The sequence below is a fragment of the Streptococcus sp. SS-4456 genome, from assembly GCF_036680365.1.
Lineage (GTDB): Bacteria > Bacillota > Bacilli > Lactobacillales > Streptococcaceae > Streptococcus.
Window position 1 is genome coordinate 1 of the sequence record NZ_JAVIHI010000014.1, and the last position, 42047, is coordinate 42047.

The 42047-nt window shown below is 40.8% G+C and carries 30 protein-coding genes and 1 riboswitch; of the genes, 5 read left to right on the forward strand and 25 right to left on the reverse strand.

The window, feature by feature from the left end; all coding sequences use genetic code 11:
• Positions 1-251: hypothetical protein (locus tag RFK25_RS05525; protein ID WP_332412167.1), on the forward strand; the 251-nt coding region annotated here is incomplete at its 5' end.
• A gap of 79 nt (positions 252-330) precedes the next feature.
• Here the strand turns inward: RFK25_RS05525 and RFK25_RS05530 are convergent.
• The 4 genes from RFK25_RS05530 to dhaS form a co-directional block, all read right to left on the reverse strand.
• The gene (locus RFK25_RS05530; RefSeq protein WP_015647430.1) at positions 331-933 is read right to left on the reverse strand and encodes a nitroreductase family protein; all 603 of its coding nucleotides are present in this window, start codon (positions 931-933) and stop codon (positions 331-333) included.
• Positions 934-1078: 145 nt separating this feature from the next.
• The gene (locus tag RFK25_RS05535) at positions 1079-5470 is read right to left on the reverse strand and encodes a PolC-type DNA polymerase III (RefSeq protein ID WP_332412117.1); all 4392 of its coding nucleotides are present in this window, start codon (positions 5468-5470) and stop codon (positions 1079-1081) included.
• A gap of 115 nt (positions 5471-5585) precedes the next feature.
• Positions 5586-6575, reverse strand: a complete 990-nt coding sequence (gene dhaQ / locus RFK25_RS05540; RefSeq protein ID WP_332412118.1) for a DhaKLM operon coactivator DhaQ — start codon at positions 6573-6575, stop codon at positions 5586-5588.
• Positions 6556-7137, reverse strand: a complete 582-nt coding sequence (gene dhaS / locus RFK25_RS05545) for a dihydroxyacetone kinase transcriptional activator DhaS (protein WP_044687518.1) — start codon at positions 7135-7137, stop codon at positions 6556-6558. The genes dhaQ and dhaS overlap by 20 nt, the downstream gene beginning before the upstream one ends.
• A 143-nt stretch (positions 7138-7280) precedes the next feature.
• On the opposite strand from dhaS, the gene dhaK reads away from it, so the two are divergent.
• Genes dhaK through dhaM form a run of 3 tightly spaced genes read left to right on the forward strand, consistent with a single transcriptional unit; the run spans position 7281 to position 9227 of the window.
• Positions 7281-8270, forward strand: coding sequence for a dihydroxyacetone kinase subunit DhaK (gene dhaK / locus RFK25_RS05550; RefSeq protein WP_332412120.1), 990 nt, complete (start codon positions 7281-7283; stop codon positions 8268-8270).
• Between the two features lie 10 nt (positions 8271-8280).
• Positions 8281-8856, forward strand: coding sequence for a dihydroxyacetone kinase subunit DhaL (gene dhaL, locus RFK25_RS05555; protein WP_332412122.1), 576 nt, complete (start codon positions 8281-8283; stop codon positions 8854-8856).
• Positions 8853-9227 (forward strand): dihydroxyacetone kinase phosphoryl donor subunit DhaM, encoded by a 375-nt coding sequence (gene dhaM, locus RFK25_RS05560; RefSeq protein ID WP_332412123.1) that lies wholly within the window; start codon positions 8853-8855, stop codon positions 9225-9227. The genes dhaL and dhaM overlap by 4 nt, the downstream gene beginning before the upstream one ends.
• An 89-nt stretch (positions 9228-9316) precedes the next feature.
• On the opposite strand, the gene RFK25_RS05565 is transcribed toward dhaM, so the two are convergent.
• The 18 genes from RFK25_RS05565 to RFK25_RS05650 form a co-directional block, all read right to left on the reverse strand.
• Positions 9317-9898: a DUF4352 domain-containing protein gene (locus tag RFK25_RS05565; RefSeq protein WP_332412125.1), complete on the reverse strand. Its 582-nt coding sequence runs from the start codon at positions 9896-9898 to the stop codon at positions 9317-9319.
• 10 nt (positions 9899-9908) lie between these two features.
• Positions 9909-10751: a mechanosensitive ion channel family protein gene (locus RFK25_RS05570; protein ID WP_332412128.1), complete on the reverse strand. Its 843-nt coding sequence runs from the start codon at positions 10749-10751 to the stop codon at positions 9909-9911.
• Between the two features lie 257 nt (positions 10752-11008).
• Positions 11009-11173, reverse strand: coding sequence for a hypothetical protein (locus tag RFK25_RS05575; protein ID WP_332412130.1), 165 nt, complete (start codon positions 11171-11173; stop codon positions 11009-11011).
• Positions 11174-11407: 234 nt separating this feature from the next.
• The gene (locus RFK25_RS05580) at positions 11408-11617 is read right to left on the reverse strand and encodes a hypothetical protein (RefSeq protein ID WP_332412132.1); all 210 of its coding nucleotides are present in this window, start codon (positions 11615-11617) and stop codon (positions 11408-11410) included.
• A gap of 519 nt (positions 11618-12136) precedes the next feature.
• Complete coding sequence (locus RFK25_RS05585; RefSeq protein ID WP_332412134.1) at positions 12137-14821, reverse strand: hypothetical protein; 2685 nt, start codon at positions 14819-14821, stop codon at positions 12137-12139.
• Positions 14822-14927: 106 nt separating this feature from the next.
• Complete coding sequence (locus RFK25_RS05590; protein WP_332412136.1) at positions 14928-15479, reverse strand: hypothetical protein; 552 nt, start codon at positions 15477-15479, stop codon at positions 14928-14930.
• The gene (locus tag RFK25_RS05595; protein ID WP_332412137.1) at positions 15472-16512 is read right to left on the reverse strand and encodes a hypothetical protein; all 1041 of its coding nucleotides are present in this window, start codon (positions 16510-16512) and stop codon (positions 15472-15474) included. The genes RFK25_RS05590 and RFK25_RS05595 overlap by 8 nt, the downstream gene beginning before the upstream one ends.
• Before the next feature lie 6 nt (positions 16513-16518).
• Complete coding sequence (locus RFK25_RS05600; RefSeq protein ID WP_332412139.1) at positions 16519-18909, reverse strand: hypothetical protein; 2391 nt, start codon at positions 18907-18909, stop codon at positions 16519-16521.
• A gap of 1 nt (position 18910) precedes the next feature.
• Complete coding sequence (locus RFK25_RS05605) at positions 18911-20089, reverse strand: TRAFAC clade GTPase domain-containing protein (protein WP_332412141.1); 1179 nt, start codon at positions 20087-20089, stop codon at positions 18911-18913.
• An 11-nt stretch (positions 20090-20100) separates the two neighbouring features.
• A complete protein-coding gene (locus RFK25_RS05610) occupies positions 20101-21051 on the reverse strand; it encodes a hypothetical protein (RefSeq protein WP_332412143.1) in 951 nt (316 codons plus the stop codon).
• A 141-nt stretch (positions 21052-21192) separates the two neighbouring features.
• Entirely contained in the window at positions 21193-21960 is a 768-nt protein-coding gene (locus RFK25_RS05615; protein WP_332412144.1) for a hypothetical protein, read from the reverse strand.
• 94 nt (positions 21961-22054) lie between these two features.
• The gene (locus RFK25_RS05620; RefSeq protein WP_332412146.1) at positions 22055-23911 is read right to left on the reverse strand and encodes a hypothetical protein; all 1857 of its coding nucleotides are present in this window, start codon (positions 23909-23911) and stop codon (positions 22055-22057) included.
• Between the two features lie 421 nt (positions 23912-24332).
• Positions 24333-27695 (reverse strand): tubulin-like doman-containing protein, encoded by a 3363-nt coding sequence (locus RFK25_RS05625; protein WP_332412148.1) that lies wholly within the window; start codon positions 27693-27695, stop codon positions 24333-24335.
• A 55-nt stretch (positions 27696-27750) separates the two neighbouring features.
• A complete protein-coding gene (locus tag RFK25_RS05630; RefSeq protein ID WP_332412151.1) occupies positions 27751-30669 on the reverse strand; it encodes a tubulin-like doman-containing protein in 2919 nt (972 codons plus the stop codon).
• 25 nt (positions 30670-30694) lie between these two features.
• Positions 30695-32428 carry a vWA domain-containing protein gene (locus RFK25_RS05635; protein ID WP_332412154.1) on the reverse strand — a complete coding sequence of 578 codons (1734 nt, stop codon included), beginning with the start codon at positions 32426-32428 and terminating at the stop codon, positions 30695-30697.
• 98 nt (positions 32429-32526) lie between these two features.
• The gene (locus tag RFK25_RS05640; RefSeq protein ID WP_277697343.1) at positions 32527-33096 is read right to left on the reverse strand and encodes a ParB N-terminal domain-containing protein; all 570 of its coding nucleotides are present in this window, start codon (positions 33094-33096) and stop codon (positions 32527-32529) included.
• Positions 33086-35659, reverse strand: a complete 2574-nt coding sequence (locus RFK25_RS05645; protein WP_332412156.1) for an ATP-binding protein — start codon at positions 35657-35659, stop codon at positions 33086-33088. Before RFK25_RS05645 ends, RFK25_RS05640 begins: the two co-directional genes overlap by 11 nt.
• Positions 35660-36297: 638 nt before the next feature.
• A complete protein-coding gene (locus RFK25_RS05650) occupies positions 36298-36858 on the reverse strand; it encodes a hypothetical protein (protein WP_332412157.1) in 561 nt (186 codons plus the stop codon).
• Between the two features lie 380 nt (positions 36859-37238).
• Here RFK25_RS05650 and RFK25_RS05655 point away from each other — a divergent pair, with 380 nt between their 5' ends.
• Positions 37239-38438 carry a hypothetical protein gene (locus RFK25_RS05655; protein WP_332412160.1) on the forward strand — a complete coding sequence of 400 codons (1200 nt, stop codon included), beginning with the start codon at positions 37239-37241 and terminating at the stop codon, positions 38436-38438.
• Between the two features lie 20 nt (positions 38439-38458).
• Here RFK25_RS05655 and RFK25_RS05660 read toward each other — a convergent pair whose 3' ends face one another.
• From RFK25_RS05660 to trxA, 3 genes are all read right to left on the reverse strand, one after another.
• A complete protein-coding gene (locus tag RFK25_RS05660) occupies positions 38459-39793 on the reverse strand; it encodes an alanine/glycine:cation symporter family protein (protein ID WP_332412162.1) in 1335 nt (444 codons plus the stop codon).
• Between the two features lie 112 nt (positions 39794-39905).
• Positions 39906-40010, reverse strand: a riboswitch (glycine riboswitch).
• Between the two features lie 106 nt (positions 40011-40116).
• Positions 40117-41055 (reverse strand): peptide-methionine (R)-S-oxide reductase MsrB, encoded by a 939-nt coding sequence (gene msrB / locus RFK25_RS05665; RefSeq protein WP_332412164.1) that lies wholly within the window; start codon positions 41053-41055, stop codon positions 40117-40119.
• A 204-nt stretch (positions 41056-41259) separates the two neighbouring features.
• Entirely contained in the window at positions 41260-41574 is a 315-nt protein-coding gene (gene trxA, locus RFK25_RS05670; protein ID WP_002941035.1) for a thioredoxin, read from the reverse strand.
• Positions 41575-42047: the final 473 nt, after the last annotated feature.

Sequence of the window (42047 nt, forward strand, 5' to 3'; positions counted from 1 at the left end):
CAGATGGGGTGGTTTCAGCATTAAAACAGCCATTTTTCTCTAAAAACAGTAAAAAAGACAAACACCAAAACGATGTTTGTCTGCAATCTGAAACTTCCTGTTTAGCAGGAAGTCTCAGATTCTATCCGACAGTCTTACACTCACCTGGACAGACTGACAACGGATATTTCCAATTTTCGCAGAGTAAAGTTTTCAGTTTGCATTTAGTACTAGCTCTAACTATCTGGGAGATAGTTAGAGGTGGGAGATAAAACGAACAGAGTTCGTGTCAACAGCCGCAGACATAACTGAGGCGAGTTAACGACGTAATAAAGCAAACTGTAAACTTTACTAGTTACCAAAAACTTTTACACGGTCCCCATCCGCCATGTAGTCTTTGTCTGCTGCTGGAGCTGCAATGCTACCGAATGGTGCTTGGGCACGGAGTTTCCAGTTAGCTGGGATACCGTATTTTTCAGCAACTTGTGCATCAACCAATGGGTTGTAGTGTTGTACGTTCATACCGATATTTTTCTCAGCGAAGGCTAACCATACTGCGTACAAGTTGATACCGTGAGCTTGTTCAGACCAGATTGGGAAGTTTTCAGCGTAAAGTGGAAAGCTTTCTTGCAAGCCTTTGACCACGTCTTGGTCTTCGAAGAACAAGATAGTGCCGGCACCTGCTGCAAAGCTAGCCAAACGACCTTTTGTGCCTTCAAAAGCTTCTGCTGGTGTTACTTTTTCCAATTCGCTGTAGGCAATTTCATTCCAGAAAGCTTCTGATTCTGCACCGAACAATACAACGGCACGGCTAGATTGTGAGTTGAAAGCTGATGGAGACTCTTTCATGGCTTTCTCAACAAGTGCGACCACTTCTTCATTTGATACTGGCAAGTCTTTACCAAGTGCGTAGATTGTGCGACGAGTTTCTTGAAGTTTTGCAAAGTTTGACATATAGTTTCCTCTTTTCTTATTGTTACTACATAGTAGTTTTTATCACTATGTAGAGATTATATACCTATCAACAACATTAGTCAAGAGGTTTGACTTCATTTTTTAAAAAAATTCACTGCTTCCAAAAGAAACAGTGAATAGGTGTTTAAAACAAATCATCAAAGAGACTGAGCTGGTTATCCTCTGGCATTTTGCCCAGGATTCCCATTTCATCCATTTTTTCGACAAGAGTGCTGGATAGACCGCCCCGTTTGCGGAGTTCTGTCTTAGAGAGAAATTCTCCTTCCGCACGCGCAGCAACCACCTGCTTAGCAACGTTCTCTCCCAGACCATCCATAGCGACAAATGGCGGGATAAGGGTATCGTCTTCAATCAAGAAGTCGGTCGCATGAGACTTGTAAAGATCCAATTTACCGAACTTGAAGCCACGTTCCAGCATTTCATTTACCAATTCAAGTGTTGTATAGAGATCCTGCTCAACGTTCGAAGCTTCATTGTTTTTCTTCTTGAGGGCGATTTCTTCCATCTTGGCCTTGACTCGTTCCAAGCCACCGGACATGGTTGCCAAATCAAAGGCCTTGGCACGAATGGAGAAATAGGCACAGTAATAGTAGATTGGATAATGAACCTTGAAATAAGCAACCCGCAAGGCCATCATAACGTAGGCAGCCGCGTGGGCTTTGGGGAACATGTACTTGATTTTACCACAGGATTCGATGTACCAGTCTGGCACCTTATTATCCTTCATAGCTTGGATGTAGCCATTTCTCTCTTCCTCAGAAATCTTGAGCCACATCCCTTTCCGCACCCGCTCCATGATGTTAAATGCCATCTTGGGTGGCAAACCTGCGTGCATGAGATAAACCATGATGTCATCCCGACAACCGATAACTGTGGATAGGTCGGCAATTCCTGCCTTAATCAAGTCTTGGGCATTGCCCAACCATACGTCTGTACCATGGGATAGACCAGACAACTGCAAGAGTTCCGCAAAGGTGGTCGGCTTGGTTTCCTCCACCATCCCCCGTACAAAGTTGGTTCCAAATTCAGGAATACCCAACATACCTGTCGGCGTCCCAATCTGCTCTGGGGTAACTCCCAGAATCTCCGTACCTGAGAAAAGGGCCATCACTCCCTTGTCATCAGCAGGAATGGTCTGCGGATCAATGCCCGACAAGTCCTGCAGCTTGCGGACCATGGTCGGATCATCGTGTCCCAGGACATCGAGCTTCAAGACGTTTTCATCAATATCGTGGAAGTTAAAGTGGGTAGTCTGCCAGTTGGCTGTCACATCATCGGCAGGATATTGGACAGGCGTAAAGTCATAAACATCCATGTAGTCAGGGAATACGATTATTCCCCCCGGGTGCTGACCGGTCGTCCGTTTGACACCAGCCGCACCAGCAGCCAAGCGTTCTACTTCTACATCACGGTAGAATTTTCCATAATCCCGCTCATAGCCTCGGACAAAACCATAGGCAGTCTTGGCCGCTACCGTACCAACCGTTCCTGCACGGAAGGCATTTTCCTCCCCGAAAATCTCCCGTACATCCAAATGGGCAGACGGTTGGTCATCTCCTGAGAAGTTCAAGTCAATATCGGGAACCTTGTCTCCATCGAAACCAAGGAAGGTTTCAAAGGGAATGTCCTGTCCATCTTTTTTATACTTGGTCCCACACTTTTCACAATCCTTGTCAGGCAGGTCAAAGCCTGAACCATAGGAACCGTCTGTGATAAATTCACTATACTGGCAGTTTGGGCAGACATAGTGAGGAGGCATAGGGTTTACTTCCGTAATCCCAATCATAGTCGCAACGAAACTGGAGCCAACAGACCCCCGCGATCCTACTAGGTAGCCCCGCTCATTTGACCGTTGCACCAACATCTGCGATGCCAGGTAAATCACGGCGAAACCATTACCCAGAATGGATGTCAGTTCCTTTTCAATCCGCAGGTCAATAATATCTGGTAGCGGATTGCCATAAATTTCAAAGGCTTTCTGATAGGTCAACTCAGCGACCGTTTCCTCGGCCTTCTCAATATAAGGCGTATAGAGGTCGGTCTTAACCACCTGAACATCTTCAAATCGCTCCACCATAGCATTTGGATTGGTAATGACAATCTCACGCGCCAGACTTTCGCCCAAGAAGGCAAACTCGTCCAACATCTCGCTGGTCGTTCTAAAGTGAGCCTTTGGCAGCGGAGCTGGTTGGGCATTCTCCCCATTTCCAATGGTCCAGTTAATCGGTGCCCCTTGACCTAAAGCACGAACAATGATTTCCCGATAAATCTCTTCCTCAGGGTCAATGTAGTGGACATTTCCAGTCGCCAGAACAGGCAGACCTGCCCTACGCCCTACCTCAATCAACTGCTTGATGGTTTCTTCAATCTCTGCCATGTCCTTGAATTGCTCCTTGGCAATCATGGGAGCATAGAGGGCAGGTGGCATGACCTCGATAAAATCATAATAGCCCGCTGTCTTCACCGCATCATCCATGCCCTTAGAAAGCAGGTCATCAAAAACCTCGCCCTCCTGGCAGGCTGTTCCTAGTATCAAGCCCTCTCGGTAGGCATCCAGAACTGTTCTGGGAATCCGTGGCACCCCCTCAAAATACTTGGTATTAGACAGGGAAACCAGCTTGAAGATATTTTTCAAACCAACCTGATTGACCACATAGAGCGTAGCGTGTTTGACACGAGCCTTCTTATAGGAATCCTCCGCCACCAATTCTGTATTGAGCTGGTTGAGATTGGTCAGATTGTGCTTCTCCAAGGCTTCTTTTAGGAAGATAAAGAGCAGGCGACCAGTGGCCTCCGCATCGTAGTTGGCCATGTGGTGGTGCTCAAGGGCAACACCAAACCGCTTGGTCAAGGCCGCCAGACCATGCCGCTTGTAGTCTGGATAAAGATTACGGGCAAATTCTAGCGTATCGATGACCGGTTGGCTGATGATTGGCAAGCCAGCTCGCTCGTAGTTGACATTCATGAAACCAACGTCAAAGGTGGCATTGTGGGCAACCATGACGGAATCTTGACAGAAATCTTGAAACTCACGCAGGACTTGCTCCAAGGGCTTGGAACCACGCACATGCTCATCCGTAATCCCTGTCAGTTCAGTCGTAAATTTACTGAGCGGGTGACCTGGGTCAATAAATTGATCAAATTCCGCAATGATATTACCCTTGTGCATCTTGGATGCTGCAATCTGAATCAGGGCATTGTTGACCGCAGAAAGACCGGTTGTTTCCACGTCAAAGACCACATAGGTCGCATCAGATAGAACCATATCCGCTTCATTGTAGACAATCGGAACCGAGTCCTCAACGATATTGGCTTCCATACCAAAGAGGGGCTTAATCCCAGCCTTACGGGCAGCATGATAGCCATGGGGGAAGGACTGGACATTGCCGTGGTCAGTAATGGCCACCGCCTTGTGTCCCCAGGCAGCCGCACGCGCCACCAAGTCCTCAACGGCAGGCAGGGCATCCATGGTAGACATGTTGGTATGGGCATGAAACTCGACCCGCTTCTCCCCTTCAGGCATGAGATCCTTACGGATTTCCTTCTTGACCTCCTGGACCTCCTGGACATTCATAGTCAAATCACGGGTGAAATTATTGGTTTCCACATTTCCACGCACCCGCAGCCAGTTACCCTTTTTGACCATGTCAAACTTCTGAGCCTCTTCCTCATTCTTAGCCCACTTCTGCAAGGTGAAGGACGAAGTATAGTCAGTCATCTTAAAGTTGATAATGACCCGCCCCGTCTTGGTCGTCTTCTGCTCCACCTCAAAGACAAGACCCTCAAAGACAATCCGATTCTCCTCGCTATCCACCTCAATCATAGGCGTAATCTCAGCCTTTTCGATATTGACCTTGGCAGGACGATTTTTCTTATATTCTGGGACAAATGGCTGAGCTACCTCTGGTGGTGGGGCCATTTGAGCCAGTTGTTCAAGGGCCGCCAGATTTTCTTCATTAGCCTGCAGGTAAATTTCCTCATTCTGCGCATGGAAGGCCGCAGCCTGCTGCTGCGTCATCTCTTGACAAACTTCAATGTCCACCGCAAGATTACCAAAACCAAATCGCTTGTATTGTTCCACAAGGTTTGGCAGGTGATTTTTCCGAAAATGAATCCTATCGATAGTTTCAGGTCCTTTTATCCACAAAACACCATCTCTATAAGCCACCTCTAATGACTGAAAAAGAGCCTTGAAGCCTGCACTCTGGCACAAATCTTCTGTAAAAGCCTCTGGATAATAGGCCTCTACTAAGCCCGCTTCAAAACTTTCCGCATCACTGACGATAGAAAATTGAATCTTATTGCCCACCTTTTCAAACTCCGTCGCCAAACGAGCCTTGAAGAGTTGATAGTCCATCAGCGACAAGGGCTTTTCAAAACGGAAGGTAAATTCCCAAAGTTTGCTGACCTTGTGCAAGACTACTTTCTCAATCGTTGCAGTCGAAAAAGCCCCTGATTGTCGTGCATCAAGAGGCATTCCGATTTGTTGTAGCAAGAGTTGAAACTTATCTGACATACTTATTTCCTTTGTAGTTCGTTAGAAACATTTTACCATAAAAGGAGGAAATTTTCTTAGGAGAATAGAAAACCTCTTCTGCTTTCCAAAAGAGGTTCATCATTTGATACTTAACTTACCAAGCCGCAGCTTCTGTCGGAGCCTGCAAGAAGTCTAGCCAGACTGGATCCTTGACACGACAAAGGGTGACAGATATACCTTCCATATCCAAACTGGTCATAAACTTACCTGTTTTAATATAGGGTAGTTTCAAGCCTTCTAATTCCAAGAACTGGTACAAATCATTGAGAAAGATTCCTTGCTCCAGCTCAGACAGGGTCCCTAGATTGTTAACCAAGAGGACATACTCCTCCCCTTCCTTCCAACGGAATTTCAGTTTGAGCTTATTGACGATTTCGTTTGCTAACTGCTCAGAAGATTCAAAACGAACGGTCCGATAGCCTTCTTCTCCATGGATACCGATGCCGTAAGATATTTGTCCCTCCTCCAAATCAAACAAAGGCTGGGCAGCATCGGGTAGTCTGGCAGACTTGGTCGCAAAACCGATGGTCGAAATCTCTGTTGCTAGAGAAAGCCCCAGTTGTTCCAATTGATCTAAATTGTAGCCAGAGAGAGCTGCCGCTCCAAGAACCTTATGCAGAAGAATAGTCCCCGCCAATCCCCTATGTCGCATCCGAAAATTATCCTTGGTATCAACAGAAATATCATCGTGAGATACAATATATTTTACCGCAATTCCTTCTTGTCGAGCCATTTCAATGGCTTTACCAAATGAAGCTAAGTCAGCCTCAAAGTTTTTTACAATCAGAAAAACTCCCTTACCCTTATGAACAGCACGAATGGCTGCCAAGACTTCTTCGGCAGTTGGTGGAACAAAAATCTCTCCATAGACAGCTGCAGTCAGCATTCCTTTGCCCACGAAACCGACATGGGCCGGTTCATGCCCAGAACCACCACCTGAGATGATGGGAACCAGCTGACTGTCCTGTTCTTTTTGAACTAGAATAGGTTGATGTTCAAGTTTCTTTACATACTTATTTGTCCGATAGAATCCTTCAATGTAATCCGCAATCACATTATCCTGTCTATTTTTTATAAATACCATCCCTCTTCTCCCTCGAATTGTGATTAGAAAATGACTGCTCTAGTAAGGTGATAATTTGGCCATACATGCTATGAATAGCACAAGGGGATTGAACTAGCCCCTTCTTAATCAGACCAATCCAAGCGCTCGAATGGTAGGTCACTAAAAACTCCTGTTCCTGCCTTGTAAAATATCGACCTTCTTTGGACTGATATTCCGCCAGTAATTTTTCCATCAGAACCCTAAAATAGCCTTCCAGATAGGTCACAAAGTCATTTTGTCCCTCAATTTCAAACAAGTGTTTGTAAAATACCTGGTTACAATCGATGTAATAGAGCAGTTCATCTAAGAGCTTCACCCCACTGATATAGGTCAGATTGTCTGTCACCTGCTCCTGCAATTCTGTTTCAAAAATCCAATCCAGTAGCTCATACTTGTCCAAAAAATGATTATAAAAGGTTTGACGACGGATACCTGCTTCCTGCATGATATCGACAACAGAAAGCTTATCAAATGATTTAATAGATAATTGCCTTTTAAAGGCCTTGGCGATTCTTTTCTTGGTAATCAACGAGGTTGGCATATGTCACTTCCTTTCGCTTCCTCTCCATTATACCCTATCATGCTTTTGATAGAAACAAAAGGGACACATTTTAGAATTTGTCCCTTCCTTTTTCAATTATTTAAAAATATAATAACAGTATAAAAAACAAAGGAGTCTATCTCATGAAAAAAATCATTAACCAACCTGAACATGTCGTTGACGAAATGTTGAAAGGCCTTGTCTTTATGCACCAAGATGTGATTGAGCGTATTGACGGTTTTGAAGTCATTGTTCGCAAGGCGGAAAAGACTGGCAAAGTCGGCATCATCTCAGGAGGTGGTTCTGGTCACGAACCTTCTCATGCAGGCTTTGTCGGTAAGGGTATGTTGTCTGCCGCTGTGTGTGGCGCAGTATTTACCTCACCAACCCCAGACCAAATCTTGGAAGCCATCAAGGCTGCTGACGAGGGAGCTGGCGTCTTTATGGTCATCAAAAACTACTCTGGTGACATCATGAACTTTGAAATGGCACAAGAGTTGGCTGAAATGGAAGGAATCGAAGTGGCTAGTGTCGTTGTGGACGATGACATCGCTGTGGAAAATAGCCTCTATACCCAAGGCCGTCGTGGCGTAGCAGGTACCATCCTTGTCCACAAGATTCTCGGTCATGCTGCTGAAACTGGTAAATCGCTTGCTGAGATTAAAGAATTAGCTGACCGCCTCGTTCCACAAATCAAGACTATCGGTCTTGCGCTTTCAGGCGCTACTGTTCCAGAAGTGGGCAAACCAGGCTTCGTCCTTGAAGAAGATGAATTTGAGTATGGCGTTGGTATCCATGGCGAACCTGGCTATAAGAAAGAAAAACTACAACCATCTGCAAAATTGGCTGAAGAATTGGTCGAGAAATTGGCTGAGGGCTTTGACATTCAAGATGGTGAACACTACGGTGTCCTTATCAACGGTCTTGGAGCAACTCCTCTCATGGAGCAATATGTCTTTGCCAATGACGTTGCACAATTACTGGCCAAAAAAGGGGTTATTGTTGATTACAAGAAGATTGGTAATTACATGACTTCAATTGATATGGCTGGACTGTCACTGACTTTGATTAAACTAGAAGATCCAAGCTGGATAGAGGCTTTACAGGCACCTGTTGAAGTTGTCGCTTGGTAGGAGAAAAACTATGGATGCAAAACAAGCATTGACATGGATGGAGAAATTCAACGAAAAAATTCAATCGAATAAGGATTATTTGAGCCAACTCGATTCACCAATTGGCGATGGAGATCATGGCGGAAACATGGCTCGTGGCATGGCTGCCGTCATACAGGAACTATCTGAAAAAGACTATGAGACTGCTGACCAGGTTTTCAAAGTGGTTGCCATGCAGCTTCTCAGTAAGGTTGGCGGGGCTTCAGGTCCTCTCTATGGCTCTGCTTTTATGGGAATTTCCAAGGCTAGCCAGACGGATACTGATTTGGCAGATGTGCTACAAGCAGGTTTGGACATGATCCAAAAACGTGGCAAGGCTGAATTGGGTGAGAAAACCATGGTTGATGTTTGGGTGCCTGTCATTGCTGCCCTAAGAGAAAACCAGCTGACAACGGAAATTATCCATAGAGCCGTTCAAGGGACAAAGGATATTGCTGCGACCAAGGGACGCGCGTCCTATGTTGGGGAAAGGTCTATTGGACACATTGATCCAGGCTCTTTCTCATCTGGACTTCTCTTTGAAGCCATGTTGGAGGCAGGACTATGACAAAGGTTGGTATCTTACTCGTATCCCATTCAAAAAATTTGGCCCAGGGAATCATTGACCTAGTATCTGAAGTCGCAAAAGATATTCCCATCACCTACTGTGGCGGACTAGAAGATGGTAGCATCGGTACCAGCTTTGAAATCGTACAAGAGCAAGTTGAAGCAAACTCTGCTGATACCCTCCTTGCCTTTTTCGACCTAGGTAGCGCCCGAATGAACATTGAACTAGCTGCCGATTTTTCTGATAAGCAAGTCCTTATCCAAACTGTACCAGTCGTCGAAGGTTGCTATACTGCCGCAGCTCTCTTACAGGCTGGAGCAGATCTGGATACCATTCTTGACCAATTACAAGAGCTTGGAATCAAAAAATAAATTTATTGTTAGCTAAAAAAATGGTAACCACACCAAAAACCCACAGTAGAATTCATTCTACCGTGGGTTTTTATTTCGCTAGAGCAAGATTAAATTCCTTCTCCGACTAACTCTGTCCAGATGGCATTTTCATAAATGAAACCCACACTACTCTCTTGATCTACCTCATAGATCAATTTTACCTTTATCATTTCTCCAGGGTTTATTTTCTCCATGAGATTAACATCGTAGGTTCGCATATCCAAGTCATAGGGAAGGTAGATTTCATCATCAATTAGTTGAAAATGGTACTCATCAAAATACACCACTTCATCTGTGGGGTTTTTCACATCCATTTCCACAAGATAAGGATGGCCAAAATCACCGACTGGAGCAAGGCTGTCATCCTTACCCATCGAAGTCACCGTAATCTGCAAACCCGTAGAAAAATCTACACTATCACCCACTTGGTACTCTGTGTAGCTAATGCTATCGTCGAAATAACTTTCCGAATTCCAAGAATCACTTGTATCTGACAAGCTTAAACCGGTCATTAAAATCAAACAGGTCACTCCTAGGATGAAAGACAGGACTGCTCCAACTAAGGTCGTCCAAAATAATGGTTGTTTGAAGATGGGCTTTTTCTTATAATACATTTGGCCATTTTCAACGACAAAATCTTTCACTTCCATTGCTGTCTCCTTATTTTGTTAGGCTAGTGGAAGGCAAATCAATACCCGCCTGGCGAAGAGCTTCCTGATAAAAACCAAGGAACTGGTGATAAATACTACTTTGTTGCCCGTGGGCTACAAAGAGATTGACACGGAAAACAAATTGACCATTGGTCGTATTTTGTGGTCCAAGAACTGTCACTCCTGTAATCTGATCAAAGTTGCCAATTTCTCTACGGTTGACTTCCTCAATAACCTGACCAACCTGCTCCAAGTCGGTATTAAACTTGAGTGGGATATCTACCTGAGCCCGCATATCTCCACGGGATTGGTTGGACACGACAAGGATATTACGATTGGGGATAAAGTGCAGGGTCCCATCCGCATCCCTCACTTGTGTGGTCCGAATGCCCATGCTCACAATGGTGCCTGAAATAGTAATTGGTCCATTGGTCAGCTTGACTACATCCCCCACGTCAAACTGCCGTTCTATCAGGATAAAGAAGCCATTGACTAGGTCTGACAAAAAACCTTGCGCCCCCAGGCCAACAGCTACCCCCGCAATCCCCGCACCTGCAAGCAGACTGGATACCGGTAAACCTAAAATGCTCAAGATACAATAAATGAGAATAAAGTAGAGCAAATAATTCAGGATGCTCTCCACTAGACGGCTGATGGTTTTCTGGCGACCAATGTCCTGAGTAGATACTTTCAGAGATGGCACTAAGACTTTTTTTACAGATGCCTTAGCAAGTTTTTTTATGATATAAAAGGCAAGAAAGAGGAGCACCAACGAAAGGGTTTTATTGACAACGGCTGTCAAGATGGCATCCACATTAAACTGAGAAACATATTTTTGGATAAATTCATTCATACGTTCATTATAGCAGAAAAAGGATAAAAGATGAAAACCAGACCAAAAATTTCTGTTTCCTTCCATACTTCTATTTCGTTCAAGAATATTTTGGAGCAAATGTTGCGTAACCACTCAATACTTTTAATGTAAAAACGACTCCCTATCTAGTGAAAAGATTTGGAGCCGTTTAATCATTTATTATTTCAATGTCTGCTAATAAGTGTAGCTGATAGTTTCAACAAATATCAAATTCCCAGACCTTATAGAAATACGTACTAATAATTATTAAATTGATTTAGCATGAACTGCTTATCTGCTGACTGTGAATGAACCCTTCCATCCACATACAAAACATAAGAGATTCCACCCAAAAATCCCATTTCTTCCTTTAAAACAATATTTTTACCGTATTTATTCTTCGCATCTATAATAGTTGACATATTATTTCTCCTCGCTATAAATTAATTTTTGTTAAAAAATATAAATAAACTTCTAAGATAAATTGTAAAATCATATTGGCCCATACGCTAACATATAAAATACAATTAATAAGCAGTTATAGTCTGATTATCTAACTTGATAAAACTTATCAGCTCCTACCATCGCTTAGACAAGACAAGAAAATAAATAACATAAATTATAAATGTACCACCTGTACATATTAATAGAAATGGTCAAGATATTCCTATTCTATCTTGCTTAATACCTAAATAGTCCTTGTTAAATCTAAGCATCGTTCTTACAATAATGTCCGCATGCTCAATTCTAGATTGATTTGAAATCGTTTGAAATTCATCTACTCTGCTTTGTTGCAATGATAAATATACTTTCTCTATTAGATGAGCTGGTATTGCTATCTGGATATTTCTAATAATACGGTTCATCAAACGGTCATCCAAGTGACGTACAATTTCAGATTGAACGGGTGGTACTCAGAGAGCATAACCATATTCCCCAGCCAAAGCTAAAATAAATAATTCAAAACTATCCATAGAATCCTCCTTGCAAAATGTAATATTTTAGTTTACTTTTGGTAGCCACCTTACCAATCTAGAAATAGACTAATAAAAATTGAAAACGAATCGAACGAAGTTCGTATCAAAAGCTGTAGATTGCTTGTACGGACATTCGACTATTCAAAGTTGGCGACAGCACGTGCAAAGCACACACAGGGCAAATTATCGAAGTAATATGAGATAAACTGACCGACTATGATTTATAGAATCATATACAGCCAACCCGTCTTGAATACGTTTGAAACGCAGTTCCCCTATTTTACTTTTTAGTATGCCCTATTCCAATTCAACAGAAACTTCAAAATAAAAATAGGATTCATAGCTATATTCTGTAACAAACATATTTTCCTCTCCGTCAAAACAACAAAATGAGACAAAGAAATAAACCTAGTCGGATCCTTTTAGCTGACTACCTAAATATTTGGCATTTTCAAAATACCCTTCAAGTATCTCAGCCCCTTCAAGAGTGGGAATCATCGAACCATCTGGCAAGGTAATCTGTCTAACTCTTGTAAACTTCCCCTCACCTGTCATTTGATTGTCTTTAAAATCACCCTCATAAAAATCTCCATTGGGATAGTAGAAGCTCCCTTTGCCATTCATTTTCTCATTTACAAACGGTCCTCTGTATATATGACCATCTTTTAATATCAATTTCCCATATTGGCGTTGCCCATTTTCAAAATTTCCTTCAAAAATTGTTCCATCCTTATAATAATAAATGCCCTCACCATGTCTCTTTCCATCAACAAAGCTACCCTCGTAATAATTACCATCTGAAAATGTCAATTTCCCATGACCACTGTAGACTTTATCTTTCCACTCTCCTTGGTAGATAGAACCATCACGCCAGAAAAATTTTTGGTGATAACCGTCAGTAGGGGAAGGATTAAAGCTTCCTGAAATTTCTTGTCCATTCGGTAAGGTTACCTTTCCCTCTCCGTTTGGCATATCATCTACCCAAGTCCCATCAAACATTTCTCCATTTGGCCAAGTCATGGTCCCTTTCCCTGATTTTTGATCATTAACCCAAGTTCCCCTGTAGACTCGGCCATCTTTGTATGTAATCTGACCTTGACCATTTCTTGCTCCGTCTACCCAATCCCCCTGGTAAACCGGACCATCTGAAAATTCCATTTTACCCTGACCTGATCTCTTGTCATCTAGCCATAGACCATCGTATAGGGCCCCACTTTTAAAGATTAACTTCCCTTTTCCATTTCTCTTGCCATCTTTCCAGTCTCCGATGTAAACACTCCCATCTTTTTGATAAAAATAAGCAGCAATTCCTTTTGAGGGCTCGGCAGTAAACTGACGAGTGATTTCTTTACCTTTCGAGGCTAGAAATTTTCCTTTGCCAGAAGCAAGCCCCTGGTCAAACTCTCCAGTAAATATGGAACCATCTTGATAGGTCAGTGTGCCCTGTCCATGAAATAGGTCATCTAAAAATTCACCCTCATAGACCCGTCCATCTGGAAATACCCTTTTACCAATTCCTGTGAATTTTCCATCCAGAAAATCCCCATCATAGTAACTATGTTCCCCCCAGTCGTACTTTCCTTTCCCATTCATATTGTCATTCAGCCAAGAACCTGAGTAGGAATCTCCACGAGCACTTATCCACCTACCTTGACCAGATCTTTTTCCATCTTTCCAATTACCGATATAGATGTAACCCCCTTTATAAAAATTAGCGGCTTTACCATTGCTAGGTTCTAAAACAAACTCCTCTTCAATAACCTCTCCGGTCGCTGTTTCAAATCTTCCCAGGCCATGTGCTCTACTAGCTTCCCATAGCCCCTTAAAACTGCCACCATCTTTGAAAGTTAGAGTCCCTGACCCATGCTTCTTGTCATCCTTCCAACCTCCCTCGTATATACTTCCATCAGTATAAATCATTTTCCCTTGACCAGTCTTCTGACCATCTACAAAATCACCTATATACTTATCTCCTGAAGTCCAGCAAATCTCTCCCTTACCAGTACGACTGTCTTCCAACCAATCACCTTCGTAAATAGAACCGCTCTTCCAAGTAAGTTTGCCACGACCATGTCTTCTATCATTGACCCAATCACCTTCGTAAATATCTCCGTTCTTCCAAGTCAACTTGCCACGACCTTGCTTCGTATCCATGAACCAGCTCCCCTCATAGATAGAACCATCTGAGTAAGTTAATTTACCATATCCATGTCGCAATCCTTGCTTGAAGTCTCCTGTGTATGCATTACCATTTGAATAATTCCTCATGCCCTTACCATGTGGTTTGTCGCATTCGTAGTCCCCGTCATAATAGGATCCATCTTTAAAAATAGATTTTCCCTTTATACGATGACCATTTTCAGATTCTCCTTTGAAAACGCTGGCATCCGATGCTCTAAACCTCTTGCATGATAGTTTCGTTCCATTATCGTATTCAAATGTTGCACAGGTACCATTCGGATAATCAACGATGATTTCCCCATGAAATCGACCATTGAGGAACCTACCGCTACTACGAGTGCCATCCGTAGAGAGATAGACTCCATAGCCCTCTCTTCTCCCCTCTACAAAATCTCCACGATAGATAGCGCCATCAGAGAAGTAAAGTGTCCCTTTTCCAGTCCTTCCCCCTTCCTTGAAGTCACCATAGTATTTGCCCCCATCTTCCCATATCATTATCATTTTTCCATGATATTTTGGCTTCAAAAGCCCTGACATCGTTCCAATTACTCGACCTTGTCCTTTATTCAACATTGGACCATCAAAAAAAGAATTAAACGGTGGATCATCGTAAATGACCGCCATCTTTACCTTGTTTTTGAAGAAACTAGAAACATCCACTTTCATCTCAGCATCTAGCTTACCATATCTCCACTTTTGTACAAGGTAGTCCTCTCCACCTTTGAAATATCTTCCGTAGCCGTTTTTTCGACCATTTACCCACCAACCTTTAAATACACTACCATCGTCATGGACAATTTTTCCATAGCCATTCGGAACATAGTGATTGTGCTCGCCTGTATAGGTTCCATCCTCTAATTCAATGGTGGTATTGATTATACCTTTTCTTTTTAAATAAGCCTCATTTTCCATAATAAGTCCTCCATATCAAATAATAAATCTTGTATGCAGCTCCTTGAGAAACTGGTCTGTCTTCAATGTCATGCATCATACTTTACTCTCACTCTTCTGATGAACCCTATTTTTTAACAAAAAACTCATATAGCATGTAAACGACTATCATAAAAACCAAGACTCCCAAGCATTTGACAGGCAGAGTTGAAAAACGATTGTTTTGAGGGATTAAAAATTTCTCGTATTTACTATTATGAAACTCATCCTTTTGATACTTGGGGAGCGGCTTTTTATAGAGTATATTTTCTAAGATAGTAGAGTAAATATTCTGCGGAGAAATCTTCGGTACATGCTGACCTCTCAGATAAGCTAGATCTGTTTCAGTACCAGTCATCCACTCTAAAAAATCAACATAGTAGCTGACAGTATCATTAAAAAGTTTTTTATCGTACTCTTTAAAAGATGACACCTTGAAGTGAGCATTCAAGCGAGTAAACGAGAGAACTAAGACACAAGCAATTTTTTTAAATATGCCAGCTGAATGCCATTGCTCATCCAACTCAAGATGGAGGAACAAAGAATCCTTTAATCTGTCATAGATTAGTTTTATGATTAAGGCTATTCCTACACAAAGGATATAGGTCAGAAGCCTATCGGGCTCAAAATGTTCACTCATCACTATCTCCCTTACATGGTTTTTTCAGCCTATATTTCAATTGATTCTTCAATTTGTTTTTTAAAAAATAGTCCAAGAATTTCTTCTGCTCCTTATATAGGTAAGTTTCTCTGACTTCTACAAGAAAATCTCTCAATAAGGCATTTTGAGTGCTGTCAAAATCATCCACATATTGTAGACAAGCACAGGCTAGTTTCTCACAGGCTTTGGTCCCTATTCCAACTACCCCATCCTTTTTTGCACTCTGGATATGATATAAAAAATACACCGCTGACTCATAGCCAAATTTATCAATATCCAGCGAACAGACTTTGGCTACATATATTAAGAATTTCTTAGAATAAGAATAGTCATTTGGTATCAATCGATCTGTTTCCAAGTCCATCGTATAGGTTAACTTAGAGAGATTGGCACCCAGATGACGGATGCGCCCTTGTCTAAGTTCCTTAAAATTGGCTATATAACTCAACTCTCTCAACAAGTTATAAAATTCATGGTCGGAGAGGTCCCCTGTTTTTAATTCCTCAGCTAATTCTCGGAGTTGTTCCTGGTAACGACCACGTTGTGCCCTAAACTTTTCAGTTAACTGACTCACTAAGGCAGATTTTGAAACACTCCCCTCTAAAGCATAATAGCTTCGTAATGCCTGGCTATTATCCACTAAACAATGAGTATAACGTAAATATACTCGAATAGGCAGATCCCTCATAGAAAATAAGATATAGGCTAGTGTTAAGCAGATTAATAAAAGAAATAACTGATGATGTTGAGAAGAAAATATGAAATAGTATTTAGATAAAAAATAGAGAGATAAAATGAGTGTTACTGGAAAGAATATCTCCTTCATAAAGTAAAAAAGTTCAACCTTGATAGCCTTATCTAGGAGTTTATCTACAGAGTTTCTATGCCCTTTACGCATATTTACTCCTAGAAAGTAAGTCTGACCTATTTCATCGATATAAATCTGTTTATACTGATTACCTTTCAAGTTCCTATCTGTAATCAAATTGTTTCTATTTTTTTTCAAAAACATAGCGTTTTATCTATCCTTTTTTCCAAATGAAAATCCAAAGAAGTTAGATTTTTCTTTTCTTGATCGCGATTTCCGACTATTCTCATTCTCTCTATTTTTTTTCGGATTCGGTCCCATGACTTCCTTCTCTTCATTCATTTCCTTTTTATACTTTTGATATTCCCGATTAAATTTTAACTCTGCCTTTTCTTTTAAACTGAGCTTATTTCGCATTTCCAAATCAAGTATAAAGGAATGATGATAATTCATTATATCTCTTGAAGCAAGACCAAAGAAGCCCTTATAGTTATTGAGAATATCTACGAAATCTATAGCAGCGGACAAATTCGTCAAGTATCTTTTTTGAAAAGTAGTGACAACAGAGTCAAATATGCCCTCTCCATCCCCCATAAAATCACTTAACCATTCTAAGCGATGTAGATAATTATCAAAAGAACCTGCTGATAAAAACGTATCGACAAACTCTGTCATCGTTTTTTTATCCAATAGAGTCAGCAGATAATTATACTTATAGCTAAGCTCACTATCTTTTTCTGTATAATAGCCATAAAGATGACGTAAGTAGTCTGAATACTTGTCTATATGCCGAGCTCTTCTAACAAAATCTTCTACTTCTCCCAGTTGCCACTGAGGAAGACTGCTATGCAAACTCTGTAATTCAACTATCGAATCCAATGTATGTTGACACTCTTTTGAATAGTTGAGCGGAAGTATAATAAAGGATTCAAGAGTAGCTAGAGGAAGGTCTTCCATCATTAGATTTTTTAAATTACTTAGTTTAGCCTCAAGAAATTCGCGGTAGTACCATTTGAGAATCTTACTACCAGCTACCCGTTGGGCCAGCTCCTCATTTAGTTCCGATAGTGCAAACTCCCTATGAATACTCTTAGATAGGCTCCACAAAATATTTTCAATCGGTCCTTCTTGTTTAGAATCCCCAATAGAATGGTGTATCTCGAGTAAGCGTTTAAAGAGGGAGTCCAAGGTCGTCGGTTTCCCCAGTTCGTAGGTTAGATATGTCCTTAATAATGAGTCATTATTTACAATACTGGAAGAAAATAACTGATGGTAAAGATTCAGATTGCCTTTTGTTGCTGAAACGATTTTTATAATGGCTTGAATGTCATCTTTTGCTTTCCTTAAGCCTAGATCCAATAAATCAATGACATCTTCTTTGGAAAGAGTACCCCGATCCATTTCCTGAATGAAAATAGTAATAAGCGATTGATCTGGGACAAGACCATTTCTATCTAGATATTTATAATAATCATAATGTAAAAGAGCTATACGTATGGATAGGATACTAGGAAAGGCATGGTGGGAGTTCATCCAGCTAGAAATGAAGTCTATCTGTGAGCTAATATAGGCAACAACTTCTTCATGTGGGCAGTCTTTGAGACTATAAAATGAAGGATACAATCTCTCTAGACATCCCAAATAGCCGTATTGCCCAATAGCTTCCTCTCCGATGACTGCATCAAATAGGGCATAAAACTTAGACAAGCTATCTTTATCAGGGCAATCATCTAGAGATTCTTCCTGATTAACGGCCGCAAATAAGTCATAAAAGTTCGCTAAGGACTCTGAACTTCCCTTCCAAAGTTCTTGAAACTCAAATGTGTCCTGATTTATTTTGTCAAAATACTTACTTTCAACAGCATAGATAATGTCAACATTGACTCTCTTTCCATAAATTCTCTTTGCGGCATTTAAGATATGTCTAGGAACAAAGTAGAGCTGAATATTGGGATGATATAATTCATTATTGATATCTCCCATAAAAAAAGTATTGTAACCAACAAGTGGACGAACCCGTTCAGGGAGCAAGGAATAAATTGCTTGCATAATAGCTAAGGCTGCATCGGTTTGATTCTCTATCGGTACATCCAATGATAGATAAATCTTTCTACCTTTCTTTTCATCAATGACTTTTAATAAATCAATAGCAATGTTTGACAGTAAGCTCTGATCAATGCCGTAGGGATTTTCCAAAATAAAGTTTTGGAGGTCAAAATGACTTTCCACCCCCAAAAAGGATGGCTGAAGATCAACCTCGCTCTCATCAACAAATCTTTCTATAAAATGTAGATTCCCTGCAAAATGATCGAGATTGCTACAATCTAGGCTATCTATTTGTGTCGTAAAATTATGGGTTAAGGGTGCCATACGACCGTCTGACAGACCATAAACAGACTGCCCTGTAACAAAAGTATCCTTTTCAGTAAAAGAATACCTAATCTTAGGTTTGAAATCTAGCTCATTGATCCCTTGTTGAGATAGGTATTTAGCATTTTTTTCTAAGATTGATAGGACATCATTAGGTAGGCCTGAATGAGCTATGGTTTGGAAGCCACCCATTCTGATATTACTACGGGTATATAGATGCTGATTAAACATACTAGTCATCTCCTAACTTCACTCCAGCGCCACGCAAAATCCATAAAAATGGCTCAATCAGTCGGGTAGAGTTATGAATAAAATCAATATTTCCATTCTCATCTGGATCTGCTCCTAAACAAGAAACGGCAAAATAGTGGTGGTTTTTAAACTCCTCATCGTTAGGGTAGAATAAATCTATTGCATTCATAAAATTTTGTTGGTTTATATTTCTCAGATAGGCTCTAACCTGACGATTAATCTCAGCTAGGTCCGCAACATTTAAGCGGTCGGTATCTTCAAATAGTTTTAAATAGGCTGCTGCATCTGGACGGTGCTGCAACCTGTCCGATTTGCCAAGCACTACAGCTAGTCTGGCATGGATTTGCCTGTTGAGATGATTATTAAACGATGTTATCATGCGATTGTTTTGTTCTAGACCATTTAAAGCATTTTGATTATTGCCCACATCTATTGCATCTGCATCTGGGTGTACCAACATTATCAAGCCATCGCTATTTCTAAACTGATTGAGTTTATTCGCCATCTGCTCGTCATTGTGCACACTTTCTCCTGCAATGTCACAAATGGCACAAAGATAGGTATGCCCATTTAAGGTTAACTTATAAATGACTGGCGGAAGGTACTCGAATACTGCTGTGGCGGCAGCAACTTGCCTTTCCTGTCCTCTTATTTTTTCCAAAATCCGTTCATAATCATTACCAATAGGAAACATAGTGCCATTATAAGAATCTGCTATCTTTTGGGGAGCGGTTTCTAGCAATTCATATAAATAAGTAGTCTTGCCAGACATTGTCGTACCATACAAACTGATAGTAATCAGAGGATAGTGTCCAAAATCCGTCGGTAGGTCATTATGACACTGGGGACACAACTTCGTTGTATGGTAACGACCATCATTGGTTGTAATACCGATAATGACACCGTTTTCTACATTTTTTTCCCTTATTTCGCTGTCTTCTAATGTAAAAAAGGCTGATTTAGTTTCAGGGGCTATCCCATTTTTTTGGCAGTAAGCATCAAAAAGGGGATCATCTACTATATCTTCCTCCCATGACGATCTAAAGTGGACATCATTGGCCCTTACTTGCTCAAAACAGAATGGACAACGGTGAACACGTTCAAGTAGACCTATCTCTTCATCTGCTTCTTTTTTGAATATTTTTAGAAAATCAAACATTATCACTTACCTCAAATCTCTATTAATCGAATGTGTTCCCTGTATCCATCTCGGACACGAGGAAAAATCTCACCTTTAACACCTGCATATGTCCGAGAAGTATACTGTCCCCTAAAGTCGACAACCCCTTCCGCTATGCCGCCTCCTACGATTTCAATCATGTCACTGGTAATAAGTGACTGATCTGCTGTGGTTAGAGCAATCTGGCCTGTCTTTAATCCTCGTAACCGTTCCAAAAATGATGTCTGATCAATTAGTTGCCAATTGAGAGTTATCTTCCTTTGCGGAATCCTGGTCAATAGATTAGGTGGCGTTGCAAATCGTGGCTCTCCATTTACAAGTGGTAACAAATACAAGTCAAATTCTACATCGTCTTGAACCACTATTTTCATCTCTCTATATAAGGCATATTCATCCCTTGTTATAACCCCAAGTTGACGAACTTGACTTGTATCATCCAATCGTTCTTTTACTTTCTCAGCATCTGACCAATCGATATCCGAATTAGCAAACTGCCCGCTGTAAACTTGTATAGACTCAACTTTGTTTGGGTGAGTCCAGGTAAGAAACAAGGTATCCAAATTCCCATTTACAAATTCACGAGATCTTATTCGTAAATTTCTAAGGATAATGGGCTCTGTTCGCCTTCCTAAGTTATTTCTCAGAATATTTTCTGGATGATGATAGGGAATAGCATTGATATAGGGTAAAAAGAGCAAATCAAATTCTTCATTTGCCGTCACTTCAAAAGAATGTTCTGTTTCTGTCGGCAAAAACGAATGTAGTCTTACTGCATTTGTTCCCTCAAAAACTGCCTCTATCCCCACATCACCCTCAGGAAAATGTTCTGCTTTGTAGACTTCGATTTTGCTAACGTCCTCTCTCGGTAATTCCCAGGAAAACTGGATATAGTCCTTTTCGTCTTGAAAAAAACGTCTCTGACTCAACTTTGGTATTTTCATATAAAAATCCTTTCTAAAAATCAACTCGTCACTAAGTTCTAACCTTACAAATATGGGCAAGTTCGAAGTCGCTATACTTTGTAGATTTTCCTTTCAATCCTGATGGAAAATAAGAATCCACTGGTGTCAATAGCACCCCTGCTATGAAAGCGTATTTTGACTCAGCAACCAAGTAGGCAATTCTTCACCCTTAGAGAAAGTGACAGCTGGTAAAATCGATTGAATCTCTCTACTGAAAGCCAACGAAATATCCACTAGATCCATCCCTGGAGACTGAGCATCCTCAAACAATACAGCGACAGGTTTCTCTAATTTTGATTTCTTGACAAATTTTAAAGTAGAATGGTAGAGACTTTGAAATTGCAATCGTGCAGCATCAAGTGACTCTTGGTTAGGAACCAAACCATCAAAGAATAGAACTAGGTTGTCAGAAAGCGTGACACTGCGATGCAACAACAATTTCAAGCTATTGGAGTAGTCCTCACCCTCATCTATCGCTACATGTAAACCGATATAGTAATAAACCCTTGTCGCCGTTTCTATACGAATAGCTTCTAGATTTTTTCCAGTCCAATCACTAAATCCCTTTTTTGGAAAAGCAAATCTATCCAGTGAATGATCTAATTTTTCAAAAATATCTTTTAAGACACCATTGTTTAGGTTGGATCGAGTAAATAATAATAGTGAAAATACCTGTTGTTTGACCCAGGCAGCCGAATCGATCTCCTGATGACAATGGGGACAAATTCTCCTTATCTCACTAGAATCAACCTGGTTTAAATGAAGCTGCTTTCTTTCAGAAACTTCCAGCTCTTTTGGATTGAAAAATAAATGCTTAGGTGGACATTCAACTTCCTCTGGATCAAATTGGAGTGCAAACTGAAACATTTTCAGATCTTGCCGTTCCAAAAACGGCAAGTCTCCCCTATGGTTGACCGACATTAAGGTCTGATTCCTGTCAATCTGAAAAAAACAGTAGGGGCAAGTATAGGTATAGTTAGAATTAATTAGCATGAAACAGTACCTGTAGATTCTCGATTTCCAAACCATGGACTCTCAACACGACTATATCATCAATGTTATTATCCTCATAGTGATTAACAATCATTTGCGCGAGTGACTGATAGATATATAGATTCGGGTTGCCAATTAGATAAGGGGTTGCCCCCTCTGCAAAGTGGATACCATTGGAGCGGACAGGGATTATTGTTTCTGCCAGTAATTCATTGGCCAAATGATCAGAAAAAGTCCTCATCTCTTGGTCACTCTTTGTTCTGCCTACTGCATTCATCAATTGGCTAATATCGGTAGGAAGCCCCCCTTGATTAATCAACTTGGTAAGCATAGCTTGGAGGCTGCTTATCCTAGAATCGATGGACGGATTCTCATTCCTTGTCTCTGGAAAATAGAGTTGAAGTAGGTCTGACATATCTTCTTTTTCAAAGCCTGTCATACTTTGGCCCACTATATCCTCAAGATTAGTAGTAACCATTTGTAAAGTCATACCTGGAGTGTAGTATTTCGCAATTTCCTGGTTATAATGCTTTTCTAATTTTGCCATATCCGCCTGATAAGCTTCTAAGAAACCCAAACTACCATTAATCATCTCAGATAAGTGGTTCAAAAGCCTATTCTCTATCTGAACCTTGATGATTTCGACCTTCTGTTGATAGATATGTTTCCTAAGGTAGTCAACAAGATGAGTTTCTAGGGCTCTCTGATATGACTTAAATAAAGAGCTCAAGAAAGATTGTTTCGGCAGGTCCTGTCTAAAGACCACACTATCCTCATAAATCCCTTTTATTCTCTCTTCTATATCGTCAACTGTAGGCAAACCATTCTTTCTCGCCTCTACAAAAGCGACAAAATCATCAAATACCCTTTTTAGAAGATAGATGCCTCCCTTACTATTGGCAGAGAAACGCTCCATAGACTCCTGATAGAGTGTACTAAATATAGCTGCAGCAGCAGTTGTAGCTCGTTCTTCTATGGTTTCATCATCAAATATTCTTGTCTGATTTTGATAGCTGATGTCCAGGGATTGACCAAAAAATCTATTTTCTACTGACCTGAGGCTTTCCTGATTAGCAAGTTTTTGCTTGGTCCCAGGAATAACTTGAAAGGACAGCCGATTCAACTCAGTTGTAGCATCTTGAAAGACTGTTTGATAGGTAGTTGTGAGGTAATCCTTGATATCATCTGTAGAAACAGGATTTCTTGTCAAGCAATCTCTAAGATGCTGATCCCCCTTTTTAAGTAAGGTTTTTCGTGTTAGGGTTTCTAGAAGTAATCCATTCAGACCTGTAGATTGACTGGATACAGTGAAGAAGTTTCCATTAAGATTAAGTTCAGGGTGACTGTTTAATAACAAGATTGTATTCCAGATATTGAGCACAGACTTTTGAATAGGGTAAATCGGTCTCGCATTACTGTCTATATCACCGAACAGATAAACCTTTCCGTTCAGCTTATTATTCTGTCCAAACTCTTGCAGACGTCTTAAATTTTGGATGGTGCATGGACCCTGTTCTTTGTAGTAAACCAATAGATTTTCTTTGTATGTATAAAAAAGCGGTAGGTTGTTCCTGATACGGTCCAAAATAGTAGCTAACCAAGCATAGTCAATCTCTTGATGGGAAATATCGGTCATATACGATACCATCAGTGTGTCATACCGAACCATATTTCGTTCAGTCAGCCTATCCAATTCTTCTTGTATTCGGTCTGTAAAAGTGGTCAAATCTTCCTCTGTTGCAATTTCAACAAGGATACAGGGCTCCGCCCTATTTTGAAAGTGGGAGAGAGATTGGATAATCTGCTGGCCAATCAAGCAGACGACATTGACATTATTAAATAACATATCATTCTCCTAATGTATGATTCTTTCTAAACCCTTCGTAGTCTTTCGTCACTATAAAGTGTAACATGGTATGACTAGGGCTGGTTATATGGTCATTTAGTTGACTTTTTATACTGCGTCAGATGAAAAAATCCGGCAGGATTTTGCTAACTACCTATCAATCAATGAATGGTGGTGACAACCGTAAACAAGGGCAGGATTTTTAAGGTAGAAAATAAGGAAAGGATTTTTCCTCGCTCGTCGAAGTAAGCTAAGTAACACTAAATGTCTATAAGAGGCTTCCTAAGTCAGTTCAACTAGTACTAAAAGACGGTAACACGATATCCTGTCTGCTTGGAAATAAGGGAGGAGGACCTTCTACTGGTCCCATCCCCTCCTCCAAGCTAGCTTGGTCTAGGCCACTACTGACCTTGGTCCAATCTTAGATTATGTTTGCAATCTCTCTTTCAAGCCCCTCATAAAAGGCTAGCATCTCCGCTTGACCGGCAGGTTCTCTTACAATGATACTGTTCTTAGCCTCAAGAACCCTTTTCTTGAACTCCTCAACGGTCTCAAGAAATGCAAGTTCCGCTGCTACCCTCTCAAATGCTTCATCAACCTCTGTCTTAAATAGTTGCAACTGTTGCGGGGTCAAGATTTCCTCTGCTCTTTGGATCAAATAGTACTCTTTCCAATGATTATGTCTTAAGATGTTCCCCAATTCGAAGACTTCTCCACCCAGGAGTAACTCGTATACCAAGCTTCCTTCTCTAGGTCTAATCAAGCCAGATAAAAGAACCTTGAAACGCCAAATACTAGCCCTCTCCTGCTGTTCTCTCTCTCTTTTGGCCGCTTCTTCCGCTTGTCTCTGATCTGTTTCCTGCTGGACAAGAGCCTCAATCAGCTTATAATTTTCATACATTTTCATAAACCGCTGAACTGCTGTTCCTTGGGCTATACGCATGCCATCATTGACCGGTAAGATGTAGTCATTCCCCTCTTCTTTAATAATGCCGTGAGCAACTGCACGATCAAAGAGGGCCTGTTTCTCCTCATGCTGATAGAAGGCCCTTTTATCTGCCACCTTCCTATTATCACCCGCCCAGTTGTCCAATGGTATAACACTCGGTAGCTGTCTCCAGTCTTTTTCCCTGGTAGAGAAGAGGTGGAGGGCCTCAGGATGACCACTGTCGTCACTAAGAGCAGCCTGGTATTCGTCTTCGTACCGTTTAATTTGTGAGTACATATAGAGAGAGAAACCGTAGACGAAGTTTAGCATGGAAATATGACTATTGTCCCCAATACGGTCAATCTGATTAATAATGCCCATCTGCTCAATTTCCTGATTAATCGGATCTGCTGAGCTATCGGCAGGCAGGGCAAGCTGCTCATAGTTTAAGTTATGGAGTAGCTGATGGATGACGGCACCTCCTCCTGGCAAATTGGAACTGAGGTGGATCAGGGGCTGGCTATCATTTTTTATATTAGCAATAATCCGATCCCTAAGATAAGTATTTAAATCAATATCATTGATGTCTGGAATCTTAGTCAAAGACGTATCTGCTTGAATAATACCATCTCGAATCCCTGCCTCCCGTTTGATAGCAGCAGCCAGGCGGGTACTTAAGATGCCCTTACCATACCATGCTTGCAAGAATTCCTTGACAAAGCCGATGATGTCGATTTCATCCGGTCTTCCGATGAATTTACTCTGCTGAGCATGGTACTGATCCAAGAATCCTTTCATCAGCTGTTGTTTTTGAGTATCAGTCTTGCTATCCACTTCTATCTTAATGGATTTCAAGACATTTTGTAAATCAAGGAAAAACTTAATGGTAGATGTTTCCTGCAAGGCATAGTTACCGGTCAGGTGCTGAACAGATTCCTTTAAATTCTCCCGCATCACTAGCATGATTTCTGCCAATGGCCTATAGATATCCCTAAAGACTGTATCGATAATTTTTCCATAGCCCTGGTAAATGCTCTGGAAGGTTTGATAATAAAGCTTCTCAGCTTCGGCATTCACCAAATCGATGCTTGTTTGGATGTAGTCCCCTACAATCGCCTCCTCGGTTCGCCGTTTGTCCAATAGATTGATATTGACCGGTCTAGCCTCCTCCTGCCTCAAGAGAGCAAGCCTATCCCTTGCAAACTTGATTGCTTGATCAGTTTCTTGTTCAGCAGCCTGTGCCAATTGAACCATATATTCTGCTTGACTCCTAAGAGTATGGTTGGAGTAGGGATTCCCATCCCCAAAACCAAAGAGCTTGGCTACAAATATAGGTCCTCTGGCAGGGTCTACAAAAGCCTGATTTAAAATGATTTCCAACTGTTGCCTGAAAGACCGAGCTTCATTTGGATTATTGAAACTGTCTGCTGAAGATAGGTTTTTAGCATGAATATCTTTGCCCACTTGATTCATGACATCCTGCACAGGCATATAAATGTCTTTTCTAAGCTTCTGGTAGATTTTTGCCCTATCAGCGGTAATGACATTGTCATAGGAATATTCCTTCCCAGATTTAATCAGATTTTTCCAATTATCATGTTCAAAGAGATGTCCTTTCCTATACCATTCATGTATATTATTAGTTGACTCTAGCCTGCTAAGGTAGAGATCATTAAATAGTTGCTTAAAGTCATCGTCCTTGGGATTGGATTGATTTTCTCCGAAGAGGGGTTCAAGCGTTTCAAAGGTCAAGCCAAAGAGATACTGGGTCATCTCTTGCAGGGGCAGGCGGTAGCTTGCAGCACCAAAGGTTCGGTAGTTCATACATTCAATATCATTCCTGTTAACGCCAGCGTTTAGATTGTGATCAATATTGGATATGACACTTTGGGTGTTCTGACCATTTCCCTCTATGGAGTCAGAGATGAACTCCATGATACTTTCTGACACGATCCCCAGCACTCTGTCAAAGCCTTGCGGATGGAAATGCCCAGCTGCATCCTCACTTGAAAACAGATAGGGAACAAAGGGAGCATCATTTCCATTATAGCGATAGAGGTTAGTATAGGTTTGCTCGAAACGCTCGCCATTTTCTCCTAAGGAGTTCAAATAGTCCAATTCCTTGAGGTAGGCATAGCCATTTCGACCCAGGTAAGCATTATTTGCATCAAGGGCATTGACATCTGGCAGGATAATGTAGCCATTCATACTATATTGGTTAGCATCTAGATGGAAGTCCATGGATAAAATAGCTCTTAGTAGATAGGCGATATCCAGGGAGCAACCTGACCCTGTCCCTCCTGCAATACCGGTCAGAATCATAATATGGATCTGAGTATTATTTCCTGGGACATTAGCTCCACTCCTGATTTTCTCAATAATTTGCCTTAGTTGTGTAGCCAGAGCATCAATATGCCTAAAGAGAAGGAAACGACCTGCTAGACGGTAACCTCCTGCTCCTTGTCTTGCTGGGTTAAAGGTCACTTGGTCTGGCATGAAACCATGTATTTCCGGTGTCCATCTATGAGGGTGCCTCATGTCAGCCAGCAGGTTACTATGAAGATGGAAAAACTCCTCAGCTCTTAAATTTGTTTCTTGCAGGCGAGTTCTTTCGTTGATCGCCATGGCAGCTTCATCGGTATCTATCCCGTAGAAATAGAGGTGGTCAGAATTATTGTAGCGGGTCTTGTAGAGGTGCTTGGTTTTGACCAGGGCCTTGATCCCCGTTCCTCCGACACCGATGATCAGGGTCGGGGTCTTGGTCACATGACCTTTGAAGTCATCCAGGATAAAGGCTTCACTATACTTCAAATAGGCAAGCTGGTCTTGTACTTTAGTGGGTAATTGATTTGGCATAGGTGGTTACTCCTTTTTTGTTTTTTTAGATATGAATACTGTAGTTTGTGGATGCTTAGGATGATGGAAGCATGTTTTTTATCCGTTTATAATTTTCATACATTTTCATAAACCGTTGGATAGCTGTAGCCTTATCTAAGACCATTCCTCCATTGATTGGTAGGATATAGCTATCTCCCTCTTCTTTAATAATACCGTGAGCAACTGCGCGATGAAAGACAGCCAGTTTCTCCTCATACCTGTAAAAGGATTTTTTATCGGCCATCTTCTGAGCATCAGCCGCCCAGTTGTCCACTGGTATGACACCGGGTAGCTGTCTCCAGTCTTTGTCCTTGATTGCATAGAGATGAAGGAACTCAGAGTGACAGTAGTCATTCATAAGAGCAGCCTGGTATTCATCTTCATACTGTAGAATGTTTGAGTACATATAGAGAGGGAAACCGTAGACGAAGTTTAACATGAAGATATGACTATTGTCTCCAGTTCGAACAAGCTCCTTGAAAACATCCATATATTTAATCTCATGATAAATCGAATCGGCAGAGCTATCAGCTGGCAGGGTAAGCAGCTCTAGGTTTAAGTCTTTGGTCAACCGATGGATGGCCTGATTACCTCCTGACATATGGGACTGGAGATGGATCATCGGCCGCCTATCCGTTTTTATCCTATTAACAATTCTGTTTTTAAGATACCCATCTAAATCAATATCATTTATGCTTGGAATCTTAGCCAAAGAGTCATTAGCTTGAATAATACCATCTCGAATACCTGCTTCACGTTTGATAGCATCGGCCAAGCTGAAGGATAGGATACCTTTTCCATACCAGTCTTGCAAGAATGCCTTGACAAAGCCGATAATGTCGATTTCATCGGGTCTTCCGATAAATCTTTTCTGTTGTTTAAAATACTGCTGCAAGAAATCTTCCATCAGCTGTTGCTTTTGACTATCAGTCTTGCCATCCACTTCTGCTTTGATAGACCTCAATACCTCTTGTAAATCAAGGAAAAACTGAATGGTAGAGGTTGCTGGCAAGGCATAGTCACTGGTCAGGTGCTGAACAGATTCTGCCAAATTCTCCCGCATCTCTAGCAAGATTTCTGCCATCGGGCGATAGATATCCCTATAAACTCTTTGGATAATTTCCCCATAGCCCTTATAAATCTTCTGGAAGGTTTGATAATAAAGCTTCTCAGCCTCAGCATTCACCAGATTGATGGTTGTTTGGATGTAGTCCTCTACAATGTCCTCCTTGGTTCGACGGCCGTCCCATACTGCTAATTTCGATTTATAGTCCTCCTGCCTCAAGAAAGTAAGCCTATCCTTTGTAGACTGAATGCGTTCCTCAACCTCTCTTTCAGCACTCACTGCCAAGTCATACATATATTTTGCTTGCCTATTAAGAGTGTGGTTGGTATAGGGATTGCCATCTCCAAAACCGAAGAGTTTAGCAACAAAGATAGGGCCTCTGTCAGGGTCTACAAAAGCATGGTTTAAGATGGTTTCCAATTGCTCCCTAAAAGACCGAGCATCATTGGGATTATTGAAACTATCTGCTGAAGATAGGTTCTTATCGTGAATATCGTAGCCCACTTGATTCATCACATCCTGCATAGGATAATAAATGTCTTTTTTTAGCCTATGGTAAATTTGTGCCCTGTCAGAGGAAATGACATTGTCATAGGAGTATTCCTTCCCTGATTTAATCAACTCTTTCCAGTTATCATGGTCAAAGAGATTCCCTCTCCGATACCATCCATAGATATTGTTAGTTTGCTCTAGGTTGCTAAGGTAGAGGTCATTAAAGAGTTGTGTAAAGTCTGCATCCTTGGGATTGGATTGATTGGGTTCAAAGAGGGGTTCAAGCGTTTCAAAGGTCAAGCCAAAGAGATACTGGCTCATTTCTTGGAGGGGCAGGCGGTAGCTTGCAGAACCAAAGGTCCCGTAGAACGTACACTCAATGTCAGGCTTGGGTACGATAGGGATTAAAGATTGCTCAATAATGGACATGATATCAGGAGCATGTTTTTCTATGTCTTCTGATATGAACTCCATGATACTTTCTGACACAATCCCCAGCACTCTATCAAAGCCTTGCGGACTGGTATATCCTTCTGCATCCTCACTTGAAAATAGATAGGGAACAAAGGGTGCTTCATCTCCACTATAGCGGTATTTTTCATTATAGGTTTGCTCGAAAAGCTCGCCATTTTCTCTTAAGGAGTTCAAATAGTCCAATTCCTTAAGATAGGCATAGCCATTTTTCCCCAAATAAGGATTGTCTGCATCAAGGGCATTGACATCAGGCAGGATAATGTAGCCATTCATACGATATTGGCTAGCATCCAGATGGAAGTCCCTGGATAAAATTGCTCTTAGTAGATAGGCGATATCCAGGGAGCAACCTGACCCTGTCCCTCCTGCAATACCGGTCAGAATCATAATATGGATCTGAGTTTTATTTCCTGGGACTTCAGCCCCAAGCTTAATCTGCTTGATGATTTTATGTAATTTACTAGCTAAAGCATCAATGTACTGGAAGAGCAGAAAACGTCCTGCTAGGCGATAGCCACCTGAGTTGTGCTCTCCTAAAAAAATGTCTACCTGTTCCGGCATGAAACTTTTGATTTCCTTTGTCCATGTATAGGGTCGTTTCATTTCAGCCAAGGCTTTGCTATCCAGATGGAAAAACTCCTCATCTTCTAAATGTGTTTCTTGTAGGGGCGATTTTTCTTTGATTCCCTTGGCATGTTCATCTGTATCAATCCCAAAGAAATAGAGGTGCTTGGTTTCCTTGTAGCGGGTCTTGTAAAGGTGCTTGGTTTTGACCAGGGCCTTGATTCCTGTTCCTCCGACACCGATGATAAGGGTGGGGGTCTTGGTCACATGACCTTTGAAGTCATCCAGGATAAAGGCCTCACTATCCTTCAAATAGGCAAGCTGGTCTTGTACTTTAGTGGGTAATTGATTTGGCATAGGTGGTTACTCCTGTTCATTTTTATCAATAATCTGGATAGCGAATAGTTAGGGTGAGAGACCCGTTTTTGCTAAAGCCGATTTCGTCTCCCGGTTTTAAGGTATTATTGAAATTACCAATAATTTCCAAATCAGTCACTTTCCTATCAACCTCTACGTGAATTGTCCTAGCTTGATTTCTGGAAGCCACTAAAAAGATTTTAGATTCTGTTCCCCCAAGCACGGATTTCATCCTAGCCTGTTTCAGAAGATCTTTCAAAGCTACTTTATTTTTAGGCGGAAGACTGACATAAGCATCCTGAACCGTTGCTCCTGCATCTGTAAGAACAATCTCTAGACGGGCATTTAATTTCGGTCCACTGTTTGCACTACTAAATAATTTAAGGACTACAGCTAGGACGGACAAGCCCAATAGACCTAAAACAATGATGAGCCAGAGGGGCAAACCAGTAGCTTTTTCTTCTTTGGCTGGAGTAGCCGATGTCAGATTGATGTTAATGCTGTTACTATTCTTATTAAAGTTAACTCCCTTGACAGAGGCTTGAAGGATGTAATCTGCCTCCTCATCTAGAACAAAACTTGCGGTCAATTGATCTGTTTCAAGTGACATGGGTACTGTTTCTACTTTATCCTTGGTGACATTGGTTATGGTTAATTCTCCAGAAAAACCAGAATAATTTTCTGGGGTGAACTCAACCCCCTTTAAGCCAAGTTTGACACTAGCAACAGCCTCTTTACCTACCTTAATATCCTCAGGAACTTCTAATTTGACTTCTGCATCATGATTAAAAATCCAATCAACCTTAACTTGAATCTGTTTCGTTTTTGACTTAACCCTAATGGTCCAATCCCCCTCTTCTGGATGAAGAAGTTTTACGTTTGTATATCTTTCTTCAGAGTAAAGAAGAACTTGCTTCTCATCTGATAAATCAATTGTTTTACCAGCGGTATTGACCACCTCAATTGAAATCGGCTCCTCATGGTCGATCTGAATATTGGCCTCTAATACAGCTTTAGGAACCTTTTGAACAATGTCTGTGAACTGATCTGGTTTAACCGTAACAAACGATGAATTTGCCAAATCAATATTTCCAAGCACTGCTGCAACTTCTTTAATTATGCCATTCAGCTCATCTGCAGACTTGGGAAACCAAGACTTGGCTCCTGATTGTTGAGCAATAGTAATCAAATAATTTTTGAAGTGATCTGTTTCAGGATTAATCCCAATCGTATATACTGGATACCCCTTGCTCATAAATTCAGATAAAACTGCATTTGATTCTGCCTCTGTTCTATTAGTATTACGAAAATCATTGGCTCCATCTGTAATGAGGACAACTGCTTTTTTGGACTGACTGTCCTTATTGGCCTCCAACATTTGTGCTGCACCGGCAAGACCTGCCGCGGTATCTGTATTATGACCTTTTTGAGTAATCTTCTGTATAGAAAAATCTTTCAATTTCTGCTTGGCATCCTTGCCAGTTATAGTCATTAAATCTTGACGTTCAATAGGATTAAAACTATAAGTCAAAATCCCAAGCTTATCTCCCTCCGCTGGAAGTAAGTCAACAAATCGACGAACTGCCTCGCCAGCCAGTTTATTAGGGTCATTATCTTGCATAGAAGCTGAATCATCAACTACAAAGATGACTTCCATACCTCTTGCAACCTCAGAGCCGTTGGCAAATACAGGTAAGTAACCAACAACTAGGTTTATGGCTACAAGGAAAATTGTTAGTATTTTTGCTATTGTTTTCATAGGTCCTCCTTAGAGTTTAATAAAATTATGACTAATCACCTGTGGCAATTTATACATCCTATAGTGACTAGTTTCCAGCTGACAGTTGCTATATTTGACTATCCCATATAGTCTCCCCGTCCTTTCTTTGTATACTGTCCGACAACCTTGACATTAATGCTACTTAGCCCTGCCTTTTGCGCCGCCCTGACTCGATGCCTTCCATCCGCATCTAACACATATTTTCCATCCAGTTGACTGACAAGTGGTACTTGCTCAAAACCTAGTACAACACTATCTGCTAGTTTAGGATGCGCTTGTTTGATTGATTCCAAGCTCATCCCCTCTCCTTGAAGCTTATCTATTTGAGAATAGCTAGATACCAGTCTAAGATAATCAGACTCCGGTCGTTTTTCCCATCCAAAATTCTCTATATGCGACTCTGTAAATAGAATATCATTGGGATTGACAGAAGCCATATAGGCATTCTCTTTTAATGCTCTGCAATCGTAATTCGAAAGTTCCTCGTCAAGAAGTGTGTTCATTGAATTTCTTTCAATTTCAGCAGGAGTATAGAAAGTAGTATCTAAAGGAATATCAATCGTCGGATGATACTGCTCCCATATATCTAAAGCTTCAATATTGGTTGTTTCTGTCTGTTGCTCAAGACTTTCATTTTCATAGGACATGGCTTATCCTCCTTTTTTTAAGTATAGTTAGATACTCTCTCTGTAAACTAGGTGGGATATTTAAAGAAAGTATGAACGCCTCCATAAATACATTCTCCTCCGCTTCTGAAATAGATACCCTTTCCCTATACTTGGTTAATAGACTATTCAAAACATTCAGTAAGCCATGTTGATGTATCTGACTGATATAGTAACTTGTATCAATCCTATCCTTGTTAAAGTGCGAAAGGAATGGATTACTGAAATCTGAATTGCCTTTATCCTCAAGAAATGTACGATAGGAATCAAAGGTGTTTTTCAACACCTGCTCTCGACCAATTCTTGCTTCACTTTCAACACAAGGCATTTGTACAAGCTTGGGTCTAAAATCCCCTTCTGAATAAACAGCAGCAATCCCACGCTTTAAACTACTTAGATAAGAAAGTTGTTCCTCCGTCATATTCATCGACTTTCCTATAGCCAAGCGATCCTCTTCTGAAACTGTTCGATGGACTATTTTTAAATTTGTGTTTTTAAGAATATCCCCTGCTAGTTTTGTTGGAATTTGATCTATAATAAATATCCCTTGACCAAAACTACGAATTTCTGCTAATAGGTTTGTAAAAAATTCAATAGCTTTCCGCTTGCTTACTTCTTCGCCACTGACTTCTTTTAACAATCTATGAGCTTCTTCAATGACTAATAAGTGTTTAAAAGGATTTCTTCCCATTGTCGGAGATTTCGATTGATGATATTCATAAATTTGTGTCAGCAAAAGACCAATAACAAAAGATTTTGTTTCATCGTCTCCTAAATCCTCTAATTCTAGAATGGCGGGTTTTTCCATTAGTAAATGAATAGGTAGGCTTTTTTGAACATCCAACATGTAACCCTTACCACCAATCCGCAAAGAATTAATTCTAGCTCTCAGACTAGCTTTGATGTTGGCTTCGACCTCTCCTTTGTAACCGCTTACTTTCGTGATTTCATCAATCTTTAAAACTAAGTCTGTCAAGGTAGGATAGGCTGAGCTACCATACTTATTCTCATTAGTAACAATGTCCCAACCTGCATCTTGGTAAATTTCATATAAAGCTTGTTCCAATATAAACGGAGTCGGGGAGACCAAATCGAAACTAGCTTTAAATGTAGAAAACAATCTATCAATATGAGCTTGAATAGAAGCAGTTCCAATAACTTCAAATGGATTAATACGATAAGGAACACCTCTTTTGCTGGATTCTTCTCCTAGGGTAAATACCATCAAATCAGAAAAATTATTTTGTCCTCCCACAGCTGATAGATTGGATAAATCCCAATATTCTCGCTTGGCTGACTCAATGACCAGAAAAGGAATGGACTTCTGGCACCACAAAGATGACAGCAGTTGTTTACTAGTGTTCGTTTTACCCGAACCTGTCATGCCAATTAATAGAGCATGCCGATTAAAATCAGTCATCTCAATCTGATATGGCTTTGATACAGAGGATTGATTGGTGCAAATTTCACCAATTGTAAATGGAACTTCCAAATGATATCTACGATTCTCAACTTCAAATTCCACCTGCTCATCAACCGCAAATCCTGCTATTTCTTTCTCAGGATATTGGAAATATGTGGCTAATTGTTCGGAATTTAAAACTGTTTGAGTAACATAGCCTTGAAGAGCTAGGACTTTACGGTTAATGGCATACTGAGAAGTATAAATATCTATCAATCTAACACCAAGCGGTTCAATAGCTAGTCTATCTGGAGATTGCTGCATTGGAAATAACTGTAATGGTTCAATAACTTCTGCTCCTTTCGAGTACGAAGTTCGGAACATAGCTGATAAGAGTTTATAATCTGCAGTTCTTCTAGCAGTTAAAAAAATTTGAGTATGCCAGTTTCCTGTCGAAATCCCTTTTTCTATCTGCTCTAGTTTCTTCTCTAAATGACTTACATACCTACTAGCACTATAGTCCTTAGATTCCTTGTTTTCCGTTCCAATAGATCTCTCCATCGTTCTAGTTATTCCCACGGCCTCGCTAGCATCCGTCAATTCCTCAAGAAGAGATTCTTTTGCTAAATACATTAACTGGGGAGAGATGCTTTTAGCTATTACCATAATGGAAAAATCTTTTCCAAGCATAGACTGACAAATAGGATATACCAGACTTTTCTCCTCAATTTCTGTTATTGAAGGTGGGTGTCCAATAACCAAACCAGCCTTACGAGTAGGAATTTTTATAGATTCATAGCTCACTGATTCTGTTTCAAAAACGAGACTCTGTGAAGATAGGACCGATACAACATGCTCTAAGTCCTCAGAAGTTGCTCCGACATAAATACCAATCCCATTTTTATCCCCCTTTATCAGATAACATAAGGGGGAGGACATAGTTGAAAATCCAGATAAAATATTCTCAATACCAAGATTGATACTACCGTTTTCATCTACATCCCTTGAAATCTTATGTATTCGTACAAATGATAAGTTTCCCATGAACTCAATATCATCAAGAGTTAGCTGAATACCTGAATACTCTTTTTCATTCAAATGAAGACGAGACAAAAACTTATCCTTTTCATCAAAAAAACTCATAATCTACCTCTATATCAAATATACAGACCCTATTCCTGAAGGCTAGGCTCAAATCCAACCTCACTTATCAGAGTACATTTCAACATCTCAGTACAGTGGCTGATTAGCAGATTTATTCGTATCTTACTCTCCCCACTTATTTCGTTACTGTAATATCATCTAAAATGATAAATTTACCGTTTTCCTCTTTCAAAAAGTACTTTAGCTATTATAATAAGAACTAATAATACAAAGATAATTGGCCAATATTGTGTGAGTAGATTTATTATGACCACCAATAATATACATAATATAAATAATTGAACAATAAGTTTCCCCATCTCTTTCTCCTTAATAATTTCATTTATTGTCATACAAAGCGATAATAGTTATAGGACCCTATCCAAACTTTTTAGCTTTCTTTTTGTTCCCAAATTAAGACTTTATGGCAGTTCCTTTACTAGTGAGCAAATAATATATTCCAGAAGTACGTCCTCCACTGGGCTACCGAAACCAGAATAAACTAGTTTAGTCATACAAAAAGTAAGCTACTAGCCTTATCTACCAATCTTTTTAGTATCTATATAAAATCCTCTTCTGATTTATGCAGGTTACACAGGTTATGCAAGCTCTAAACCAATCAACAAAGAAGTTCTAGTTTATTTTATATCACTTGAAAACAATAATAGAACAAGAACCACAGCAACTGTTGCTACTGAAACAAGGATATTTCCAAACGTAATGTGCATCATTACACCCAAAAAAATAGATAAAATAATAAACACTGATATTAACAGTTTAGCTACACTCGTTGTTTGTGAATGATAGTAGTAGGTAACCCCAGTTGTCGTATCTGTCAAAGTATTCGTGATAAACTGATTTTTTCTATTAAAGTAGCCACTAGCCTCAATCTTATTACCTACAGAAATTTCTCCAAAATTGCTAGTTTTCCCATGTGCTATAAGTTGACAACTACTCTCCTTGTCAATGGAAATCTGAACAATTGTAACTGCTCTTGATAGTGAAAATCTCTCACCATGAATTGCAGCGTGAAGAATATGTTCTCCTATCCCTCCTTTAAAAACATCATGGGAAATATTTTTAACAACGCCACTCACATAGTTGGTAGAATAAATTCCCAATCTACCATTCTCTAACGTTGGTCTTAAAACAGAAGGAGTTGATAAAGTATTGGAAGGCACACTCGTAGGCACAGCCACCTTTTTCCTACATACATCACAATAATCTCCATCTTTTTCAACTTTTGTTAGTCTACAACGATTACAAAAACACATCTATATCACCTCCATCGACTCTATCTACAAACACCTTTATTTATAGATTAAGCACTAGAATCCAGAACAGATTATAAATAATATTTAGATTTTTAGATTTCTACATTTCTTATATGTTATATACCATTTTTCCCCGACTATTTCCTTTCTATCCACAACTGAAAAGTTGCCAAAATATTTAATAAATATATACAATAACTTTCCTTATTAAAAAAGAAAGTTTCCGAGCACATAATTAGCTGATTTCCTTTAATTTTTTTGATAAAATAGAAATATAATACGCTTTCAACGAGGAAGACTGAGCCATGATTTTTTTATCCTTTAGCGAAATTTTACAGGTTATCCTAGCAGTCAATAAGAGAAATAAGAAAACTATCGGCTGGGTTAAACAAGAAGCTATTGTTAACAGTATCTTTCAATTTCTAGAAGTCCCTGGCAAGGAAGATGAGGAATTTTATGTTAGCACTTCGGATTGCTCTAAGTATTTCAACGGAAGGAAAAATATCCCTCAGAAACTCAAGAACTATCTAGCACAACAAGATTTTTCTCAAATCGTAGAGAAATTTGCACATCGAATGATGCAATATACAGAAATATCGACTATTAGTGTTGCTAAAAAATTACATGAAGCTGCTAGTGAACAAACAAGAAACTCAAGCCATGAAAACCCATCGTTTTTAGAACAAGAAAAAAGACTAGCCTCTTACTACTCCCAAGAAAAATACCACCACTATATCGCAACGACCATCCTCTTTTCACTTATCCATGTTCCCAATATCCTTAACTGTCAACAAGAGGAACCCTCCCTCCTTGATAGCCTCCACTTCAATCAGGACTTAGAGGAATCTATCCAACAAGGACGCTATTACCAATCTTACGAACGGGACATCATTATCCATCCAGATATGAAGAAAAAAGAGTATAAAGTCCTAGTCAAACGGCAGTACATCTCCCACTATCCCAATCCTGTCCATCCTCATAAAGACCGATTTATCCTAAACACCTTCTACTCCACACCTGCCTTACGAAGCAATAATCACTTTATCAGTCTAAAAATTAACCAAATCGATTATTCCGATAGGGTGCAGGTTCTGGACGAAGACTTGGATATTGAAAAACATCGCTACCCTTACAAGCGTAGCCTCTTTGTAGAAAACCTTCCTGATTCTGAACTCTACCACATTGACTTGCAGACCAAGTACTTTGCCAGTTTTCCCATCCGTTTCGGCAGTTTTCGCCTGTATTCTCCGGCCAAACGTTTCAAGGTCACTGTCCGTATTCGGACCAATGAAAAACGCAAACTCTACCTGACCTTGAAAAACTTCGGTAGCTTCAACAAACAAATTTCTAACATCGACCGTATCGAACCCAATGCCACCATGGTCTACTTTGAAAATATCGACTGGACCTTCCCTTCTTCAGGCTATGCCTACATTGTCAAACCCTGGAACGAATTTTTGCAGGATTTCCTACCACAAAGCCAGCAAAAAAGTGCAGAGGAATAAAATCCTTTGCACTTATTTTTTTATTTCTCCTTGGCAAAATACTGGCGTGTTTCCTTGATAATAACAGGAGAGAGAGCCAACAAGGCAATCAAGTTTGGTAGAGCCATGAGCCCGTTCACAATATCTGCGATGGTCCAAATCAAGTCCAGTTTGAGGAAGCCACCAAGAGCAACCATGGTTACAAAGACCAGACGGTAAGGTAAGATGGCTTTGGTTCCAAATAGAAACTCTATACAACGCTCCCCATAGTAAGACCAACCAAGTATAGTCGTATAGGCAAAGAGAACTAGACTGATGGTCAAGGCCAAGACTCCTGGCTGTCCAAACACTGTCGAAAAGGCTGCCTGAGTAAGTGGTGCCCCTGCCAACCCTTCGATAGACCACTGACCTGTCACCAAAATGGTTAAACCTGTCAAGGTACAGATGATAAGTGTATCGATAAAGGTACCTGTCATGGAAATCAAGCCCTGTTCAACTGGATTATCAGACTTGGCAGCCGCAGCAGCAATAGGCGCCGAACCTAGACCAGATTCATTTGAGAACACCCCACGCGCAATCCCACGCTGAATGGCTTGTTGCACGGTCGCACCTGCAAAACCACCCACAGCTGCAGCTGGAGTAAAGGCAGATTTGAACACTAAGGCAAGGGTTGGCAAAAGTTGTTCCCAATGCAGAGCCAAGACAGTGACACTTGCTAAGATATACAAAATCGCCATGAAAGGAACAATTTTTGTCGAAATATCCGAAATCTTCTCAATTCCCCCAAAGATAAAGAAGGCGATGGAAATAGCTGTCACAATGCTGACCAACTGAGGAGCCAGTCCGAAACTTGAAGACATGGAAGATGCAATCGAATTAACCTGTGAAAATGTCCCCATCCCCAAGAGAGCCACTAGAACTCCCGAAATAGCAAAGAAAATTGCCAAAGGTTTCCACTTTTGTCCCATCCCTAAGGTGATATAGTGCATAGGCCCACCTGCCGCTTGACCGTTGGCATCCTTAGTTCTATATTTGATAGCTAAAAAACCTTCCGCATACTTGGTTGCCATTCCGAAGAAGGCCGCCACCCACATCCAGAAGAGGGCACCTGGTCCACCTGTCGTAATAGCTGTCGCAACTCCGACGATATTTCCTGTACCAACTGTCGCTGCCAAAGCTGTACAGAGGGCCGCAAAGCTGGACACATCTCCCTGACCAGACTGGTCACTGGAGAAAATCAGACGAAAAGCCGTCGGCAATTTGCCAATCTGAAATACTCCCAAACGAAGGGTGAAATAGACACCCGTTCCGACCAAGAGTAATAAGAGGGGCGGTCCCCAAACAAAATTATTGATGTTTTGCATCAATTCTAACATAGCTTCCTCCTAAGCATTTTTTTCAAATCCGATAAAGCTGCCGGAAAAAACAAAAAGAGGCTGAACACTTCAACCTCTAGAATCAACGTGAAAAATACAGAAAAAGCCTATTTTTCAACGCTCTGTCCTTTTACCTGAGAGTTTCAGTAGCTCTACTTTTCCAAGCAGAACTACCTTGCCCCTTCGGTGCCAAAATGGTCTCTCCAGAGTTCCGTCCATTGAACAGTCAGTTTCCCTTCTACCCAATATCAACCGGTTATTCAGTTTTATCTTGCTCTATTCTAGACTATTTTTCAGGAAAAATCAAGCAAGTTTTCAAAAAATTATTGCAGTAACTCCAAAAACAGGCCATATCCTGCTTCTTCCATTTCCTCTCTCGGTATGAAGCGAAGGGCTGCTGAGTTGATACAGTAACGTAATCCACCCTTGTCACGCGGTCCATCATCAAAGACATGACCTAAATGAGCATGTCCAGCCCGACTGCGAACTTCAATACGGTTCATGCCGTGGGAAAGATCTTGGAAATAAGTCGCAACTTCCTTGCTGATTGGTTTGGTAAAGGAGGGCCAGCCGCAGCCTGAATCGAATTTGTCCGTCGAGAGAAAAAGTGGCTCGCCAGTTGTAATATCGACGTAGATGCCAGCTTGGTCGCTATTCCAAAACTCATTTTCGAAGGGTCTTTCCGTCGCAGCTTCTTGAGTGACTTGATACTGGAGGTCGGTCAAGCTGTCTTTTAAGACTTGTTGGTCTGGCTTTTGGTAGTCTGCAACATCAATCAGTGGGATTTTTGCCTGCCCAAGATCGATATGACAGTACCCTTGGGGATTTTTCTTGAGATAATCCTGATGGTAGTCTTCGGCGGGGATGTAATGCGCGAGTGGCTCCACTTCAACGGCTAGGGGGCGTCCGCCAAAGAGCCGGGACTGCTCCGTCATGACCTGCTCGATGGTCGGCAAATCAGCCTCATCTGTGTAATAGATACCAGTCCGATACTGGCGACCCTTGTCAGGCCCCTGCTGATTGACAGAGAAGGGATCAATGACTCGGAAATAGTAGAGGAGAATTTCCCGCAAATTGATACGAGTCTCATCATAGGCTAGATAGAGCGTCTCTGCGTGGTCTGTTTGTTTGAGGAGTTGATAATTGGTCGTCTCCACCTGTCCATTCGCATAGCCAACGCTAGTGTCAAGAATACCATCGATCTGGGAAAAGTAGCCTTCCATCCCCCAGAAACAACCGCCTGCTAGGTAAATTTCTTTCATGTGAGTTTCCTTTCGATGCAGAAAAGGGAGTGGGACAAAAATCGGTAACCCGCAGGGTTCGATTTTGTCGTCCCACCCCCGCACAGTTGAGTAGGGCTGTAAAAGCTGATAAAATCAGCTAATTAGAGCCCACTCAACCACTGCGTCAAGTTTAACGATTGAAAAAAACTAAGGAGGCCAGGACTTTTGTCCCACTCCTTTTGATTAACCAATCTCTGCCAAGATTGCTTTGATTTGGTCTTTGGTGTGAACACCAGCAACTTGTTTCACAACTTGTCCATCTTTTTTGAACAAAAGGGTTGGGATTGACATAATACCGAATTGACGAGCTGTGTTTGGATTCTCATCAACATCCATTTTGTAGATGCGCAACTCATCTTCGTCCACTTCACCTGCTAATTGCTCTAAGATTGGTGCTTGCATGCGGCATGGACCACACCAAGGCGCCCAAAAGTCAACAAGGACTACGCCTTCTTGTGTTTCAACTTCAAAGTTTGCATCTGTAATAACTTGAACCATGATTTTCTCCATTTCTGATTTTGGTACTATCATTCTACACCAAATGAAGAGAGAATGCGAATTTTTGCTACGGGATGAGAGTGGAGATAGGCATGTCGAAAAAATAGTGACTTAAAACGGCCTATTGTCAAGCCAAGCTAGACCGCAGGGAGCAAGCGTGAAATAGAAAATGGTTCTTCCTGTCAAATCCAGTTGTAGCAACGGGACAAGGTGACGGAGTAGGTGCTACGGAGAGAGAAATGGGATAAACCTACCTATAAGAATTTCAGTTGTAAAAAATGGGTATAGCTAAACTAGTCCACAGGAGGACGAGGGGGAATCACGTACCAGATTCATTTACAAAAAAAAGAAAAAAGTTGAAAATGTTTCAACTTTTTTCTGTTCCCGTGTTGTAAAATGAAGTGCAACAAAAAAGACATGTTCGTCTGATATACTAGAATTCCCCAACTCAGTATAGAAAGCAGATGAACATG

Bases quoted from the DNA above. Each gene is read 5' to 3' on its own strand.
- RFK25_RS05530 (WP_015647430.1), bottom strand. From the start codon at position 933: ATGTCAAACTTTGCAAAACTTCAAGAAACTCGTCGCACAATCTACGCA.
- RFK25_RS05535 (WP_332412117.1), bottom strand. From the start codon at position 5,470: ATGTCAGATAAGTTTCAACTCTTGCTACAACAAATCGGAATGCCTCTT.
- dhaQ (WP_332412118.1), bottom strand. From the start codon at position 6,575: ATGGTATTTATAAAAAATAGACAGGATAATGTGATTGCGGATTACATT.
- dhaS (WP_044687518.1), bottom strand. From the start codon at position 7,137: ATGCCAACCTCGTTGATTACCAAGAAAAGAATCGCCAAGGCCTTTAAA.
- dhaK (WP_332412120.1), top strand. From the start codon at position 7,281: ATGAAAAAAATCATTAACCAACCTGAACATGTCGTTGACGAAATGTTG.
- dhaL (WP_332412122.1), top strand. From the start codon at position 8,281: ATGGATGCAAAACAAGCATTGACATGGATGGAGAAATTCAACGAAAAA.
- dhaM (WP_332412123.1), top strand. From the start codon at position 8,853: ATGACAAAGGTTGGTATCTTACTCGTATCCCATTCAAAAAATTTGGCC.
- RFK25_RS05565 (WP_332412125.1), bottom strand. From the start codon at position 9,898: ATGGAAGTGAAAGATTTTGTCGTTGAAAATGGCCAAATGTATTATAAG.
- RFK25_RS05570 (WP_332412128.1), bottom strand. From the start codon at position 10,751: ATGAATGAATTTATCCAAAAATATGTTTCTCAGTTTAATGTGGATGCC.
- RFK25_RS05575 (WP_332412130.1), bottom strand. From the start codon at position 11,173: ATGTCAACTATTATAGATGCGAAGAATAAATACGGTAAAAATATTGTT.
- RFK25_RS05580 (WP_332412132.1), bottom strand. From the start codon at position 11,617: ATGAACCGTATTATTAGAAATATCCAGATAGCAATACCAGCTCATCTA.
- RFK25_RS05585 (WP_332412134.1), bottom strand. From the start codon at position 14,821: ATGGAAAATGAGGCTTATTTAAAAAGAAAAGGTATAATCAATACCACC.
- RFK25_RS05590 (WP_332412136.1), bottom strand. From the start codon at position 15,479: ATGAGTGAACATTTTGAGCCCGATAGGCTTCTGACCTATATCCTTTGT.
- RFK25_RS05595 (WP_332412137.1), bottom strand. From the start codon at position 16,512: ATGTTTTTGAAAAAAAATAGAAACAATTTGATTACAGATAGGAACTTG.
- RFK25_RS05600 (WP_332412139.1), bottom strand. From the start codon at position 18,909: ATGTTTAATCAGCATCTATATACCCGTAGTAATATCAGAATGGGTGGC.
- RFK25_RS05605 (WP_332412141.1), bottom strand. From the start codon at position 20,089: ATGTTTGATTTTCTAAAAATATTCAAAAAAGAAGCAGATGAAGAGATA.
- RFK25_RS05610 (WP_332412143.1), bottom strand. From the start codon at position 21,051: ATGAAAATACCAAAGTTGAGTCAGAGACGTTTTTTTCAAGACGAAAAG.
- RFK25_RS05620 (WP_332412146.1), bottom strand. From the start codon at position 23,911: ATGTTATTTAATAATGTCAATGTCGTCTGCTTGATTGGCCAGCAGATT.
- RFK25_RS05625 (WP_332412148.1), bottom strand. From the start codon at position 27,695: ATGCCAAATCAATTACCCACTAAAGTACAAGACCAGCTTGCCTATTTG.
- RFK25_RS05630 (WP_332412151.1), bottom strand. From the start codon at position 30,669: ATGCCAAATCAATTACCCACTAAAGTACAAGACCAGCTTGCCTATTTG.
- RFK25_RS05635 (WP_332412154.1), bottom strand. From the start codon at position 32,428: ATGAAAACAATAGCAAAAATACTAACAATTTTCCTTGTAGCCATAAAC.
- RFK25_RS05640 (WP_277697343.1), bottom strand. From the start codon at position 33,096: ATGTCCTATGAAAATGAAAGTCTTGAGCAACAGACAGAAACAACCAAT.
- RFK25_RS05645 (WP_332412156.1), bottom strand. From the start codon at position 35,659: ATGAGTTTTTTTGATGAAAAGGATAAGTTTTTGTCTCGTCTTCATTTG.
- RFK25_RS05655 (WP_332412160.1), top strand. From the start codon at position 37,239: ATGATTTTTTTATCCTTTAGCGAAATTTTACAGGTTATCCTAGCAGTC.
- RFK25_RS05660 (WP_332412162.1), bottom strand. From the start codon at position 39,793: ATGTTAGAATTGATGCAAAACATCAATAATTTTGTTTGGGGACCGCCC.
- msrB (WP_332412164.1), bottom strand. From the start codon at position 41,055: ATGAAAGAAATTTACCTAGCAGGCGGTTGTTTCTGGGGGATGGAAGGC.
- trxA (WP_002941035.1), bottom strand. From the start codon at position 41,574: ATGGTTCAAGTTATTACAGATGCAAACTTTGAAGTTGAAACACAAGAA.